At 73.9% G+C, this 54,678-nt stretch carries 57 protein-coding genes, 1 tRNA gene and 1 pseudogene (1 of these 59 cut by a window edge); 27 read left to right on the top strand and 32 right to left on the bottom strand.

Annotation, left to right across the window (positions count from 1 at the left end):
• Positions 1–610 carry the end of a trehalose-6-phosphate synthase gene (locus tag ACGF4F_RS12565; protein WP_073836622.1) on the top strand. The gene continues 791 nt to the left of window position 1, outside the view, so 610 of the gene's 1,401 nt are visible here — the last part of the coding sequence; the start codon falls outside the window, past its left edge; it ends in the stop codon at positions 608–610.
• A 29-nt stretch (positions 611–639) separates the two neighbouring features.
• Entirely contained in the window at positions 640–3,201 is a 2,562-nt protein-coding gene (gene otsB, locus ACGF4F_RS12560) for a trehalose-phosphatase (protein ID WP_387422710.1), read from the top strand.
• Between the two features lie 182 nt (positions 3,202–3,383).
• Here otsB and cobA read toward each other — a convergent pair whose 3' ends face one another.
• From cobA to cobC, 3 genes are read right to left on the bottom strand one after another with little or no spacing between them, the layout of a single operon-like run.
• Positions 3,384–4,589: a uroporphyrinogen-III C-methyltransferase gene (cobA, locus tag ACGF4F_RS12555; RefSeq protein WP_357440959.1), complete on the bottom strand. Its 1,206-nt coding sequence runs from the start codon at positions 4,587–4,589 to the stop codon at positions 3,384–3,386.
• A complete protein-coding gene (cobT, locus tag ACGF4F_RS12550; protein WP_357441103.1) occupies positions 4,586–5,662 on the bottom strand; it encodes a nicotinate-nucleotide--dimethylbenzimidazole phosphoribosyltransferase in 1,077 nt (358 codons plus the stop codon). The genes cobA and cobT overlap by 4 nt, the downstream gene beginning before the upstream one ends.
• Complete coding sequence (cobC, locus tag ACGF4F_RS12545) at positions 5,662–6,765, bottom strand: Rv2231c family pyridoxal phosphate-dependent protein CobC (protein WP_357440956.1); 1,104 nt, start codon at positions 6,763–6,765, stop codon at positions 5,662–5,664. The genes cobT and cobC overlap by 1 nt, the downstream gene beginning before the upstream one ends.
• Before the next feature lie 133 nt (positions 6,766–6,898).
• Here cobC and ACGF4F_RS12540 point away from each other — a divergent pair, with 133 nt between their 5' ends.
• Positions 6,899–9,034: a transglycosylase domain-containing protein gene (locus ACGF4F_RS12540; protein WP_357440953.1), complete on the top strand. Its 2,136-nt coding sequence runs from the start codon at positions 6,899–6,901 to the stop codon at positions 9,032–9,034.
• A 122-nt stretch (positions 9,035–9,156) separates the two neighbouring features.
• Here the strand turns inward: ACGF4F_RS12540 and ACGF4F_RS12535 are convergent, their stop codons facing one another.
• Both ACGF4F_RS12535 and ACGF4F_RS12530 read right to left on the bottom strand, forming a co-directional pair.
• Positions 9,157–9,726, bottom strand: coding sequence for a GNAT family protein (locus tag ACGF4F_RS12535; protein ID WP_357440950.1), 570 nt, complete (start codon positions 9,724–9,726; stop codon positions 9,157–9,159).
• Positions 9,723–11,090, bottom strand: coding sequence for a cobyrinate a,c-diamide synthase (locus ACGF4F_RS12530; RefSeq protein ID WP_357440947.1), 1,368 nt, complete (start codon positions 11,088–11,090; stop codon positions 9,723–9,725). The genes ACGF4F_RS12535 and ACGF4F_RS12530 overlap by 4 nt, the downstream gene beginning before the upstream one ends.
• 163 nt (positions 11,091–11,253) lie before the next feature.
• Between ACGF4F_RS12530 and ACGF4F_RS12525 the strand changes: the two genes are divergently transcribed.
• The gene (locus tag ACGF4F_RS12525) at positions 11,254–12,069 is read left to right on the top strand and encodes an SURF1 family protein (protein ID WP_393077090.1); all 816 of its coding nucleotides are present in this window, start codon (positions 11,254–11,256) and stop codon (positions 12,067–12,069) included.
• 83 nt (positions 12,070–12,152) lie between these two features.
• On the opposite strand, the gene ACGF4F_RS12520 is transcribed toward ACGF4F_RS12525, so the two are convergent.
• From ACGF4F_RS12520 to ACGF4F_RS12505, 4 genes are all read right to left on the bottom strand, one after another.
• Positions 12,153–13,745: an ATP-dependent DNA ligase gene (locus ACGF4F_RS12520; protein ID WP_357440942.1), complete on the bottom strand. Its 1,593-nt coding sequence runs from the start codon at positions 13,743–13,745 to the stop codon at positions 12,153–12,155.
• Positions 13,746–13,979: 234 nt separating this feature from the next.
• Positions 13,980–14,186, bottom strand: a complete 207-nt coding sequence (locus tag ACGF4F_RS12515) for a hypothetical protein (protein WP_357440937.1) — start codon at positions 14,184–14,186, stop codon at positions 13,980–13,982.
• Positions 14,187–14,279: 93 nt separating this feature from the next.
• On the bottom strand, positions 14,280–15,632 hold the full coding sequence (locus tag ACGF4F_RS12510) for a dipeptidase (protein ID WP_393077189.1): 1,353 nt from the start codon (positions 15,630–15,632) through the stop codon (positions 14,280–14,282).
• A 45-nt stretch (positions 15,633–15,677) separates the two neighbouring features.
• Positions 15,678–16,415, bottom strand: coding sequence for a uridine kinase (locus tag ACGF4F_RS12505; RefSeq protein ID WP_393077086.1), 738 nt, complete (start codon positions 16,413–16,415; stop codon positions 15,678–15,680).
• Between the two features lie 324 nt (positions 16,416–16,739).
• Between ACGF4F_RS12505 and ACGF4F_RS12500 the strand changes: the two genes are divergently transcribed.
• Complete coding sequence (locus tag ACGF4F_RS12500; protein WP_073836632.1) at positions 16,740–17,141, top strand: rhodanese-like domain-containing protein; 402 nt, start codon at positions 16,740–16,742, stop codon at positions 17,139–17,141.
• On the opposite strand, the gene ACGF4F_RS12495 is transcribed toward ACGF4F_RS12500, so the two are convergent.
• From ACGF4F_RS12495 to ACGF4F_RS12485, 3 genes are read right to left on the bottom strand one after another with little or no spacing between them, the layout of a single operon-like run.
• Entirely contained in the window at positions 17,135–18,694 is a 1,560-nt protein-coding gene (locus ACGF4F_RS12495) for a cobyric acid synthase (RefSeq protein ID WP_393077083.1), read from the bottom strand. The two genes, ACGF4F_RS12500 and ACGF4F_RS12495, sit on opposite strands and share 7 nt — an antisense overlap.
• Positions 18,691–19,707, bottom strand: a complete 1,017-nt coding sequence (locus tag ACGF4F_RS12490; RefSeq protein WP_357440934.1) for a cobalamin biosynthesis protein — start codon at positions 19,705–19,707, stop codon at positions 18,691–18,693. Before ACGF4F_RS12490 ends, ACGF4F_RS12495 begins: the two co-directional genes overlap by 4 nt.
• Positions 19,708–19,731: 24 nt before the next feature.
• Positions 19,732–20,313 carry a hypothetical protein gene (locus ACGF4F_RS12485; RefSeq protein ID WP_393077080.1) on the bottom strand — a complete coding sequence of 194 codons (582 nt, stop codon included), beginning with the start codon at positions 20,311–20,313 and terminating at the stop codon, positions 19,732–19,734.
• A gap of 188 nt (positions 20,314–20,501) precedes the next feature.
• Here ACGF4F_RS12485 and ACGF4F_RS12480 point away from each other — a divergent pair, with 188 nt between their 5' ends.
• Positions 20,502–22,469 carry a zinc ribbon domain-containing protein gene (locus ACGF4F_RS12480; RefSeq protein WP_393077077.1) on the top strand — a complete coding sequence of 656 codons (1,968 nt, stop codon included), beginning with the start codon at positions 20,502–20,504 and terminating at the stop codon, positions 22,467–22,469.
• A 5-nt stretch (positions 22,470–22,474) separates the two neighbouring features.
• On the opposite strand, the pseudogene ACGF4F_RS12475 reads toward ACGF4F_RS12480, so the two are convergent.
• Positions 22,475–22,632: pseudogene (locus tag ACGF4F_RS12475) on the bottom strand (single-stranded DNA-binding protein); the annotation flags it as partial.
• 282 nt (positions 22,633–22,914) lie between these two features.
• Here ACGF4F_RS12475 and ACGF4F_RS12470 point away from each other — a divergent pair.
• On the top strand, positions 22,915–23,943 hold the full coding sequence (locus ACGF4F_RS12470; RefSeq protein WP_393077074.1) for an alpha/beta hydrolase: 1,029 nt from the start codon (positions 22,915–22,917) through the stop codon (positions 23,941–23,943).
• A gap of 8 nt (positions 23,944–23,951) precedes the next feature.
• Here the strand turns inward: ACGF4F_RS12470 and ACGF4F_RS12465 are convergent, their stop codons facing one another.
• Positions 23,952–24,692, bottom strand: coding sequence for a hypothetical protein (locus ACGF4F_RS12465; protein ID WP_357440926.1), 741 nt, complete (start codon positions 24,690–24,692; stop codon positions 23,952–23,954).
• A 165-nt stretch (positions 24,693–24,857) separates the two neighbouring features.
• Here ACGF4F_RS12465 and ACGF4F_RS12460 point away from each other — a divergent pair.
• Together ACGF4F_RS12460 and ACGF4F_RS12455 are read left to right on the top strand one after the other, a co-directional pair.
• Positions 24,858–24,933 (top strand) — tRNA-Arg (locus ACGF4F_RS12460).
• Between the two features lie 174 nt (positions 24,934–25,107).
• Entirely contained in the window at positions 25,108–25,587 is a 480-nt protein-coding gene (locus ACGF4F_RS12455; protein ID WP_357440923.1) for a hypothetical protein, read from the top strand.
• Between the two features lie 199 nt (positions 25,588–25,786).
• On the opposite strand, the gene ACGF4F_RS12450 is transcribed toward ACGF4F_RS12455, so the two are convergent.
• A complete protein-coding gene (locus ACGF4F_RS12450) occupies positions 25,787–25,957 on the bottom strand; it encodes a hypothetical protein (protein WP_357440921.1) in 171 nt (56 codons plus the stop codon).
• A 9-nt stretch (positions 25,958–25,966) separates the two neighbouring features.
• Here ACGF4F_RS12450 and ACGF4F_RS12445 point away from each other — a divergent pair, with 9 nt between their 5' ends.
• From ACGF4F_RS12445 to ACGF4F_RS12425, 5 genes are all read left to right on the top strand, one after another.
• Positions 25,967–26,767 carry a class I SAM-dependent methyltransferase gene (locus tag ACGF4F_RS12445; protein WP_357440919.1) on the top strand — a complete coding sequence of 267 codons (801 nt, stop codon included), beginning with the start codon at positions 25,967–25,969 and terminating at the stop codon, positions 26,765–26,767.
• Positions 26,768–27,014: 247 nt separating this feature from the next.
• Entirely contained in the window at positions 27,015–28,193 is a 1,179-nt protein-coding gene (locus ACGF4F_RS12440; RefSeq protein WP_357440917.1) for an ATP-binding protein, read from the top strand.
• A 43-nt stretch (positions 28,194–28,236) separates the two neighbouring features.
• Positions 28,237–29,403, top strand: a complete 1,167-nt coding sequence (locus ACGF4F_RS12435; RefSeq protein ID WP_357441094.1) for a hypothetical protein — start codon at positions 28,237–28,239, stop codon at positions 29,401–29,403.
• Entirely contained in the window at positions 29,373–30,089 is a 717-nt protein-coding gene (locus ACGF4F_RS12430) for a response regulator transcription factor (protein ID WP_357440914.1), read from the top strand. The genes ACGF4F_RS12435 and ACGF4F_RS12430 overlap by 31 nt, the downstream gene beginning before the upstream one ends.
• 73 nt (positions 30,090–30,162) lie before the next feature.
• Positions 30,163–30,906, top strand: coding sequence for a hypothetical protein (locus ACGF4F_RS12425; protein WP_357441091.1), 744 nt, complete (start codon positions 30,163–30,165; stop codon positions 30,904–30,906).
• A 52-nt stretch (positions 30,907–30,958) separates the two neighbouring features.
• Here ACGF4F_RS12425 and ACGF4F_RS12420 read toward each other — a convergent pair whose 3' ends face one another.
• Entirely contained in the window at positions 30,959–31,708 is a 750-nt protein-coding gene (locus tag ACGF4F_RS12420) for a lysophospholipid acyltransferase family protein (RefSeq protein WP_393077068.1), read from the bottom strand.
• A gap of 122 nt (positions 31,709–31,830) precedes the next feature.
• On the opposite strand from ACGF4F_RS12420, the gene ACGF4F_RS12415 reads away from it, so the two are divergent.
• Positions 31,831–32,490, top strand: coding sequence for an alpha/beta hydrolase (locus ACGF4F_RS12415; RefSeq protein WP_357440908.1), 660 nt, complete (start codon positions 31,831–31,833; stop codon positions 32,488–32,490).
• Positions 32,491–32,540: 50 nt separating this feature from the next.
• On the opposite strand, the gene ACGF4F_RS12410 is transcribed toward ACGF4F_RS12415, so the two are convergent.
• From ACGF4F_RS12410 to ACGF4F_RS12380, 7 genes are all read right to left on the bottom strand, one after another.
• Positions 32,541–34,604 (bottom strand): glycogen debranching N-terminal domain-containing protein, encoded by a 2,064-nt coding sequence (locus tag ACGF4F_RS12410; protein ID WP_357440905.1) that lies wholly within the window; start codon positions 34,602–34,604, stop codon positions 32,541–32,543.
• Positions 34,604–35,026 carry an SCP2 sterol-binding domain-containing protein gene (locus ACGF4F_RS12405; RefSeq protein WP_387280121.1) on the bottom strand — a complete coding sequence of 141 codons (423 nt, stop codon included), beginning with the start codon at positions 35,024–35,026 and terminating at the stop codon, positions 34,604–34,606. The genes ACGF4F_RS12410 and ACGF4F_RS12405 overlap by 1 nt, the downstream gene beginning before the upstream one ends.
• Positions 35,027–35,142: 116 nt before the next feature.
• Positions 35,143–35,559 (bottom strand): CBS domain-containing protein, encoded by a 417-nt coding sequence (locus tag ACGF4F_RS12400; protein WP_073836006.1) that lies wholly within the window; start codon positions 35,557–35,559, stop codon positions 35,143–35,145.
• 168 nt (positions 35,560–35,727) lie between these two features.
• Complete coding sequence (locus ACGF4F_RS12395) at positions 35,728–36,168, bottom strand: PPOX class F420-dependent oxidoreductase (protein ID WP_357440903.1); 441 nt, start codon at positions 36,166–36,168, stop codon at positions 35,728–35,730.
• Between the two features lie 91 nt (positions 36,169–36,259).
• A complete protein-coding gene (locus ACGF4F_RS12390; RefSeq protein ID WP_357440900.1) occupies positions 36,260–37,285 on the bottom strand; it encodes an aspartate-semialdehyde dehydrogenase in 1,026 nt (341 codons plus the stop codon).
• 232 nt (positions 37,286–37,517) lie between these two features.
• The gene (locus ACGF4F_RS12385; protein WP_357440898.1) at positions 37,518–38,864 is read right to left on the bottom strand and encodes a pitrilysin family protein; all 1,347 of its coding nucleotides are present in this window, start codon (positions 38,862–38,864) and stop codon (positions 37,518–37,520) included.
• Positions 38,861–40,159 carry a pitrilysin family protein gene (locus ACGF4F_RS12380; protein WP_357440896.1) on the bottom strand — a complete coding sequence of 433 codons (1,299 nt, stop codon included), beginning with the start codon at positions 40,157–40,159 and terminating at the stop codon, positions 38,861–38,863. The genes ACGF4F_RS12385 and ACGF4F_RS12380 overlap by 4 nt, the downstream gene beginning before the upstream one ends.
• 80 nt (positions 40,160–40,239) lie before the next feature.
• On the opposite strand from ACGF4F_RS12380, the gene ACGF4F_RS12375 reads away from it, so the two are divergent.
• Positions 40,240–40,962, top strand: coding sequence for a phosphodiesterase (locus ACGF4F_RS12375; protein ID WP_357440893.1), 723 nt, complete (start codon positions 40,240–40,242; stop codon positions 40,960–40,962).
• Here ACGF4F_RS12375 and ACGF4F_RS12370 read toward each other — a convergent pair.
• Positions 40,929–41,141 (bottom strand): hypothetical protein, encoded by a 213-nt coding sequence (locus tag ACGF4F_RS12370; RefSeq protein WP_357440891.1) that lies wholly within the window; start codon positions 41,139–41,141, stop codon positions 40,929–40,931. The two genes, ACGF4F_RS12375 and ACGF4F_RS12370, sit on opposite strands and share 34 nt — an antisense overlap.
• A 470-nt stretch (positions 41,142–41,611) precedes the next feature.
• Here ACGF4F_RS12370 and ACGF4F_RS12365 point away from each other — a divergent pair, with 470 nt between their 5' ends.
• The 3 genes from ACGF4F_RS12365 to ACGF4F_RS12355 all read left to right on the top strand — a co-directional run bounded on the left by ACGF4F_RS12365 (position 41,612) and on the right by ACGF4F_RS12355 (position 43,374).
• Positions 41,612–42,697: a 3-deoxy-7-phosphoheptulonate synthase gene (locus tag ACGF4F_RS12365; RefSeq protein WP_357440888.1), complete on the top strand. Its 1,086-nt coding sequence runs from the start codon at positions 41,612–41,614 to the stop codon at positions 42,695–42,697.
• A gap of 137 nt (positions 42,698–42,834) precedes the next feature.
• Positions 42,835–43,068 (top strand): hypothetical protein, encoded by a 234-nt coding sequence (locus ACGF4F_RS12360; RefSeq protein ID WP_393077185.1) that lies wholly within the window; start codon positions 42,835–42,837, stop codon positions 43,066–43,068.
• Between the two features lie 96 nt (positions 43,069–43,164).
• Positions 43,165–43,374, top strand: coding sequence for a hypothetical protein (locus ACGF4F_RS12355; protein WP_357440882.1), 210 nt, complete (start codon positions 43,165–43,167; stop codon positions 43,372–43,374).
• 74 nt (positions 43,375–43,448) lie between these two features.
• Here the strand turns inward: ACGF4F_RS12355 and ACGF4F_RS12350 are convergent, their stop codons facing one another.
• From ACGF4F_RS12350 to ACGF4F_RS12340, 3 genes are read right to left on the bottom strand one after another with little or no spacing between them, the layout of a single operon-like run.
• A complete protein-coding gene (locus tag ACGF4F_RS12350) occupies positions 43,449–44,012 on the bottom strand; it encodes a DUF1360 domain-containing protein (RefSeq protein WP_393077059.1) in 564 nt (187 codons plus the stop codon).
• A gap of 7 nt (positions 44,013–44,019) precedes the next feature.
• A complete protein-coding gene (locus ACGF4F_RS12345) occupies positions 44,020–44,349 on the bottom strand; it encodes a hypothetical protein (protein ID WP_357440876.1) in 330 nt (109 codons plus the stop codon).
• A complete protein-coding gene (locus ACGF4F_RS12340; RefSeq protein ID WP_357440874.1) occupies positions 44,349–44,666 on the bottom strand; it encodes a DUF6158 family protein in 318 nt (105 codons plus the stop codon). Before ACGF4F_RS12340 ends, ACGF4F_RS12345 begins: the two co-directional genes overlap by 1 nt.
• A 121-nt stretch (positions 44,667–44,787) precedes the next feature.
• Here ACGF4F_RS12340 and ACGF4F_RS12335 point away from each other — a divergent pair, with 121 nt between their 5' ends.
• Both ACGF4F_RS12335 and ACGF4F_RS12330 read left to right on the top strand, forming a co-directional pair.
• Positions 44,788–45,228, top strand: coding sequence for a hypothetical protein (locus ACGF4F_RS12335; RefSeq protein ID WP_357440871.1), 441 nt, complete (start codon positions 44,788–44,790; stop codon positions 45,226–45,228).
• Between the two features lie 26 nt (positions 45,229–45,254).
• On the top strand, positions 45,255–45,584 hold the full coding sequence (locus ACGF4F_RS12330) for a DUF3817 domain-containing protein (protein WP_357440868.1): 330 nt from the start codon (positions 45,255–45,257) through the stop codon (positions 45,582–45,584).
• Position 45,585: 1 nt separating this feature from the next.
• Here the strand turns inward: ACGF4F_RS12330 and ACGF4F_RS12325 are convergent, their stop codons facing one another.
• Positions 45,586–46,110 (bottom strand): DUF6232 family protein, encoded by a 525-nt coding sequence (locus ACGF4F_RS12325; protein WP_357440865.1) that lies wholly within the window; start codon positions 46,108–46,110, stop codon positions 45,586–45,588.
• Positions 46,111–46,611: 501 nt separating this feature from the next.
• On the opposite strand from ACGF4F_RS12325, the gene ACGF4F_RS12320 reads away from it, so the two are divergent.
• Entirely contained in the window at positions 46,612–47,580 is a 969-nt protein-coding gene (locus ACGF4F_RS12320; protein ID WP_393077054.1) for an NlpC/P60 family protein, read from the top strand.
• Between the two features lie 88 nt (positions 47,581–47,668).
• Here ACGF4F_RS12320 and ACGF4F_RS12315 read toward each other — a convergent pair whose 3' ends face one another.
• From ACGF4F_RS12315 to ACGF4F_RS12305, 3 genes are all read right to left on the bottom strand, one after another.
• A complete protein-coding gene (locus ACGF4F_RS12315; RefSeq protein ID WP_357441086.1) occupies positions 47,669–48,658 on the bottom strand; it encodes a sigma-70 family RNA polymerase sigma factor in 990 nt (329 codons plus the stop codon).
• Between the two features lie 451 nt (positions 48,659–49,109).
• Complete coding sequence (murQ, locus tag ACGF4F_RS12310; protein ID WP_357440860.1) at positions 49,110–50,057, bottom strand: N-acetylmuramic acid 6-phosphate etherase; 948 nt, start codon at positions 50,055–50,057, stop codon at positions 49,110–49,112.
• The gene (locus ACGF4F_RS12305) at positions 50,054–50,968 is read right to left on the bottom strand and encodes a MurR/RpiR family transcriptional regulator (RefSeq protein ID WP_357440857.1); all 915 of its coding nucleotides are present in this window, start codon (positions 50,966–50,968) and stop codon (positions 50,054–50,056) included. Before ACGF4F_RS12305 ends, murQ begins: the two co-directional genes overlap by 4 nt.
• Positions 50,969–51,268: 300 nt before the next feature.
• Between ACGF4F_RS12305 and ACGF4F_RS12300 the strand changes: the two genes are divergently transcribed.
• Positions 51,269–52,024: an SDR family NAD(P)-dependent oxidoreductase gene (locus tag ACGF4F_RS12300; RefSeq protein ID WP_357440856.1), complete on the top strand. Its 756-nt coding sequence runs from the start codon at positions 51,269–51,271 to the stop codon at positions 52,022–52,024.
• Here the strand turns inward: ACGF4F_RS12300 and ACGF4F_RS12295 are convergent.
• Positions 52,009–52,740, bottom strand: coding sequence for a dTMP kinase (locus ACGF4F_RS12295; protein ID WP_357440854.1), 732 nt, complete (start codon positions 52,738–52,740; stop codon positions 52,009–52,011). The genes ACGF4F_RS12300 and ACGF4F_RS12295 overlap by 16 nt on opposite strands.
• A gap of 152 nt (positions 52,741–52,892) precedes the next feature.
• Here ACGF4F_RS12295 and ACGF4F_RS12290 point away from each other — a divergent pair, with 152 nt between their 5' ends.
• From ACGF4F_RS12290 to ACGF4F_RS12275, 4 genes are read left to right on the top strand one after another with little or no spacing between them, the layout of a single operon-like run.
• Complete coding sequence (locus tag ACGF4F_RS12290) at positions 52,893–53,477, top strand: nucleotidyltransferase (RefSeq protein ID WP_073835985.1); 585 nt, start codon at positions 52,893–52,895, stop codon at positions 53,475–53,477.
• Between the two features lie 56 nt (positions 53,478–53,533).
• Complete coding sequence (locus ACGF4F_RS12285; protein WP_357441083.1) at positions 53,534–53,743, top strand: hypothetical protein; 210 nt, start codon at positions 53,534–53,536, stop codon at positions 53,741–53,743.
• Positions 53,744–53,756: 13 nt separating this feature from the next.
• On the top strand, positions 53,757–54,485 hold the full coding sequence (locus tag ACGF4F_RS12280; RefSeq protein WP_357440851.1) for a metallophosphoesterase: 729 nt from the start codon (positions 53,757–53,759) through the stop codon (positions 54,483–54,485).
• 36 nt (positions 54,486–54,521) lie between these two features.
• Positions 54,522–54,668, top strand: a complete 147-nt coding sequence (locus tag ACGF4F_RS12275; RefSeq protein ID WP_167402562.1) for a GPGG-motif small membrane protein — start codon at positions 54,522–54,524, stop codon at positions 54,666–54,668.
• The last annotated feature ends 10 nt before the right edge of the window (positions 54,669–54,678 follow it).

Raw genomic sequence — 54,678 nt, 5'->3', positions numbered from 1 at the left:
GATCGTCCTTGGCGTCGACCGGCTGGACTACACCAAGGGCATCGAGCTGCGGCTCAAGGCCTTCCGCGAACTCCTGGCTGACGGAAAGTTGACAGTTCCGGACGCCGTCATGGTGCAGGTGGCCACGCCGAGCCGGGAACGGGTGGAGCACTACCAGGCACTTCGAGTGAAGGTCGAGCGGGAGGTCGGCCGGATTAATGGTGAATTCGGACGGGTCGGCGTGCCGGCGGTGCATTATCTGCATCAGTCGTACAGTCGCTCCGAACTTGCCGCGATGTACGTCGCGGCAGACGTGATGATGGTGACCCCGCTGCGAGACGGAATGAATCTGGTGGCCAAGGAGTACGTCGCATCGCGCGCCGACCAGGGCGGCGCGCTCGTGCTCAGTGAGTTCGCCGGCGCCGCCACTGAGCTGCGCCAGGCCTTCCTGTGTAACCCCCACGACCCCGACGCGGTCAAGGACGCGCTGCTGCGCGCCGTGCACGTCGAGAAACCCGAGGCCCGCCGCCGGATGCGGATAATGCAACGCCACCTGCGCACCCACGACGTGGGGCACTGGGCCAAGTCGTTCCTGACCGAACTCGGCGTGCCCGATGCGGAGGCGGCGTGAACTCCCCCAGCACCGCCACCCACCCCGTCATGGATCCCGAGCTGCGTGCCGCCATCGGCCGGATCGCCCGGGTTCCGCAGCTCCTGGTCGCCTGCGACTACGACGGCACGCTCGCGCCGATCGTCGAGGACCCGAGCAAGGCCGTCCCGCTGCCCGAGTCGGTGGCCGCGGTCCGCGCGCTGGCCTCGCTGCCGCAGACCACCGTCGCGGTGGTCTCCGGGCGCGCGCTGCGCGACCTGGCCACGCTCTCCCGGCTGCCCAGCGAGGTGCACCTGGTCGGCAGCCACGGCTCGGAGTTCGACATCGGCTTCGTCGAGCGGCTCTCCCCCGAGCTGATCGCGGTGCGGACCCGGCTGCGGGACGCGCTGCGCCAGATCGCCGCCGACCACCCCGGCGTACGGCTGGAACGCAAGCCGGCCAGCGTCGCGATGCACACCCGCGGGGTGGACCCGCAGGTGGCCGCCTCCGCCGTCGAGGCGGTGCGCAGCGGCCCGGCCACCTGGGACGAGGTGACCGTCACGCAGGGCAAGGAGGTCATCGAGCTGTCCGTGGTGGCCACCCACAAGGGCACCGCCGTCGACCAGCTCCGCACCCAGCTCGCGGCGAGCGCGGTGCTCTTCATCGGCGACGACGTCACCGACGAGAACGCCTTCGGCAACCTGCACGGCCCGGACGTCGGCATCAAGATCGGCCCCGGCGACACCCAGGCCGACTACCGGGTGGCCGAGCCGATCGAGGCGGCCCGGGCGCTGGGCCTGCTGCTGGAGACCCGGCGGCACTGGCTCTTCGGCGAACGCGCGGTGCCGATCGAGCGGCACTCGATGCTGGCTAACGGCCGGACCGTCGCGCTGCTCACCCCGGACGCCAAGATCACCTGGCTGTGCCACCCGAAGCCGGACTCGGCGGCAATCTTCGCCGACCTGGTCGGCGGCAGCCCGGCCGGGCACTTCAGCATCTCGCCGGAACGCGGCGGCATCCCGCTCGGTCAGCGCTACCGCAGCGGCACCATGACGGTGGAGACCCGCTGGTCCGGGCTGACCGTCACCGACTGGCTGGACGTGCCGGCGGCGGAGACCACCCCGGACGGTCCGGCCGTCGTCACCGGCGACTCGACGCTGGTCCGGGTGCTCACCGGCACCGGCCGGGCCCGGGTGGACTTCGCCCCTCGGCCCGAGTTCGGCCAGGTGGCGGTGCAGTTGCAGCCGATCGACGACGGCCTGCTGGTGCTCGGTTCCAACGAGCCGATGGCGCTCTACTCGCCCGGGTTGAACTGGGACGTCACCAGCGACGGGGTGAACGAGACGGCAAAGGCCGTGGTCGACCTGTCCGCGCTCGGCGGGCAGGTCGTGCTGGAGCTGCGCTTCGGCACGCAGAGCCTGGAACACCACACGGTGCCGATCCACGAGCGGCAGGCCGCCGCCGAGCAGCCCTGGAAGGACTGGGTGGCCGGGCTGCGGCTGCCCGGCACCGCCCGGGACCTGGTCGCCCGCAGCGCGCTCACCCTGCGCGCGCTCTGCCACGAGCCCAGCGGCTCGATCCTCGCCGCGGCGACCACCTCGCTCCCCGAGGAGCTGGGCGGCGTCCGGAACTGGGACTACCGCTACTGCTGGCTGCGGGACGCGTCGATGACCGCGCGGGCCCTGGTCGACCTCGGCTCGACCGAGGAGGCCGAGGCGCTGCTGCGCTGGATCGACGGCGTGGTCGAGCGCACCGGCGGGCACCCGGAGCGACTGCACCCGCTCTACACCGTCGACGGGTACGAACTGGGCGCCGAGGCGGTCATCGACACCCTGCCCGGGTATGCCGGCTCCCGACCGGTCCGGGTCGGCAACCTCGCCAACCACCAGCTGCAGCTCGACGTCTTCGGCCCGATCGCCGACCTGATCGCCGCGGTGGCCGACGCGCGGGGCTCGGTCCGCGAGGACGAGTGGCGGGTGCTGGACAACATGGTCGAGGCGGTCCGCCGCCGCTGGCACGAACCCGACCACGGCATCTGGGAGGCCCGCCTCCCGCCGCGGCACCACATCTTCTCCAAGGTCATGTGCTGGATGACCGTCGATCGGGCACTGCACGTGGTCCGGCAGCACGGCCACGAGGACCGGCCGGAGTGGGTGGAGCTGCGCGACCGGATCGCCGCGAACGTGCTGGAGTACGGCTGGCACGAGGTGGCCGAGGCGTACAGCGTCGCGTACGGGCACGAGGACATGGACGCCTCGTCACTGTGGATCGGCCTGTCCGGGCTGCTCCCGGGCGACGACCCGCGCTTCCTGTCCACCGTGCTCAAGATCGAGGCGGACCTGCGCAGCGGCCCGGTCGTCTACCGGTACCACTGGGACGACGGCCTGCCCGGCCGGGAGGGCGGCTTCCACATCTGCACGGCGTGGTTGGTCGAGGCGTACCTGCGCACCGGCCGGCGCACCGACGCGGAGGAGCTGTTCGTCCAGATGATCGACACGGCGGGCCCGACCGGGCTGCTCCCGGAGCAGTACGACCCGCTCGCCGAGCGCGGCCTGGGCAACCACCCGCAGGCGTACAGCCACCTCGGCCTGATCCGCTGCGCCCTGCTGCTGGACAACATGCTCAAGCAGTGACCTGACCAGCGAGGTCGGCGGCCGGAGACGAGGAGTCTCCGGCCGCCGTCTTACTGTTCCTCCACAGCGACGGATGGCCCCCACCCACGACCGGGTTTCCGGGGAGCCCGCTCGCGGAGGATCAAGCCTGACCGCCCGGAGCGAGCGGGCTCCCCGGAAACCCCGACGCCCCGGACCAGGGGTCAGACGTCGAGCACCCCCACCACGTCGCCGATGACGACGATGGCGGGCGGGCGGACACCTGCCTCGAGCACGTCGACCGCCACCGCGCCGAGCGTCGAGCGGAGGGTCCGCTGGCCGCTGGTCGTGCCCTCCTGGACCACGGCCACCGGGGTTTCCGCCGGGCGGCCGTGGGCGACCAGGGTGGCGCTGATCGCGGCGAGGTTCTTCAGGCCCATCAGGACGACCAGGGTGCCGCGCAGGCCGGCGAGGGCCTCCCAGCGGACGAGGGACGCCGGCGAGTCGGGGGCCAGGTGGCCGGAGACCACGGTGAACTCGTGCGCCACCGCCCGGTGGGTGACCGGCACACCGGCCACCGCGGGTACGGCGACGGCGCTGGTCACCCCGGGCACCACGGTCACCGGTACCCCCGCCTCGGCGCATGCCAGCAGCTCCTCCCCGCCCCGGCCGAAGACGTACGGATCGCCGCCCTTGAGCCGGACCACGAACTTCCCGGCCCGGGCCCGGTCCACCAGGATCCGGTTGATCTCCTCCTGCGCGCGCGACGGCCCGTACGGGATCTTCGAGGCGTCGACCAGCTCCACGTCGGGGCGCAGCTCGTCGAGGAGCAGCCCGGGGACGAGGCGGTCGGCGACCACCACGTCCGCCCCGGTGAGCAACCGCCAACCCTTCACGGTGATCAGCTCCGGATCACCCGGCCCCGCGCCCACCAGCGCCACCCGTCCGGGTGCGCCGCCGGTCCTACCGGACGGTTGGGGACGCACGCTCAGCAGGTCGCGGACGGCGTCCCGGACGGCCATCGCGCGGCGCGGGTCGCCGCCGCCGAGCACGGCGACGGTGACCGGGCCGTGCCGGGTCACCGCCGGGGTCCACGCGGTGGCCGCCGCCCGGTCGTCGGCGCGGACACAGAAGATCCGGCGCTCGGCGGCGACAGCGCTGACCGCGGCCGCGGCGGCCCGGTCGTCGACGGCCACCTGGACCAGCCAGGCACCGTCCAGGTCGGCGGGGGCGAAGCGGCGCGGCACCCAGTGCAGCCGGCCCGCGTCGGCGTGCGCCCGCAGCGCCGGGGTGAGCTCCGGCGCGACCAGCAGGACGTCCGCGCCGGCGTCGAGCAGCGCGGGCACCCGCCGGGTGGCCACCGCTCCCCCACCCACCACGACGACCCGCCGGCCGGCCAGCCGCAGCCCAAGAGGGTAAGGACTAGTCACTTCTCCGCCACGCCCGCCGAGTCGAAGGTGGCCACCTCGTGCAGCACCCGGACCGCGCCGGTGACGACCGGGAGCGCGAGCAGCGCGCCGGTGCCCTCACCGAGGCGCAGCCCGAGGTCGATCAGCGGGTCGAGGCCGAGGTGCCGCAGGGCGGCGGTGGCGCCCGGCTCGGCGGAGCGGTGCCCGGCGACCATCGCCCCGACCGCGTCGGGTGCGAACGCGGCGGCCGCCAGCGCGGCGCTGACCGCGATCACCCCGTCCAGCAGCACGGGCACCCGGCGCGCGACGGCCCCCAGGACCAGCCCGGTCAGCGCGGCGTGCTCCAGCCCGCCGACCGCGGCCAGCACGCCCAGCGGGTCGGCCGGGTCCGGCGCGTGCCGGTCGAGCGCCGCCCGCACCACGCCGACCTTCCGCGCGTACGTCCCGTCGTCCACCCCGGTGCCGCGCCCGGTCACCTCGGCCGGGTCGGCCCCGGTGAACGCGGCGACCAGCGCGGCGGCCGGGGTGGTGTTGCCGATGCCCATGTCACCGGTCAGCAGGATGCCCGCCCCGGCGTCGACCAGTTCCCCGGCGATCCGGATGCCGGTCTCCACCGCCGCCCGCGCCTCGTCCCTGGTGAGCGCGGCGGTCACGGTCATGTCCCGGGTGCCGGGGCGGACGGCCGCGGCGACCAGCCGGGGCCCGGCCGGGTCGGCGGCGTCCGCCGGGTCGACCGGGAGCGGGGTGGCGACGCCGACGTCGACCACGGTGACGGAGGCGCCGGCCTGCCGGGCGAACGCGTTGACCACCGCGCCGCCGGCCAGGAAGTTGCCGATCATCTGTGCGGTGACCTCCTGCGGCCACGGGGTCACGCCCTGGGCGTGCACGCCGTGGTCGCCGGCGAAGATGGCCACCGCGGCCGGCTCGGGCAGCGGCGGCGGGCAGGCCCCGGCCAGCCCGGCGAGCCGTACGGAGAGGGGCTCCAGCGCACCGAGGGAGCCGGCGGGCTTGGTCAGCCGGCCCTGCAGCTCGCGGGCCGCCGCCATGGCGGTCTCGTCGAGCGGCCGGATCGCCGCCACGGTGGACTCCAGCATCATGCCTCCAGGATCTCCGCCAGCACGTCGGTGAACGCGTCGGTCGTCGCCGGATCGCGCACCGCGATCCGCAGCCAGTCCGGGCCGAGCCCGGGGAAGGTGTCGCCCCGGCGTACCGCCCAGCCGCGCTCGCGCAGCCGCTCCCGCACCCCGGCGGCGCCGGGCAGGTGCACCAGGACGAACGCGCTGGCCGGGCGGCCCGCGACGCGTACCCCGGGGAGGCCGGACAGGCGGGCCACCAGGTGCTCGCGGTCGGCGGCGAGCCCGGCGGCGATGGCGCGCTCGGCCGCCACGGCGGCCGGGGACGCGCAGGCGATGGCGGCGGCGAGCGCGGGGGTGGAGACCGCCCACAGCGGCTGGGCGGCGGCGAACCGGGCGAGCAGCGCCGGCTCGCCGAGCAGGTAGCCGATCCGCAGGCCGGCCAGCCCCCAGGTCTTGGTGAGGCTGCGGACCACCACCAGGCCGGGCAGGTCGCGGCGGTCGGCCAGGGACTCGGGTTCGCCGGCCACGCCAGGGGCGACGGTGGTGTCGGCGAACGCCTCGTCGACCACGAGCACCCGGCCGGGGCGGGCGAGCGCGGCGACCTGCGCGGCGGGGTGCAGCACCGAGGTGGGGTTGGTGGGGTTGCCGACCAGCACCAGGTCGGCGTCGGCGGGTACCCGGGCCGGGTCGAGCCGGAAGCCGTTGGCCGGGTCGAGCAGGACCCGCTCGACGGCGTGCCCGGCAGCCCGCAGCGCGGCCTCCGGCTCGGTGAACTGCGGGTGCACCACGACCGGTCGCCGGGCGTCGCGCAGCGCCCGGGCGATCAGCACGAAGCCCTCCGCCGCGCCGGCGGTGAGCAGTACCTCCTCCGGGGTACGCCCGTGCCGGGCGGCGACGGCGGCCCGGGCCGGACCGGGATCGGGGTACGCGGCCAGCTCGCCCAGCGCCGCGACGAGCGGGTCGGCCAGCCAGTCGGGCATCGGGGCGCGGCGGACGTTGACGGCCAGGTCGACCAGCCCCGGGGTCGCCTCGGCGTCGCCGTGGTGCCCGAGGTCGGGCTCGTCCTGCCGGTCCGCTCCCGGCCCGCCGGCGGCCGGCGTCCCGGTCAGCTGAGCACGCATGTCCGCGATCCTGCCGGGAAGCCGCCGCCCGGGACAGCGGATCCCGGCGTGGGACGCGTCACCACCGCTCGACCCACTCGCCCGTTTATGAATTCTTCTCATTTCCGAATCGGAAATGTCATAGCTTGACCTCGTGAGCAACCGACCCCGTGCCTCCGCTGGTCGTGCCGTTCTCCTCCTCCGCGCCGGGCTCATCGCCGGCATCGTGGTCTCCGCCGCGATGTTTCCACTGGCCGCCCTCAGTGGCATCGGCGCCAAGGCCACCGCACACGCAGTGGAGCAGAAGACGAACATCCTCAAGACCGCGCTACCCGCCGAGACCTCGTACCTCTACGCGCCGGACGGCAAGACCGTGCTGACGATGTTCTACGAGGAGTACCGGCAGTACACCAAGATCCAGGACATCTCGCCGAACGTGCAGCAGGCGATCGTCGCCGCCGAGGACAACCGCTTCTACCAGCACCGCGGCGTCGACCCGAAGGGCGTGGCCCGCGCCTTCGTCGCCAACTCCCGCTCCGGCGGCGTCTCCCAGGGCGCCTCGACCCTGACCATGCAGTACGTCCGGATGGCCCTGCGGGACAGCGCGAAGACCCCGAAGGAGGTCCAGGAAGCCACCCAGCAGACCAGCCTGCGCAAGGTCAAGGAGATGCGCATGGCGCTCGACATCGAGAAGCACCTCAGCAAGGAACAGATCCTCGAGCGCTACCTCAACTCGGCCTACTTCGGTCACCGGGCGTACGGGATCTACGCGGCCGCACAGATCTTCTTCTCCAAGACCCCGGCCACCCTCACCCCGACCGAGGCGGCCACCCTGGCCGGCCTGGTGAAGTCCCCGTCGGAGTACGACCCGATCACCTCCGACCAGAAGGACGCCACCGGCCGGCGCAACTACGTGCTCGACAACATGTCCCGCCTCGGCTACCTGTCGCCCGACGCCGCCGCCCGGGCCAAGGCCGAGCCGATCCGGCTGCGGCTCACCAACCCGCCGAACGACTGCGCCGCGCTCCTCGAGAAGTACCGGGCGACCTGGGGCTTCTACTGCGACTACCTGAAGAACTGGTGGAGTTCGCAGCCGGCGTTCGGGGCCAACCGCCTGGAACGGATGGACAAGCTGCGCCGCGGCGGCTATCGGATCGTGCTCGCCCTCGACCCGAAGATCCAGGAGGCGGCGGAGAAGAACGTGGGGGCCAAGGACGGCACCGGCAGCCCGTTCGCCAACGGAATCGTGGTCGCCGAGCCGGGCACCGGACGGATCAAGGCGATGGCGGTGAACCGGACCTACTCGCTCGACCTGAGCGAGAACCCGAACAGCTCCAACCCGGAGGCCGGCCCGAACGTCAAGGCGAACTATCCGAACACCGTCGCGCCGCTGCTCGGCGGGGGAACACTCCCCGGCTACCAGGCCGGATCGACGTTCAAGATGTTCACGATGCTCGCCGCGCTCAACTCCGGGACGAAGCTCTCCGACACCATCAACTCGCCGTTCAAGTACCAGTCGGCCATCTACGACGGGTGGGCCCCGGTCAACGCCAGCGGCGCGATGACCGGCGTACAGACCATGTGGTCCGGCTTCGGCAAATCGGTGAACACCTTCTTCGTGCAGCTGGAGGAGAAGATCGGCGCGGAGAAGGGGGTGCGCCTGGCCGAGCAGCTCGGGCTGCGCTGGCGTACCGACGTGGACCGTGACCACGCCTCGCCGGACAAGGCAAACAAGTGGGGCGCGTTCACCCTGGGCGTCTCCGACGCCACCCCGCTGGAGATGGCGAACGCGTACGCCGCGGTGGCCGCCGACGGCCGGTACTGCGAGGCCATCCCGGTCAACTCGATCCTGAACCGGGACGGCACGCCGGCCATGTACACCACTGCGGGCGGGGTGGAGCGGGAGGTCGCCAAGCCGCGCTGCCGGCAGGTGGTCAGCGCGGACGCGGCCCGGGCCGCCACCGACGCCGCCCGCTGCCCGACCGGTGACACCCCGGCCAAGGGCGGCTGCGGCGGCTGGTCCACCGCCGACAGCGTCCGGGGCACGGTCGGCCGCCCGGTCGCCGGCAAGACCGGTACCACCGACAGCACCCGGTCCGCCTGGTTCGCCGGCTACACCCCGGAGCTGGCCGCGGCGAGCTTCATCGCCGACCCGGACAACCCGTTCAACGCGGTGGGTGACGGGCTGTCCCAGGTGCCCGTCGATGCGGTGGCGATGACGCTGCGCGACGCGCTCAAGGGCCAGCCCACCCGCCAGTTCACCCCACCGTCCGACCAGATCGTCGGCTGACGACGACCCGGGGGTGCGCCCGGGTTAGTTGATCAAGAGGTTTGCGTCCAGGATCGCCCGGATCTTGACGCGAACCTCTTGATCGCTGTGCCGGGGCCGGGGGCCCTGCCGGGCTGGGAGGGTCAGCGGAGGTCGGCGGCGACGAAGGACCAGATTTCGAGGTCGACGCGGGCGCCGCGGACGAACCCGGCGTTGCGGAGCAGGCCCTCGTAGCTGAAACCGGCCTTCTCGGCCACCCGCCGGGACGCCACGTTTCCCGGCGCCACCCGCAGCTCGACCCGCTGGAAGCCGTGCTCCAGGATCAGCGCGATGGCCACCGCGTCCACCGCCTCGGCCGCCAGGCCGTAGCCCCGGGCGTGCGGCGCGATCGCGTACGACACCTCGGTCAGTCGGGCGCCCCAGTCGGTGCGCCGGGTCCAGAGGCAGCCGACCACCCGCTGGTCCTCCCGCCGGACCACCCCGTAGTGGTCGCCGTCGCCGCTGTCCCGGCGCTGCCGGGCCAGCTCGGTGCACCAGGCGCGCCCGTCGATCCGCCCCGACGACTCGGCCAGCGGCAGCCAGCGCTGAGTCTGCCGGTCCCCGAACACCTCGTCCGCCGCCTCGGCGTCGGCCGCCACGAGCGGGCGCACCTCGGTGCGCGGGGTGGAGACGGTCAGCGCCGGGAAGCGGCGCACCGCCACCTGCCCGATCACGCCGGGGCCTCCGCCGGCGCCACGGCCGCCGCGACCAGCCGGGCCGCGATCTCCGGGTACGCGGCCCAGTGCGGCACGAGCTGTGAGGCGTGCACGCCCCGCCAGACGAAGCCCTCCGGGGCACCAGCCGGCCAGCTCCACGCCGCCCGCTCGCCGGCCCGCGGGGTGAGCACGGCGGCGTGCTGCTTGTGCCCGACCACCTTGGTGCCGGCCGGGGCCAGCACGCTGTCGGTGCTGGCGGTCGCCTCCCGGTAGCCGATCACCAGACCGTCCCGGCTCGACCCGATCGTGTCGAGCACTCCGCACATGGGCAGTCCGTCCAGCTCCCGGGCCAGCCAGAGCAGCCCGGCGCCCTCGGCGATCACCGGTCGACCGGTGCGGGCCAGCTCGGCCACGGCGATGCAGAGCCGGCGGTTGGCGGAGAGCTGCTCCGCGTACGACTCGGGGAGCCCGCCGCCGACGACCAGCGCGCGGGTCCCGGCGGGCAGCGCCTCGTCCCGCAGCGGGTCGACGGTGACCACCTCGGCCCCGGCGGCGCACAGCAACTCGGCCGTCTCCGGATGGCTGTAGCTGCCGCCCGGGCCGCCGGCCAGCGCCACCACCGGCCGCTCCCCGGCCGGCGCGCCACCCACCGACGTGGGCGACCAGGGCTCGACCGCCAACTCCGGCGCGGAGCGGGCCAGCACCAGCAGCCGGTCCAGGTCGACCATGGTGGCCACCGCCTCGCCCAGTCGGCCCACCGCCCGCAGCGCCTCGCCGTCCCGCTGGACCACCGGGACCATGCCGTGCCGGCGGGCCGGGAGCACCGGGGGCAGCTCGTGGCGGCGCAGCGCCCCGTAGACCGGCACCCCGACGTCGTCGAGCGCCAGGCGCAGCATCGCCTCGTGCCGGGGCGACGCCACCCGATTGAGGATCACGCCGCCCAGCCAGAGCTGCTCGTCGTAGGCGCGGAAGCCGTGCACCAGGGCGGCCACCGACTGGCCCATCGCGGCCACGTCCACCACCAGCACCACCGGGCTGCGCAGGGCGGTGGCGACGGCGGCGGTGGACTCGGCCTCCGGCCGGCCGGTGATCGAGTCGTAGAGCCCCAGGGTGCCCTGCACCAGCGCGAAGCCCGCCCCGGCGCTGCCGTGTGCGAAGAGCGGCGCGATCCGCTCCGGCCCGACCAGCCGCGGGTCCAGGTTCCGCCCCGGCCGCCCGGCGGCCAACCCCAGGTACGCCGCGTCCACCTGGTCCGGCCCGATCTTGAAGCCCGCCACGTCCAGCCCCCGCTCGGCCAGGGCGGCCAGCAGACCGAGGGAGAGGGCACCGGTGCCGTGACCCGAGGAGGGCGCGCTCAGCACGACGCGCGGCACGACGGTCATCATCGACTCCTCGTAGGCGACGGGACGTACGCGGTGGGCGGTGCGCGGTGATTTCCGCCCGCGTGACCATACCCGCCTGGACCGACCGGCGACGGCCGCCGGCCGACCGGTTCCGGCCCGGTCCGGGTCAGTGGCCCGGCTCATACGGGTAGCCTTCTGTGACGTGTACCGGTTCCTGCTGACCCCGCGCTGGCTGGGCTATCTCGCGCTCACCCTGGTCGCCGCCGCGGTGATGGTGTTCCTCGGCAACTGGCAGCTGGACCGCTACCGGGGCCGTACGGCGATCAACGAGCGGATCGACGCCGGCTCCACCATGACCCCCGCGCCGCTGCGCGACGCCCTGCCCGCCCCGACCGGTGGGCCCGGCACCACCGGCCCGGCCCCGGCCGACCAGCTCACCTGGTCCAAGGTCACCGTCACCGGCCGGTACGACACCACGAACCTGGTCCTGGTCCGCGGCCGCACGATCGGTCGGGAGGTCGGCTTCGAGGTGCTCACCCCGCTCGTCCTCGAAGACGGCACCGCCGTGCTGGTCAACCGGGGCTGGATCCCGCCCGCCCCGGGCGGCGACGCCACCGCCCAGCCGCAGGTGCCGGCCGCGCCCAGCGGCGACGTGACGGTCACCGGCCGGGTGGTGGCCAGTGAGAGCGGTGGCGGCGCGGTCGACCGGCGCAACGGCAAGCTGGAGACCCGGCGGATCAGCCTCCCCCGCCTCGCCAGGCAGCTGCCCTACCCGGTGGCTGGCGGCTACGTCCTGCTCGACCAGCAGACGCCGGCCGCCGACCCGGCCTTCCAGGCCGTCCCGATCGGGCACACCAACAACTGGCAGAACTTCGGATACGTGGTGCAGTGGTGGCTCTTCGCCGCCATGAGCCTCTTCGGCTACGGCTGGGTGGCGCGCCGGGAGGCGCGGCACGCGGCCGGCCTGGACAAGCCGCGTAAGCCGGTCGACCGGGCCGCCGAGCCCGCCGCCACGTGACCGACGCGCACTGATCGGGGCGGTCCGCCGGCGGGCACACCGCGGCGCCGGGCGGCCCGCGTACCGCCTCCGGCGGCGCCGACTCACCCGGTGGGGCGCCCGGCGTGGATGGCCCGGACCGCGTCGATGGTGTCGGCCTCGGCGGCGGTCTTGTCGTCCCGGTAGCGCACCACCCGGGCGAACCGCAGCGCCACGCCACCCGGGTAGCGGCTGCTGGTCTGCACCCCGTCGAACGCGATCTCGACCACCTGCTCGGGGCGGACCCGGACCACCCAGTCGCCCTTCTCCACGGCCAGGTCGAGGAAGCGCTCCGTCTGCCAGCGCAGCAACTCGTCGCTGAGCCCCTTGAACGTCTTGCCGAGCATGACGAACTCGCCGGTGTGCGGGTCCCGGGCGCCGAGGTGCAGGTTGGAGAGCCAGCCCTGCCGGCGCCCGCTGCCCCACTCCACAGCCAGCACCACGAGGTCGAGGGTGTGCCGGGGCTTGACCTTGACCCACGCCGAGCCGCGCCGGCCGGCATCGTAGGGGGCGGCCGGGTCCTTGACCACCACCCCCTCCTGACCGGCGTCGACCGCGGCCGCGAAGGCGGCACCGGCCTGCTCCGGGCCGTCCACCTCCATCCGCCCGACCAGCAGTGACGGGTCGACCGCACCGGCCAGCGCGGCCCAGCGTTCCCGGCCGGGCAGGTCGATCAGGTCCACCCCGTCGAGGTGCAGCAGGTCGAAGAAGTACGGGGTAAGCACCGTGTCGCCGGTGCGCTCGGCGGCGGCGAGCACGGCCGGGGCCACCGCCGTACCGCCGGTGGTGCTGGGCGTGGTGCGCCGGGCGGCCCGGCTGGAGGTCTCCTGGAAGGGCACGGGGCGGCCGGTGGCGTCCAGCCCGATCGCCTCGCCGTCGAGCACCAACTCCCGCGCCGGGAGGGCGCGGACGGCGGCCACCACCTCGGGCAGCCGGGCGGTGATGTCGTCCAGGCTGCGGGTGAAGACCGCGATGTCCTGCCCGGAGCGGTGCACCTGGATCCGGATGCCGTCGAGCTTCACGTCGACCACCGCCGGGGTGCCGGTGGCGGCGAGCGCCTCGTCCACCGAGGGGGCGCTCTGCGCCAGCATCGGGGCCAGCGGACGGCCCACCTGGAGCCCGAAGCCGGCCAGCGCCGCCGCGCCGCCGGAGAGCGCCGCGACCGCCACCTCGCGCAGGTCGCCGGCGAGCAGCAGGGCCCGCCGGACGGCCGCCAGCGGCACCTCGGCGGCCCGCGCCACCGCGTCGGCGAGCAGGCCGGCCTGGGCGCCCTGGCGCAGCTCACCGCTGAACAGGCCGACCAGCAGCCGCTGCTCGTCGGCGGTGGCCGCGGCGAAGAGCCGGCCGAGCAGCTCGCGCCGGCGGGCCTGCGAGCCGGCACCGCGGACCGCCGCGAGCTCGTCGATCGCCGCGTCGACGCCGGCCACGGTCAGGGTCGGCTCGGCGGCCGGCGGCGGCAGGTCGCGCAGGCTGGCCCAGCCCACGCCGGTCTGCCGTTGGCGCAGCTCACCGGCGAGATAGCCGGCGCCCGCCGGGACCTCGGCCGGGTCGAGCGACCGCAGCGCGGCGGCGAGCAGCTCCACCTTGGCCCGCCGGCCGCTGGTGGCGCCCACCGCGGCGGAGGTGGCCGCCAGGTCGAGGAACCGCACGTGTCCCATCCTGCCAGCCACCTCCGACGGGATGGCTCATCCCGGCCGGGCGACGGGTCCCGCGCGCCACCCGGCCGGGACGCCCAACACCACCCCCCGCCCCCGCACCCTGTCTGCGCAGGTTCACCGAAAGTGTGGCCATTCCGCGTCGGATAGGCACTCTTTCGGTAAAAGTGCCCTCATCGGGCGGCGGGCGATCGATGGTCGGCCGGGAAGCGGCGGCCGCGGCGGAGCCGGTCCCGGTCAGGCCGAGACCGGCTCCTCGATCCGCAGGCCACGCGCGCGGACCTCGTCGGCGATCCGGGTGAGCAGCGTGTCGAGCGCGACCAGCGCGGCCGAGAGCTCGCCGAGCTGTTCCTTGAGCGTGTCCTCGGGCCACGCGGAGACGTCGACGTCCCCCAGAGCACTCACGGCGGCCTGGAGCCGCGCCATCTCGTCGTTCGTACGCATGTTCGAGAGGCTATAACACCCCCGCGCCCGACACACGGCAAACTCCGACATCGGCTGCGAAGTTACGCTTCCGACACCGGGCGGGGCCGGAAACTAGCCCCGGTTCGCGCCCGCCTCGGCGACCTTCGCCAGCAGCAGCGCCTCGGCCAGGCAGACCCGGGCGAACTCGCCCAGGTGCAGGCTCTCGTTCGGCCCGTGGGCCCGGGCGTGCGGGTCCTCGACGCCGGTCACCAGGATCGCCGCCTCGGGGAACATCTCCTGGAAGGTGGCGATGAACGGGATCGAACCGCCGACGCCGATGTCGACCGGGTCGACGCCGTCCCAGGCGCCCCGGAAGGCCGCCCGCGCCGCCTCGAACATCGGCCCGGTGGCGTCGATGACGCAGGGGGCGCCGTCGTGCTCGAAGGTCACCGTCACCTGCGCGCCCCACGGCGCGTGCTTCTCCAGGTGGGCGATCAGCGCCGCGTACGCCTGCTTCGGGTCGTCGCCCGGCGCCAGCCGTACGCTCAGCTTGGCCTTGGCGGCCGGGACCAGCGCGTTCGGTGCCTCCCCGGTGGCCGGGGCGTCGATGCCGAGCACCGCGAGGGCCGGCTTGGTCCAGAGCCGGTCGGTGATCCGGCCGGTGCCGAAGAGCTCAGCCCCGTAGACCAGCCCGGCCTCGGCGCGGAACCGGTCCTCGGGGTAGTCGACCGTGGCGCCCTCCCGGCCGACGAGGCCCTCGACGGCCACGTTCCCGGCGGCGTCGTGCAGCGTGGCGAGCAGCTTGGCCAGCGTGGTGAGGGCGTCCGGCACGGCGCCGCCGAACATGCCGCTGTGCACGGCGTGGTCGAGGGTGCGCACCTCGACGAAGCAGTTGACGATGCCGCGCAGCGAGGTGGTCAGCGCGGGCACGCCGACGTCCCAGTTGGTCGAGTCGGCGATGACGATGACGTCCGCGGCCAGCTCCTCGCGGTGCGCGATGAGCAGCTGCTCCAGCGAGTCCGAGCCGTACTCCTCCTCGCCCTCGATGAACAGGACCACGCCGACCGGGAGCCGGTCGCCGAAGGCACGCAGCGCGGCGATGTGCGCCATGATGCCGGCCTTGTCGTCGGCCGCGCCCCGGCCGTAGAGGCGGCCGTCCCGCTCCACCGGCTCGAACGGGTCGGACTCCCACAGCGACAGGTCGCCGACCGGCTGCACGTCGTGGTGGGCGTACATCAGCACGGTGGGCGCGCCGGGCGGGGCCGGCTTCTTCCCGATCACCGCCGGCTGGCCGCCGGAACGCACGATCTTGGTGTCGAGGCCGCAGCCGCGCAGCAGCTCCGCCACCGCCTCGGCGGAGCGCTCCAGGTGCGAGTGGTCGAAGCCGTCGAAGGCGATGCCCGGGATGCGGACGAGGCGTTCCAGGTCGGCACGGACTCCGGGCAGCTCACGCTCGACGGCGGCCCGTACCTCGGACTCGGACATGATCGGTGTGGTCATGACCGGCATCGTATGCCGGCCTTACCGGGGTCACCTCCCGAGCCCGTCCCCGTGACCTGCCCGGAGAGCACCGCCGGGACCCGGTGGCGCCGGTACCGGTGCACCAACCACCTGACGGGTGCGCGGGACCCGGTCCGGTCGGGGGCGGCGGACGTAGTACCGGTCGGCGTCGTGCGGCAGGGCGGGCGCGGCGTCGACCACGACGTCCACCACGGCTTCGGTGCCGTCCGCGGCGAAGTGCGCCCGCTCCCCGACGTGCCAGCGGCGCAGCTCGGGCAGGATCTCCGTGCCGTCGCGGGCGAGCGCGCGGGACAGCCGCAGCTCCGCCGGCGCGGTGACGAACACCGACAGGGTCAGCTCCGGCCGGATCGCCGCGCGGGCGGCGCTCACCCCCTCGACGATCAGCACCGGCCCGGCGGGCACCGGCACCGCCCCGTCCAGGAAGCACCGCCGCAGCCAGCTGTACCGGCGGTAGGCCCCCGGCCGGCCCGCGCGTACCGGCGCGAGCACCCACCGCTCCAGCCGGGGCCAGAAGGTGAGCTGGTCGTCCCAGCCGTCCAGCAGGTCGTCGGTGCGGACCACCGGCGGCCGCTCACCGCCGGGCAGCGCGGCGAGGGCGTCCGCGAGGCGGGTCGCGAACAGGCTCTTCCCCGCGCCGCTCGGCCCGTCCACGGCCACCAGTCGGGTACGCCCCAGCCGCGCCGGCGCCGCGAGCACCCGCCGCGCCAACCCGGCGTACGCCTCGACCACCGCCACCACCGCCGTCACCCGACCGACGCTAGCGCCGCGCGCCGGCGTTCATCCCGCCGCCCACCGCCACGTCTTCGGCCGGTGGGTGGATGCGCCTGCCTTAGGGAACCGTTTCGGTGGCGTACCGGTGCCGTGGGGAACCCCCATCGCGGGCCGTGCTGCCTGGCCGCGCCGACGGCCGCCCGCGAGCTCCGACCGGGCTGCCGACCACCGCGCGGCGGCCGGGCTACCGCTTCCGTGGCACGGGAAGTCCCCCGTCCGCTGGATCCTGTGGTGCAGCGAGCCGTTCGCCGGTCGGGTCGGCGTCGTCACCGGCATCATCGGGTGGTGCTCCATGACGTGATGTGTCCGGGCGTCGACGCCCTGCTGGAACAGGCCCGGGCCGGGCTCCACCGGCTGACCCCGCACGAGACCGTCGAGGCGGTCCGCAAGGGTGCGCTGCTGGTCGACACCCGTACCGAGGCGCAGCGGCGCGAGCAGGGCGAGCTGCCCGGGGCGATCGTGATCGAACGGACCGCGCTGGAGTGGCGGTTGGACCCGGCCAGCGCCTGGCGCATCCCGGAGGCGACCGGGTACGACCGGGTCGTCGTGGTGGTCTGCCGCCACGGCTACAGCTCCAGTCTGGCCGCGGCGAGTCTCCAGACGCTCGGCCTGCGACACGCGACCGACATGATCGGCGGGGTGCAGGGATGGCAGGAGGCCGGACTGCCGATGTCCGAGCGCCCCGCCGACGTGCGCTACTGAGACCCGCGCCCGGTCACGGGCGGGGCGCCGGGCGGGATGAACGGCAGGCCCGGCGGTGGCCCGGACTCGACCAGCCGCCAGAGGGCTGCGGTGTCCAGGTGCTCCTCGACCAGGTCACCGAGGAGATCCAGGGTCCGCTCGCGGGCGGCCGCGAACGCGGTGTCCGGGGCGACCTTGAAGCCCGTCCGCCCGGCCATCCCGGCCACCTCGGTGAGGAACCGGCGGCGGAAGGCGTCGGACTCGAAGGCGCCGTGCCAGTGGGTGCCATGCACCGGGCCGAGCCGGGCGCCCTCGCCGGTGCCGTCGGCGTATCTCAGCAGCGGCGCCAGCCCCGGGTCGGCGGCGGAGACCTGCCCGTGGTGGATCTCGTAACCGTGGACCGGCACGTCCCCGGCGGCCGTGCCGGCGGCACGGCGGACCGTCTTGTGCGGGTCGAAGGTGATCTCGACGGGCAGCAGCCCGAGCCCGGGGACGCTGCCCTGGCCGCTCTCCACCGGGTCGTGGATCACCCGGGCGAGCATCTGGAACCCACCGCAGATGCCGAGCAGCGGCCGACCGGCGGCGGCGTGCGCCCGGACGGCGTCGGCCAGGCCGGTCTCCCGCAGCCAGGCCAGGTCGGCGACGGTCGACTTCGAACCGGGGAGCACCACCAGATCGGCGGCGGCCAACTCGGCCGGCTCGATGGTCAGCCGCACCCGAACGCCGGGCTCGGTGGCGAGCGCCTCGACGTCGGTGGCGTTGCTGATCCGGGGCAGCCGGACCACCGCGACGTCGAGCCAGTCGGTGCCCCGAGGCGCCGCCGGCCGGCCGAGCACCCGGCCGTACGCCAGTGAGTCCTCGGCGTCCAGCCAGAGGTCCAGCTCCCAGGGCAGCACCCCGTACGTGGGCCGGCCGGTCACCCGGCGCAGCATGTCCAGCCCCGGCTGGAGCAACCCCAGGTCGCCCCGGAACTTGTTGATCACGAAGCCGGCGACGAGGGCCTGGTCGGCCGGGTCGAGCAGGGCGACCGTGCCGAACATCGAGGCGAACACGCCGCCCCGGTCGATGTCACCGACCACGATGGAGGGCAGCCCGGCCTGCCGGGCCAGCCCCATGTTCACGTAGTCGCCGGCCCGCAGGTTGATCTCAGCAGGGCTGCCGGCCCCCTCGCAGATCACCACGTCGTACGCGGCCCGCAGCTCGTCCAGCGCCCGGTACGCCGTCTCGGCGAGCCGGGGACGCAGCTGGCGGTAGTTGCCGGCGGTGACGGTGTCGACGGCCTCGCCGAGCAGCACCACCTGGCTGGCGTGGTCGCTGCCCGGCTTGAGCAGCACCGGGTTGAAGCGGAGATCCGGAGCGAGCCCGCAGGCGGCGGCCTGCATCGCCTGGGCCCTGCCGATCTCGCCGCCCCGCCCGTCCGGACCGACCACCACCGCCGAGTTGTTGGACATGTTCTGCGCCTTGAACGGCGCCACTCGCACGCCCTGGCGGCGCAGCCACCGGCAGATACCGGCGGTGAGCACGCTCTTGCCGGCGTCGGAGGTGGTGCCGGCGACCAGCAGCCCGCCGCTCACCGCCCACTCCCCCGTCGCACCGGTCCGCCGACCCCGCGCAGTGCGGCGCGGCCGGCGGCGCCGACCAGCCGGCCCACGGTCAGCGGGTATCCCGCGGCGAGGCCGAGCGCGGCCAGGCCGACCGCGCCGGAGATCCGGGCGGCCCGCTTCAGGTGCCGCGCCTCCGGCCGGGGCCCGTCACCGAGGAACGGTCGGGTCTCCGAGCGCCCGAAGTAGACGTTCCGGCCGCCCAGCCGTACGCCGAGCGCCCCGGCCATGGCGGCCTCGCACTGCCCGGCGTTCGGGCTCGGGTGGTCGTTGCGGTCCCGGCGCCACACCCGCCAGGCGGACCCGCGGTCCCCGTGCGCGACCGGCGCGACCGCGATGGTGAGCAGCCCGGTCAGCCGGGCCGGGACCAGGTTGAGCAGGTCGTCCAGGCGGGCGGCCGGGGTGCCGAAGCGGGCGTAGCGGGGGGAGCGGTGGCCGACCATCGCGTCGAGCGTGTTCGCCGCGCGGTAGCCGAGCAGGCCGGGCAGCCCGGCGATCGCGCCCCAGACCAGCGGCGCGACGACCGCGTCGGAGGTGTTCTCGGCGACCGACTCGACGGTGGCCCGGGCGAGCTCCGGCTCGTCCAGCGCCGACGGGTCCCGGCCGCAGAGGTGGTTGAGCCGGCGACGGGCACCCGGCAGGTCGCCGTCGCGCAGCGCGCGCGCCATCAGCGTCGACTCGTGGCGCAGGGTGCGACCACCCAGCACGGTCCAGGTGCCGGCGGCCACCAGCACCGCGCGGGCCACCGGCCGACGCCGGGTGGCGAGGGCGGCGGCAGCGCCGAGGAGCACCGGCGTACCGACGGCGAGCGCGGTGAACGCCGTGCCCGCGGGCCGGTCGGGCCGGTAGATCCGCTGCTCGAGCGCGCCGGCCGCCCGACCGAAGCCGGCAACCGGATGCCACCGGCGAGGATCGCCGAGCAGCGAGTCCAGGGCGTAGCCCGCCACCAGCCCCGCCGCGTTCGCCATGGCGGTCGCCTGCCGCACCCCGCACCACCTCCGGCCGGCAGCCTAGTCGTACGGCGGGGTGGCCACGCCGGCGTACGCCCCGGCTGCCCCGTGCATGACCCGACGGTCAGGCAGGGACCGGCGTCCGCCGGCCGCGCCGGCCCCGGCCGGCTGGCGTGCCCCCCTCGAGTTCGCCCTCCGGGGCGGGCTCGCCCGTGCCGTCGCCGGGCTCGGGGGCCAGTTCGTCGTCCGCCGCGTCGTCGGCGGTGCCGGCGGTGCGGCCGTCGAACGGGTCGGCCAGTTCGTCGAGGTCATCCGCCGGTCCGTCCGGGTCGCCGGGCACGCCGTGCCCCCGCGCGGGGCGTCGAACTCCGGCAGTTCGAAGTCGTCGTCGAACGGCCGGTCGTCGAGCGAGGCCGGCGTCTGTGCCACCGGCACCGGCTCGGTCGCCTCGCCGAGCACCCGGCCCTCTGCCTCGGCATCCTCGACGGTGCTGGTCGTCATGCTGGGCCGGTTGCGCAGGAACCGGGCCCGCCCCCGGGACAGGTCGTGCCCGACCGCGACCGCCTCCAACTCGTAGAGCGCGCGGTGATTGCCCGCGTCGTCGGTCCAGTCGCGGGTGTAGAGGCGACCGGCGACGACCAAGTTGATTATGGATCGTCAGTGATCGTAGGTTGGTCGTGTGGGTCTTCTTCGATTCTCGCAGACCGCGGGACTCCCGTTGGTCTTCACCTCGTGACGTTTGGTGGTTGGGTTGGTTCGGGGAGGATTCCGGTGACGCGGGTCGGCTGTGAGCGTTGGTTCTGCTCGATCGATGGTGGGTCGTTGAGTCGGTGAGCGGGAAGGTGCGGCTGGGCGAAGGTGAGACGGCCCGGACTGCGTGTGCCCGCGCGTTGCTGCGTACCGGTGTGGACGAGGAGACCGGTGAGGTGCTGTCTGCGGCGGTGTTGGCGCGGCGGGTCGGTTGGTGTGCCGATCTGGTGGCGGGCATGGTGGGCGTCCTGGTCGGTGAGCATTGGAACCGCGTGGATGTGGGGGTGTTGGCTGGCGGGGTGGATGCGGGTGGGCGGCGGTTGCCGTCGCACGCGTGGATGGCGTTGCGGCGGCTGGGCTGGACGGTCGCCCCGCCTGGGGGTGTGAGGGTCAATGACCGGGTCGTGCGGATGGCGCAGGAGCAGGCGGGACGTGCGCTACGGTCGGTGAAGTGGCGTGCCGATGTGGCTGCCGGGGTCCTGGCGGCGTGGCCGGCTGATCCGCGCAAGCGCACCCCTGCGGAGTGGGATCAGGTTCGGGCCTCGATCCCCGGCGGCGGGTATCTGCCATCCAGCGTCATCAAGGGCCGCACCCGGCAGGCCGTCGCGTTCGCCAAGGTCAGCGGTCGGCTGCCGGTGGACGTGTTCGAACTCGAAGGTGTCCCGCGGATTCCGCGGATGTTGCTGCTGGCCGCGTGTGATCGGCAGCAGGCCATCATCGAGCGCAGCGACACCGACCCGGGCAGAGCGCTGCTGCGCTTGCAACTGCCGTCACGTCCGGATCCGCAGACGTATCGGGACTGGACGTGGGTCGAGTGTCCGATCAGGCTGCCGTCCACGGTTCCCGCCTCGGCGGTGCTGCACCTGCCCACCCTCCGCCTCACCGACGGCAAGGTCCGTGCCGACATGGCATACACCCACGCCGTGCCGAAAGCCGCGCGCACCGGCCACACCGTGGCGGTCGGTGTCGACTGGGGCCTCAACACCCTCCTCAGCGCCGGAGCCCTACGACTGGGACAGGATGGGCGGATCACGGCGTTGGGGGCCGGTGGACAGTTCCGGGCCGCCGGCGTCCTGGCCAAGCAGCACCGCCTGCGCCGCCAGAGTGAGCGGCTGCACGCGAAGGCCGACCACTACCAGCGGCTCACCGGCGGTGACGAGCGGCATCACCTTGTCGGCAAACATGCGGTAATCCGGGACGAGATCCGCCACGTGTCCGCCCGCCGCGCGAACCTGAACGACGCGCTCGCGTGGGCCGCCGCCCGCTGGACCGTGGACCAGGCGATCGCCGCCGGAGCGAGCGTGATCTATGTGGAAGACCTGCGGTCGATGGAAGCCAAGGGCATGGGCGCCACCCTGAACACGCGCCTGTCCCAGCAGGTGCGCGGGCAGATCGTCGACCGGATGCGGCACGTCGCCGCCGAGGCGGGTGTCGCCGTGGTCACCGTGCCCGCGCGGAACACGTCCAAGCACTGTCCGCAGTGTCTGACTCCGCTGCAGCATCGCAAAGCGCCAGACCAGCCGACGGTGGCCGGCTGGAAGTGGGCCATCTGCCCCAACACGGGCAGCTGCGGCTGGCAGGGCGACCGCGACCACGGCGCCTGGCGGCGGATCGCCGCCCGCGGACTCACCCATCAAGCCAAAACCGTCATCGACAAGACCAGCGGGCAGATGGTGATCCGCGACGTGGTCGACAAACTCGAAGCCACAGCGGTCGTCACCAAGATCAGTCGGGGAGATCGGTCGAAGACCGGCCCTACCCAGCACAAGGCAACACGCCCCGCGCCCAGGCGACGCAGGGCACCCTCCCCCACCCGGCCCCACCGCCGAGCGGGCAAGCGTCCGGAGGGACACGCACCAACGGACCGGACCCGGCTGCCCCGCGCAGCCCACCGGCACCAGGGCGTGACAACGATCAGCACACCCACCACCGGCCACCGGCCACGCGGAGCAGCACTGGGCGCAGGATTCCACCTGAATGCCCACGCTACCCCACCACGGTGGGAAACGATCCCGGAAACTCAATCCGACTCAGGATCACTAAGCTGACCAGAGACGCTGTTCCCGTCGACCCAGCGGCCGGAGTCCGGTCGAGGCGGCGGGCGGTGGAGGCGACCTTGAAGTTGGCCACCAGGGTGTTGCTCTGGGTGGTACGGCGCCACTCGGGCGCGGTCAGCGCGTTGCCGACGATCGTGACGTAGGTGTCGAACATCGTCCCTCCACGGAGACTCGGCTTGTCGGACCGAGCCTCGACCGGCGGCGTCCCGGCCACCAGCCGCGCCGCCCCCGGCTGTGGACGACGGACCGGCCTGTGGACAACGACCTGATCAAGGTCCCCGTCTGCTAGCCGCCATCGATCCGGTGGCGCCGACCTGCGCCGCCACCTGATCGAACGGGCCGGCGGGTGCGGCGGTTCCGGACTGGTGCGGGCGGACCGGGCAGGCCAGCAGGGCCGGGGCTACCGCCGGGTAGCTTGGCGGCGTACCGTCGGGTCGTGGAACCGGACGTGCTGGGGCCGCCGTACGAGCGGCGCACGATCGACCTGGGCACCGACGACGAGGGACCGGTCGTCGCGACCCTGGTCCGCCGGCGGGCCGAGCGCCCCACCGTGCGGGCCGTGCTCTACGTCCACGGTTTCGTCGACTACTTCTTCCAGACCCACGTCGCCGACTTCTACGCCGCGCGGGGCTGGGACTTCTACGCGCTCGACCTGCGCAAGTACGGCCGCAGCCTGCTGCCGCACCAGACCCCGAACTTCTGCCACGACCTCAGCGACTACTTCCCGGAGCTGGACGCCGCCGCCGAGATCATCCGGACGGACGAGGGGCACGACACCCTGCTCGCCATGGGCCATTCCACCGGCGGCCTGATCATCTCGCTCTGGGCCGATGCCCGCCGGGACGCCGGCCTGGTCGACGGGCTCTTCCTCAACAGCCCGTTCTTCGACATCAACGCACCCTGGCTGGTCCGTCGCCCCCTCGCGGCCGCCGTCTCCCGGCTGGGCCGCCGGGCGCCGCACCGCATCCTCCCGTTCGGGCTCGGCACCGTGTACGGCGAGAGCCTGCACGTCGACCACCGCGGCGAATGGCGGTACGACCTGGCCTGGAAGCCGCTCGCCGGGTTTCCGGTGCGGGCCGGCTGGATCAACGCCATCCGCGCCGGCCAGCGGCAGCTCCGGGCCGGCCTGGACATCCCCGTGCCCGTGCTGCTGGCCTGCTCGACGCGCAGCTACCGGGGCACGAAGTGGCACGAGTCGGCCACCCTCGCCGACGCGGTGCTCGACGTGGAACACATGGTCCGCTGGGCGCCCCGGCTCGGCCGGCACGTCACGCTGGCCCGCTTCGACGGCGGGCTGCACGACCTGACGCTGTCCGGCCCCGCCGTACGCGAAAAGGTCTTCGCCGAGGCTGGGCGGTGGGCCGAGGCGTTCCTCGGCGCCGGGCCGACCGAGCCGGCGCCGGACGGCCCGCCGGCGGCTCGGCTACCGGTCGAGGACCGGGCCGGCGCGGCGGCCGACGGCTGAGCCGACGGTCAGCGGTAGCCGGCGGTGGCCGCCGCGAGCGCCGATCGGATGCGGTCGAAGGTCGCGACCGGATGGCCGCCGTCCGCGCCGGGCAGCACCAGGCCGAGGCAGCGCAGCGCCAGCTCGCCGCCCGGGGCCGCCTCGACGGCGAACACCGGCGCGCCGACGTACCCCGTGGGCAGCTCGGTGGTGACGCGCACGTCGTCGCCGACCCGGGCGACCCGCTCGACCGCCGCCTCCAGCGGCCGCGACCCGTCCTCGGCGACGCCGAGCGCCAGCACGAACGCCGAGCCGGGCTCCGCGCCCACCCGGGCGACCGCGTCGGCCCCGGCAGCCACCGCTTCGGTGACCTGCTGGGTACGCCAGTGCCAGCCCCGGTCCTCGGCGTGCCCGTGCAGCCCGCCGGTGGGCATGGCGGCCAGCCCCACCTCCGGAAGATGCAGCCACTGACCGGCGAAGTCGGGCAGCAGGATGGCGTCCGACGCCACGCCCGCCGGCTCGGTGACGCTCGGCCGTAGGCCGATCTCCCCGTACGGCGCCCCGGCGCACGCGTCCGCGGTCAGCAACCACTCGTGCACCACCTCCCCGTCGTCGGTCGAGCCGACCAACTCCGTGTAGAAGAAGGCGGTACCGTAGCCGTCGGCGGCCGCCCCCGGTCGGTCGAACCGGCTGACGGGCAGGATGGCACGTCCGAGGAGCTGACACAGCTCGTGGACGACCTCGTTCTCGGTTTCCTGGTCGAGCAACACGACGCAGAGGGTACAAACCGGGCCGGACGCTCGGCGGGCGGGGCGTAACCCGGGTGCCGGCGCGGGACACCTCGTGCGACCCTGATCACCGACGTGGCCCGCGACCACCCATTCCTCCGGCAAGCCCGGCGACGGCGGTACCCTCTTGGCGCGACACGTCGACGCGCGCCCGTAGCTCAGCGGATAGAGCAGGGGACTTCTAATCCCAAGGCCGCAGGTTCGAATCCTGCCGGGCGCACCACCGTCACCCCAGGTCAACGGATTGTCGTTGCCGGCCCGCATCTCTGGCAGGACATGGGCGTAGGTGTTCATGGTCAGGCCGATCTGGCTGAGCACCTTCATCACCGTCCGGCGCGACGCCCCGCAGAAACGCGGCGTGGCGTAGCCTCCTGAAGCCGTTGTGCGAGGAGGCGCCATGATCGGAAAGATTGCCCGGCACCTTGCTGGAGCGGCAGCCGCCTGGTTGGCGTTCGTCGTGCAGGGGGGCGTCAGCTACGTCGGACTACTTGCGTACGCGGTGATGACCGATGCGGACCCGGGTGGTCCGCTCGCGGGGCCACTGCTGGTGCTGCTTGCCGGCGGGGTGGGCGCCGCCCTGGTGCCGCTGCTGTTCGTGCCAGCCGGCCTGGTTGGCGAGGTTGCCACGAAGAGCGGACGACTTCCCCTGAAGTTGCTGATCGCGTTCGCCGTCGCCACTGTGCTGGCCACGAGCTACGTTGCCATCGTGGCAGTGGCAACTGACGTACCGATCCTCGGCACATTGTTGGCATGCCTGGGCGGCGTGGTCGCCGTGCTCGGCCCCACTGCGGTCTACGTCGGCGTCGCCCACGGCGTGCTGAAAGCCAGTTCGATCTGGCGGCGTTTCCGGCCGCCGGCACCTGCGGTCCGCACCTAGCCCGCAATCCCCTCGTCGTCCTGGCCGCAGATCGGGAGTGGGTGAGGCGGCGGCCACGGGACGGGCCGCCGCCTCGCCGCGCCGGCTCCGGCGCGGATCGCGACCCGGTGGTCGACCCAGGGGGGCGGGTCGGCCGGGCGGGCCGCGGTGTCGACGCCGGGCGGGCGATGGGGGGGTGTGGCCGGCCCGGCGTCATGGATCAGCTGAATCTGATGCGATCGTTCCGTGCCCTCAGCGCCGGCTGCCGGCCGAATGTCACACCGTCACCGACGGGCACCACGACCGGACGGACGGCGATGGGCGACAGCCCCGGCGTGAGCGGCATCGCGTCGCCGGAAACCCGGATGACCTGTTCGACGCTGTCGTCCACGATCGACGGATGCCGCAGCATCGCCCGGCCGAGCCGGACATCCAGCGCTACTACACCGAGGTCTTCGCCGAGGCGGAGCGGTTGGACCGTACGCCGCAGGGACGCCTGGAGGCGAGGCGGACCCGGGAGCTGCTGACCCGGCTGCTCCCACCGCCACCGGCCGCCGTGCTCGACGTGGGCGGCGGCCCCGGCACGTACGCGGGCTGGCTCGCGGCGGTCGGTCACCGGGTGCATCTGGTCGACCTGGTGCCGGCGCACGTGGCCGCCGCGCGGACGGCGTACCCGGAGCTCACGGCGACCGTGGGCGACGCCCGCGACCTGCCGTTGCCCGACGACGCGGCCGACGCGACGCTGCTGCTCGGGCCGCTCTATCACCTGACCGAGCGCGCGGACCGGGTGGCCGCGCTGCGCGAGGCGGCGCGGCTCACCCGGCCCGGTGGGCCGGTCGTCGCGGCGGTGATCAGCCGCAACGCGGCCCTGATCGACCTGACCGCGCAGGGGCGGGTGGACGAACGCACCCGATCGCGCCTGCTGGGGGCGTACGTCACCGGGGTGAACGACCCGGAGACGGGCTTCACCACCGCCTACTTCCATCGGCCGGAACAGGTGGTGGACGAGTTCACCGCGGCCGGGCTGCCGACACCCCAGCTGTACGGGGTGGAGGGTCCACTCTGGCCGCTGCTGAACGCGATGGACACCGGCCCGGAGGACCGGCTCTTCGCCGACGCGATGGCCTGCGCGGAGACGTTCGAGCGGGATCCGGCGGTGCTCGGCGCCAGCGCGCACCTGCTGGCGGTCGCGTCGGTCTGACCCGCCGACCAGGTCGCCGAAGTGGCGGGATCTGCCTCCCGGCGCGACGCCACATCGCCGAGATGGCGGGAACAGATCACCCGGCACACCGCCACATCGCCGATGTGGCGGACGGCACCGGCCGACGACGGCGACGGCGACGCACCACGTACGGAGGGTGACCAGTTGCTGTTTTGCATGTTATTCTCCGGCGTCGATCTAGGCCGCCCGGACCCGACCGGGTCGCTGCCGGAAGGACACCCTCCCCATGCCGGTCGTTGCCGCCACGACCTCGCCACCGAGCCCGCTGGACCGGCCGGCCGGCGGCGCGTTCACCGTTGTCTTCACCACCCTGCCGGCGCTGCTCCGGCTGACCTGTGGCCTGGTCTGCGCGGTGGTGGCCCTGGCGGTCCGCACCCCGCCGGTCCGGGTGGCGCTGCTGGTGCCGGCGGTCGCCGTGCTGACCGGCTGGTCCGTCTGGTACGCCGTCCGCGCGCTGCGGCACCGGATCACCGCCGGGCTGGTGGCCGGCGATGTCGCGCTCTCGGCGGCGGCCGGGCTGGCGATCCCGTGGCTGGTGGCGCCGGAGGTGCTGCCGGGCGAGGTGAGCTGGGTCGCGGTGCTGGCCAGCACCACCGTGATCAACGCGCAGGTCACCGCCCCGGCCCGCTGGTCGGTTCCGGCCAGCCTGCTGGTCACCACCGGCTACGCGGCCGGCGCGACCGCGGCGGGCAACCCGGTGGAGGCGCAGGCACACGCGACCACGTTGCTGGTGCAGACCGGCCTCACGGCGGTGCTGATCGCGGTGGTGCGGCGCCGGATCGGGCGCGCCGACGCCGCCTTCGCCGACTACCAGCGGCTGGCCCGGGAGGCGGTGATGGCGCGTTCCACGCGCGAGGCCGAGCGGCGACAGAACCGGGACCTGCACGACACCGCCCTCGCCACGCTGACCATGGTGGGGCTCGGCGCGGTTTCCGGCCCGTCGGCCGCGCTGCGCGAGCGGTGCGCGGCGGACCTGCGTACCCTCGCCGCCCTGGCGGACGCGCGGTCGGCGCCGCCGGCCGGCGTGGTAGCGCTGGACGACCGGCTGCGGGCGGTCGTCGCCCGGCTGCCCGAGCTGCCGCTGTCCGCGGCGCTGACTCCATGCGCGGTGCCGCCGGAGGTCGCCGAGGCCCTCGCCGACAGCGCCGCCGCCGCGCTGGCCAACGTGGTCCGGCACGCGCCGGGCGCGTCCGCCGCGCTGCGGCTGGCCCGGGACGCCGACACCGTCGTGGTCGAGGTGACCGACGATGGTCCGGGCTTCGACCCGGCCACGGTCCCGGCCCACCGGTACGGGCTGCGCGAGTCGGTCCACGGTCGCATGGCGACCGTCGGCGGGCGCGCCGAGGTGACGTCCGGCCCTGGTGCGGGCACCCGGATCCGGCTGGAGTGGACCGGTGAGCACTGACCTCGACGCGCGCGCGGTCGGGCCGGCCGACCGCCTCGCGCCGATCCCGGCCCCGGGCGCTCCGGCCCCACCCGACGCCGCGGGGGCGGCGATCGCGGTGGCGAGTGCCTCCGACCGGGCCGCCCGGATCGCGGCGGTCACCATCGCGCTCGCCTGGCACCTGGCGATCGACCTGCCGGCGCTGCCCGGCGCCGGGTCCTCACCCGCCGCCTCGGCGGTGGTCGCCGCCGGCTGGCTGGTGACCGCGGCGGTCGGCGTGGTGGCCGGCGTACGCCTGCTGCGCGGTGGCCTGCCGCCCGCCCGGCGGCTGGCGGCGGTGTTGCTGGTGGTCGACGCGGCGGTCTTCGCGGCGGTCGGCGGCGGGCAGTTGTTCGCCGCGGCGAACTGGGCGTGGGGCGGCATGGTCTGGTTCTTCCCGCTGGTGCTCTGGCGACGGCCGGTCCGGTGGCTGCTGGCGCTGCTCGGCGCGCACGCGATGATCGCCCTCGCCGCGCTGCTCGGTTCCGGCGCCACCGCCCCGGCCGACCTGGCCCGCTACGCGATGTACGTCTACGGCGTGTCGTCGCTGCCCGTCGCGGTCTTCGTCGGCGGCGTCGCGCTCGCCGCCCTGGCCCAGGCCAGGGCCGGCACGGCCGCGGCGGCGCTGGCGGTCGAGGCGGAACGGATGGCGGCGGAACGGGCCCAGGCGGAGCGGCGAGCGCGGCTGGCCCTGGCCAGCGGCACCGCCGAGGAGGTGCTGGCCGCCCTCGCCGCCGGCGACGCCGACCCGGCCGACCCGGAGGTACGCCGCCGCTGCGTGCTGGCCGCGGCCCGGCTGCGCCGGCTGATCGCCGAGTCGGACGACGTGCCCGACCCGCTGCTGCACGAGCTGCGCGCCGCCGCCGACCTGGCCGAACGGAACGGCCTGCCGATCGAGCTGGTCGCCGTCGGCGTCCCGCCGGAGCTGCCCGTCGAGGTACGCCGGCGGTTGGCCGACCCGCTCACCGCGGCGCTCGCCGACGCCCGGGACTGGGCCCGGCTTACCGTGGTGACCGGCCCGGACGAGGTGGTGGTCAGCCTGGTCACGCCCGACCACGACGGGCCCGACGCGAGTGGGCCGCCAGGCCCGACCGGTCCGCAGGCGGACGGGGACGGGAACGGGTCGGTGGAACACGTGCACGAGCGGGACGGGGAGATCAGATGGACGCAGACCCGGTGGCGGCGGACGTGACCGGCGGGCGGCCCATCGGCGTGGCCATCGTGGACGACCACCCGGTGGTGATCGACGGGGTACGCGCCTGGCTGGCCAGCGAGCCGCGACTGCGCGTACTGGCCACCGGGGACGACCCGGACGCGGTGCTGCGGGCCGCCCCGGAGGCCGAGGTGGTGCTGCTCGACCTGCGGCTGCACGGGCGGATGGCGTTCGACAAGCTCGCCGAGCTGAGCGCCGCGGGTCGGCGGGTGGTGGTCTACTCCCAGCACACCGACCCGGACACCATGCTCGCCGCGCTGGACGCGGGGGCGGTCGCGTTCCTGGCCAAGCACGAGGGGCGCGAGCACTGCGTGGCGACCGTACTGGCCGCGGCGAGCGACCGCCCGTACGTGCCGCCGGCGCTGGCCGGGGCCATGGTGGGCGATCCTCGGCCGGACCGGCCGGCCCTGTCGGACAAGGAGCGCGAGGCCCTGCTGCTGTGGTTCCAGTCGATGTCGAAGGCGTCGGTGGCCCGCCGGATGCGGATCAGCGAGCACACCGTGAAGCAGTACGTGGACCGGGCGCGGATCAAGTACACCCGGGCGGGGCGGCCGGCCGCCACGAAGGCGGCGCTGCTCGCCCGGGCGATCGAGGACGGCCTCGTCCGGCCGGAAGAGATCGGCATCTACCGGTCACAGGCGTCCACCGACCGGCCGACCCCCTAACGGCTGTCATGACAGCCACCACGGCGTGGGCCAGGCTCGACGTACCGCCAACCGTCCCCGGGAGGTCGTGACCGTGCAGGAGGACGCCGCACCGTTCTTCATCGGACCGCACCGCTTCGACGCGGACGGGGACCCCGCCCGTCCCACCCTCGACCGGCGATACGCCTTGGTCCCCGAACCGGGCGAGCAACTGCTCGGGCAGCACCGGCTGCGGATCGCCGGGCAGCTGCTCGGTCCCACCGAGAACGCGCCCGCCTGGCACCTGCCCGCGCCGGCGACGGTCACCGTGACGGACCGGCGCCTCGCGTATGTCTGCACCGGCTCCGAACTGGCCCTGGTCTCGGGGCGGGACGGCCGGACAGGTGCCCGGCACCGGCGTCCGCTCCGGCTGTCCCGCCTGGTCAGTGGCCAGATCCGCTGGCAGTGGCCGTCCCGGCTGGAGTTGGCCGAGGGCCCGGACGACGAGGTCGAGCTGCTGTTGGTCTGCGACGCGCTGCGCACCATCCGGCAGCCGGCCCTCGCGCTGGCCGGCCCGGACGCCCTGATCGTCGCGCTGGCTCGCCAGGTACGCCGCGCGGTGGCCGCGTTCCGCCTGGTGCACCCCGAACTGGTGGACCTCTCCCCGCCGGAACGGGACACCCTGCTGACCCGAGTGGGTGGCGCGCCCGGCCCGGCCCGGGGCTCGCTGACCCTGCCCGGTTCACTGCCGGTGGAGTTTCTGTCCCGGGAGGACTACTACCGGCCGGCGGCGACCGAGGCGGCGGCCTGGCCCCGGGCGGCCTCCCCGGCCCGGGTGGGGCCCGGTTCCGCCTGCTGACCCTCAGATCAGCGCGGGCCGGTCGGGCCGGACCCGGGCCTGCGGCCGGCGGTCAGGAGGTGGCAGCGCGAGGGCCTCGACGGTCCAGCGCGGCGGCCTCCTCGGGCGTGGGGGCGGCGCCGCCGAGGTGGGCGGGCTGCCACCAGGCGTCGTCGGGGCCGGCCGGCTGCTCCGGGTACTCCCGCTGGGCCCGATCCACCAGCGCGCTGAGCCGGTTCTTCAGCTCGGCCGTCATCGTGGCGGCGTCCGGGTAGCCGGCCGGGTCCATCGGCTCCCCCACCAGGATGCTGATCGGGGTGTGCCGACGGGTGAGGGTGCGCGGGCGGCCCTTGGTCCACAGCCGCTGGGTGCCCCAGAGTGCGACCGGCAGCAGCGGCACGGCGGCCTGCTGGGCCATTCGGGCGGCCCCGCTCTTGAGCTCCTTGACGGTGAAGGAGCGGCTGATGGTCGCCTCCGGGAAGACGCCGACCACCTCGCCACGCCGCAGTGCGGACACCGCGGTCTGGTACGACCCGGCGCCGGCCGCCCGGTTGACCGGGATGTGCTTCATGCCCCGCATGAGCGGCCCGGAGACCTTGTGTCGGAAGACCGAGTCCTTGGCCATGAACCGGACCAGGCGGCGGGAGTCGCGTGCGCCGTACCCGGAGAAGATGAAGTCCAGGTAGCTGACGTGATTGCTGGCCAGCACCGCTCCGCCGGTGCGCGGCACGTGATGACTTCCCTCCACCCGTAGGCGCAGGTCGAGGACCCGGAACATCGTCTTGGCGGCGGCGATCACGGGCGGGTACACGAGCTCCGGCATCCGCCGACTTTACCCCGAGTAGGTTACGCGACCGTAGGAAAGGATCGTGCGGTCCGATCTGCGGGCTCTGCCCTGGGCAGAGCCGGGTCGCGGGCCGGCCCGGGACGGGCCAGCATGGCGGGATGATCGAACGCGGAGTGCTGCTCTGGATCCACGGTGGCGGCTGGCGGGCCCGGTACCACGAGGACGGCGCGGCCCTGGCCCCGCTCGGGCTCCGGGTGGTCGCGGCGACCTACCGGTTCGTGACCGAGGCGCACTGGCCGGCCCAGCTCGCCGACGTACGCACGGCGGCCCGGGCCGCGCGGGCCGCGGCGGGCGGGCTGCCGCTGCTGGTCGGGGGCGACTCGGCCGGCGGGATGCTCGCCCTGCACCTCGCCCTGCGGGGAGTGGACCGGCCGGGCGACGTCGCGGCGGGGCTGGCGTACTGGGCGCCGGTCGACCCGCTGGACCCGCAGTGGCGGCGGCTGCGCGCCCACGACGACCCGTGGGCCGACCTGCTCGGCCACCCGCCCGCCGCGGGCGACCCGGCCACCGTCGACGCCACGGTCGCGTCCCACCTCGGGTCCGGCGTACCGGTGCTGCTGGTGCAGGGGCGCGAGGACGCGTCGGTGCCGGCCGCGCAGTCGGTGGCGCTGGCCGGGCAACTGCTCGCCGCCGGGCACCCGGTGCACACCTGGATCACCCACGGCGGGCACGCCCTCGACTTGGCGCGTCCGGACATCCAGGCGGTCACCGCCGCGTTCCTGGACACCGTCCTGCCGCCGCTGGTGCCGGGGCGCTGAGCACGCGGCGGCGCCGCCGGCCCGGTGGTCGGCGGCGCCCCACGGTCGCGTTACTGGGCGGCCAGCCGGTGCAGGTCGACCCGGCCCCGGGCGAAGGCGTCCACCTTTCCCCACCGGCCCGGGATGTCCAGCACCTCGATCCGCCCCATGCCGACCGGCAGCCGCGGGTCCACCGCCAGGTGCCCCTCGTGCGGCTCCAGCCCGAGCATCGTCCGGATCAACAACAGCGGCGTCCCGGTCGACCAGGCCTGCGGGCTGCATGCCGTCGGATACTCGACGGGGAACTTGGTCAGGTCCCGCGGATAGCCGCCGAACGCCTCCGGCAGCCGGCCGTCGAAGTACCGCGCCGCTTCGAGGATGCCGTTGGCGATGACGGCGGCCTCGTCGGCGAAGCCGTACCGGCGCAGACCCCAGGCGATGAACGAGTTGTCGAACGGCCAGATCGTGCCATTGTGATAGCCGATCGGGTTGTAGCGGACCTCGCCCTCGGCCAGGGTGCGCACCCCCCAGCCGGAGAAGAGCCGCGGCCCGAGCAGGTGGTCGGCGATCTTCCTCGCCCGGTCCGGCTCGACGATGCCGCTCCACAGCAGGTGGCCGATGTTGGAGCTGAGCACCGCGCAGTGCCGGCCGTCCGGGTCCAGCCCGAGGGCGTAGTACTCGCCGTCCGCCACCCACCAGTCCCGGTTGAACCGCTCCCTGAGCTCCGCCGCCTCCCGCTCCAACTGGTCGGCGTACGCCGGGTCGTCCCAGAACTCCCGGGCCAGCCGGGCGGCCCGCATCTTCGCGTCGTACGCGTAGCCCTGCACCTCGCAGGTGGCCCGCGGAAACGGCGGCAGCGTGCCGTCCCGGTAGGAGATGGAGTCCCACGAGTCCTTCCAGCACTGATTCTCCAGGCCGGTGTCGGTGTTGCGCCGCTCGTACCAGATGTAGCCGTTGCCCACCAGGTCGGCGTAGTCGTCGACCCACTTCAGCGCCGCCCGGCACTCCCGTTCCAGCTCCTTGACCAGCGCCACGTCGCCGGTCCACTTCTCGTACTCGTCGAGCAGCACCACGAACAGCGGCGTCGCGTCCACCGAGCCGTAGTAGGGCGAGTGCGGCTGCTCCTCGAAGGCGGCCGTCTCGCCGTAGCGCATCTCGTGCAGGATCCGGCCCGGGTCCTCGTCCCGGAAGTCGTCGAACCGGGTGCCCTGCAAGGCCCCGAGGATCCGCAGCGTGGTCTTGGAGAGCTCCGGCGCGAACGGCAGCACCTGGAGGCAGGTCAGGATGCTGTCCCGGCCGAACATGGTCATGAACCAGGGCAGGCCGGCGGCCGGCAGTGTCTGCCCACCGAGCGACAACGGCGAGAAACGCAGCGCCGCCAGGTCGATCAAACTGCGCCGGTACGTCGAGCAGACCTCGCGGTGCTCGCTGTTCACCTTCGGTGCGTTGGCGATCCACTGCTCCAGGTCCTGCTGCAGGGCCAGCCGCTCGACGCCGTGCGTCCGCAGCCCCATCCGCAGGTCCCGACCGCCCGGGCCGACCGCGAAGGTCTGTACGTCGATGCCGGTGTCCCACTGCTCGTTCGGTTCCAGGTGGACCGTGAAGGCGAGGCCGTTCCGGTCGTAGCGGGCCGGCTGGGAGGACTGGATGACCGTCTCCCGCTTGAAGTTGCCCCGCCGGTAGCCCAGCCTGAGCCGGTCCGACTCGGCCTCGGCGTAGATCTCGCCCTTCTTGTTCAGGATCTCGTCCTTGACCTGGAACAGGTCGGCGAAGTCCGACGCGGCGTCGATCCGGATCTCCAGGTCGACCGGTTTCTCGTCGTGGTTGAGGATGGTCAGCGTCTCCCGGAAGCTGCCGCCCACCGCCCGCTCCCGGATGATCGACAACTTCGCGTCGATGTAGTGCGTGGCCATGCCCGGCACCAGGAAGAACCTGGCCTCGTAGTACTGGAGGTCGTCGTACGACAGGGCGTTGAGCCGCTCACCGTTGACGGTCAGCACCCACTTGGAGAGGAAACGGGTGTCGATGGCGAAGAGGCCGGTCGGCTCGCTCGGCGTCGCCTCGATGTCGCCGGTGTCCTCGGACACCACGAACGTGTTGCCGTCCAGGATCCGGACGGTGTCCGTGCCCGCCATCAGGAAGCCCCCCTCTGGAACGCGTGATGCGGCCCGCGAGAGTCCGGCGGACCGGGAAAGATCCGTTCGACCTGCAACACCAGCCGCAGGTCGCCCAGCACGGTCATGTCGCCGCGCAGCAGCGCCGCGATGACGTTCTCCTGGCCGCTGACCAACTCGCCGAAGAGTCGCGGCGCGGTCCCCACGACCGTGTTCGCCTCCTGGTCCTCCTGCCGGACCCGGAGGTTGCCCCGGTCGATGTGCAGCAGCCAGTGTGTCGTGTGCGCCCCCTCGTGCAGGTCGAAGCGCAGGGTGCCGCTGGTCTTCGCCAGCAGGGGTTCGTACCCCCGCCGGTCCAGGTCCTCGAAGAACTTCGTGGTCGCGTCCACCAGCTCACTCCTCCCGCGGTCCGCGGCGTGCGACGTCCGAGAAGGGGTGCCCATCGGGTACGGGGTCAATCTCGCCCGGTTCGGGTGAGCCGCCGACCTCGCGCGGGGGCGGAACGCGCGAACGCCGGCACCCCGTTGAACCGGGGGCCGGCGTCGCCGCGGCGGACGGGTCAGTTGTTCGGTTCGTCGGCGCTGATGTCGGCGAGCACCGACTGCGGCTCCCGCTCGACGGCGAGGTCACCCATCGACACCAGTCCGATCAGCCGGCCGTCGTCGACCACCGGCAGCCGCCGGACGGCGTACGTGCGCATCAGGTCCGCGGCCGCCACCGCGTCGTCGTACTGGCTCACCGTCACCACGTCCTTGCTGGTGATCTGGTTGAGCCTGGTCGTGGCGGGGTCCATGTTCTCGGCGACGCCCCGGACCGTGATGTCCCGGTCCGTGACGATGCCCACCACGCGGTCACCATCGGTCACCACCACGTCGCCGATGGCGCTGTCGCGCATCTCCTGCGCCGCCGCGGTCAGGGTGTCGTCGCCGTCCATCGTCACCAACCGGGTCGTCATGAACTCTCCGACCGTTGTCATGGTGCTCCCCTCTCGGTGTCGGCACCGCGGTCTACCCGCCGCCGCGGGCCGGGTAACACGCCCCGTTCGGCGGTGGTGCGAGCGCAGGGTAGTGGCAGCCGGTCCTGGACCGGCCGAAGAACGTCGGGCCGGGGACGACGGGAGGCCAGGGGCGTGGCGGACGCGTGGTCAGGCGCGCGGGGGCGCGCCGTAGACCCGCTCGACGTGCAGCCGCAGCACGAGGCGGCGCTCGGCGACCATGGCGCGCCGGAAGTCGTCCCAGTCCGGGTGTTCGCCCTGCACCGCCCGGTACAGCCCGACCAGTTCCTCGACGGTGGGATCGTCCGGCCGCTGGGCCACCGGGGTCAGCTCGGCCCGCGCCTCCGCCACCGCGTACGCCCAGCCGTCCGCGCTGCTGACCTGGAAGCTGGCCCGGGGGTCCCGGCGCAGGTTGGCGGTCTTCGCCCGGTCGTCGGTCACCGAGATCCGGATCACGCCCTGCTCCCGGTCGAAGGAGTGGACCACGTTGGACAGCTGGGGCCGGCCGTCCCGCTTGATGGTGGCGAGCACCCCGATCCGGCGGCTCGCGATGAGATCGGTCAGGGCCTGCTGGGTCTGCTCGTCCGCCATGGGGGCCTCCCGGGTCGACTGGTCGCGCGGTCGACCCCCATCTCACCGCATTCCCGGCCGGCGTGCCCGACGCCCGGCCGGGCCGGCCGGCTCAGCGCCGCTCGGCGGCGACCAGCTCGGCGAGCTGCACGGCGTTGAGCGCGGCGCCCTTGCGCAGGTTGTCGTTGGAGCAGAAGAGCGCCAGCCCGTGCTCGACGGTCTCGTCGGCCCGGATCCGCCCGACGTACGTCGGGTCCTGGCCGGCCGCCTGCAGCGGGGTGGGCACGTCCGACAGGGCCACCCCCGGTGCGCCGTCGAGCAGCTCCCGGGCGCGGGCCGGAGTGATCGGCCGGGCGAAGCGGGCGTTGATCTGGAGCGAGTGCCCGGTGAAGACCGGGACCCGGACGCAGGTGCCGGAGACCTTCAGCCCCGGGATCTCCAGGATCTTGCGGCTCTCGTTGCGCAGCTTCTGCTCCTCGTCGGTCTCGAAGGAGCCGTCGTCGACGATCGAACCGGCCAGCGGGAGCACGTTGAAGGCGATCGGGCGGGCGAACGAGCGCGGCGCGGGGAACTCGACGGCCGCACCGTCGAAGGTGAGCCCGGCGGCGTCCTCGGCCACCTTGCGGACCTGCTCGTCCAGCTCCGCCACGCCGGCCAGGCCGGCGCCGGAGACCGCCTGGTACGTCGCCACGACCAGGCTGACCAGCTCGGCCGCCTGGTGCAGCGGGCGCAGCACCGGCATGGCGGCCATGGTGGTGCAGTTCGGGTTGGCCACGATGCCCTTCGGCCGGTCGGCGATGGCGTGCGGGTTGACTTCGGCGACCACCAGCGGCACCTCGGGGTCCATCCGGAACGCCGAGGAGTTGTCGATGACGACCGCGCCGGCGTCGGCGACCCGGGGGGCCAGCTCGCGGGCGGTGCCCTTGCCCGCCGAGAAGAGCACGATGTCCAGCCCCCGGTAGTCCGCGGTGGCCGCGTCCTCGACGGTGACCTCGCCGTCCCGCCAGGGCAGGGTCCGCCCGGCCGACCGCGCCGAGGCGAACAACCGCACCTGCTCCGCCGGGAACTCGCGCTCCGCCAGCACCTGCCGCATCACGCCACCGACCTGGCCGGTGGCCCCCACAATGCCGATCCTCATGCCCGCGAGGCTACCCAGCCGGGCGGCCGGACCGGGAAGGCTTTCCCACCGCGCGGGCCGGCGGCCGGCCCCGCCCTCGCCGGACGGCAGCCGCCAGGAGCTGCAACGACGGCGCTCCAGGCCCGCTCGTCCCGGAAGATCACCCGCCGTCGGCCCGCCCGGCCGGAGCATCCGCGCCCCGCCCGCCGGGGTCGGCGGCCGGACGCGACCGGAATCACACCCCAGCGGGCGGTCAGGGAGTGTGGTCGACGACCTCCCCGAGCCCGGTCGCGACCAACTCGTCCCGGATGATCGCCGCGTCGCCCTCCACGACCAGGGTGAGCGAATCCGGGTGCAGGTGCGCCGTGGCCGCCGCGGAGACCTGCTCCACGTCGGCGGCGAGCAGCGACTCGCGCAGCCGGGCGTGGTAGTCGTCCGGCAGGTCGTGCACCACCAGCGTGGTCAGCGCCGAGGCGATGGCCCGCGGGGTCTGCAGCTCGACCGAGAGCTGGCCGGCCCGCCAGAAGCGGGCCACCGCGAGCTCGTCCTCGGTCACTCCCTCCGACCGGGTCCGCGACACCTCGCCGACCGCCTCGACCAGCGCCGGCGCGGTCACCGCGGTCTGCACCCCGGAGCTGATCGCGAACCGGCCGAACCGGCGGGACGAGGCGAAGTCGCCCCGGATGCCGTAGGTGTAGCCGTGCACCTCGCGCAGCAGATGGTTCAGCCGGGAGGTGAAGGCCCCGCCCAGCACCGTGCCTGCGAGCGACATCGGCACGTGGTCCGGGTGGGCGCGGTGCGGGGACGGGTGCCCGAGACGGAGCGTGGACTGCACCGAGCCGGGGCGGTCGACCAGGATGATCCGCCGCCGGTCGTGCCGCGGCACCTCGACCGGGCCGCCCTTCTCCACCGGCCCGCCCCCGGCGCCCGCGAACGCCGTCGCGCCGAGTGCGTCCAGGTCGATCCGGTCCAGGTCACCGGCGATGACCAGGGTGCCCGGGCGGATGAACCACTCGGAGTGGAAGACCGTCACGTCGTCCACGTCCAGTGCGGCCACGCTGTCCGGGTCGCCGTACATCGGGCGGCCCCAGCGGTTGTCCGTGCCGAAGATGTCGCCGCGCAGCACCGCGTCCGCCCGGGGGCCGGGGTTGGCCCAGTCCATCCGCAGCGCGGTCGCCTCGTCGTCGCGGACCCGCAGCACGTCGGCCGGGTCGAGCTTCGGCGTCCGGACCGCCTCGGCGAGCAGTTCCACGGCGGCGTTCAGCCGATCGACCGGCACCTGCACGCTGACCTGGAAGGAGTCCCAGTCCAGCGCGGTCACCAGCTCGGTGCCGAGCGCCTCGACGGCCAGCGCGTACGCGGTGGCGTCCCGCTGCGCGGTGCCCTCCTCCAGGGCCTTGGCGAGCACCGCGCCCAGCCCCTCCTTGCCGACCGGCTCCCGGCCGGCGCCGGCGTCGAGGAGCAGCAGCGCGACCGCGAGGCTCTGCCCGGGCAGGTGCGCGGCGACGACCTGCCCGCCGGCGACGGCCCGGCGCACCACCTGCGGGAACCGGTACGGGCGGGCGGCGCCCGGCCCGGGACGTTCGGTGATCAGCGTCATGCGGTCTTCTCCTCCGGCACGTAGCACAGGGTCACCCGGTCGTGTTCGGTACGGAGCAGCTCGGCGGCCTGTTCGGCGATCTGCTCGGCGGTGACGGCGAGCCACCCCGGCAGCCGCTCGCCGGCCTTCGCCGGGTCGCCGAACTGGGTGGCGTACCGGCCCAGCGTGTCCGCCCGGCCCTCCACCGTGGACATCTGCCGCCACCACATGGTGCTCAGCAGCGCCTTGGCCCGGTCCAGCTCGGCGGCGGTCACCGGCACCGTCGCCAGCTCGTCGACCACCTCCGCCAGCCCGTCGCGCAGCCGCTCGACGGTGATCCCGGGGCGGGCGGTGGCGGTGGCGATCAGCGGGGCGGGAGCGTGGGCCAGGTCCACCCCGTACGCCCCGACCAGATCCGGCTGGGCGATCCGCTCCCCGTCGGCGAGGCGCTGGTAGAGCCGGCTGCCCCGGCCGCTGCCGAGGACGGTGGCGAGCACGGTGGCGACGTCGTAGCCGGGGGTGCCGAACGGCTGGGTACGGTGCGCCACGTACACCCGGGGAGCGGGGACGTCGGCGGTGACCGTCTCCACGGCCGGCCGCCCGGCCGTCGGCACGGTGCGTCCGTCCGGCGCGGCGGGGATGTCGGCGCGCGGCGGGATGGCGCCGAAGTACTTGTCGGCCAGCGCGAACACCTCGGCCGCCGTGGTGTCGCCGACCACGGTGAGCACGGCGTTGTTCGGCGCGTAGTAGGTCTGGTGGAACGCCTGGAAGGTGGGCAGGCCGGCGGCGTTGAGGTCGGCCATCGACCCGATCGTGGCGTGGTGGTACGGGTGCCCGGGCGGGTAGAGCAGCGGCAGCAGGCGCAGCCACGCGTCGCCGTACGGGACGTTCTCGTACCGCTGGCGGCGCTCGTTCTTGACCACCTCGCGCTGGTTGTCCAGCGTCTCCTGGGTCAGCGCCGGCACCAGGCCGCCCATCCGGTCGGCCTCCAGCCAGAGCGCCAGCTCGAGGTGCTCGGCCGGGACCGTCTCGAAGTAGTTGGTCCGGTCCGGGTTGGTGGTGGCGTTCAGCGAACCGCCGGACCCCTGGATGAGCTTCATGTGCTCGGTCTTCGCCACGTTCACCGAGCCCTCGAACATCAGGTGCTCGAAGAGGTGGGCGAAGCCGGTCTGGCCCGCCGGCTCGTGCCGGGAGCCCACGTCGTACCAGAGGTTCACGGCGATCGCGGGTGCGGTGCGGTCCTCGCTCACCACCACGCGCAGGCCGTTGTCCAGTCGGGTCGTCTCGATCGGCCAGGGGTAACCGCTGTCGGGCATGGCACGACGCTATCCGATCTCGCGGGCGGAAAGGGGACGGGCGGGAGCATCCTCGCCGCGCGGCGGGGTATCCCCGGGGCATGCCCGACCCCGCATCCACCGCCACCGAACGTGCCGCCGCCGCGCTGGCCTGCCGTCGGCGGGCCCGGCTGCTGCATCCCGCCGGCCGCACCTTCTCCGCCGAGGTGATGATCTGGGGTACGCCCGGTCCGCCGACCGGGGTCCCGCTCTTCGACCGGCCCGGACGGTGGCGGGGCACGGTCCGGCTGTCGAAGGGGGTCGCCACGCCGGGGAGCTGGCCGGACGTGCTGGGGCTGGGCGTGCGGCTGCACCGGGACCCGGACCCGCCGGTGGATCTGCTGATGAGTTCCAGCGCCGCCCCGCCGGTGCTGCGCCAACTGCCGCTGCCCCGGCGGCGCTTCACCGGGACGTACAGCTCGATCCTGCCCTTCCGGGCCGGCCGGTGCCGGCTCCTGGTGGCCGCGCTGGCCGACCCGGACTCGCCGGAGCTGGGCCGCAGCCTCGCCGAGGTCTCGTCGGCGGCGGGCCCGGACGCGCCCCGGCTGGTGCTGGCGGTGGCCTCGACGGTCGGGCCGTGGCGGCCGTTCGGGCAGGTCTGCCTCGACGGCCGGCGCGGCGCCCGGGAGGACGCCGCGCTGGCCTTCGATCCGATCGGCAACCTGCCGGCGGGTCTGCGGGCGGAGGGGCTGCTCGCCTGGCTGCGCGACACCACCTACCGCGGCTCCCGCCGGGTCCGGGGTGCGTCCGCTCAGTCCGGAGGCTCGCTCGGGGTCACGGTCTGATCCGACGTCCGGCGCTCCAGGGTGGCGTCCTGGGCGACGTTCCGATCCTCCCGGATGTCCGATTCGGCGAGGATCGCGTCGGCCTGGGCCTCGGGGTCCTCGCTGCCCACCGCCGCCTCCTCCGGCAGGAGGTGGGCGCGGGACTCGATCCGGTCCTGGTCGTTCTGCTGGTGGCTCATGCCGTTCCCATACCCCGCGGGTGCGCAGCGGAACGGGCCACGCACCTCGTTCGGGCGTACAGGGTGCCGTCGTCGTCGGCCAGGTGGTGCGGTTCCGGTTCCGCTTTCCCAGGATCCGGTACGCCGCGGAAATCGTTCCGTCGCGGCGCCGCGTGGCGCTGATGGCCCCGCCGGGCGCTTGTCGCGCCCTCGGTGCCACCGTTGGCAGCATAGATGAAGTTGAACGCGGGGCGGGGCCCTGCCGACGATGGAGTGAGCCCAGCCCGTCGCGTCGGGTAAGCTGGCTGGCGTGACGCGGTCGTATCGATGGTTTAGGCAGCCGGCTGGAGGAGCCGGTGACTCGACCATGATCTGACGTCACTCCTCTTCGAGCCGGCCGGGCAGGGATCATTCCCTGCCCTTTCGCGTACGAGCAGCCGGCTCGACCCCGGGCGCCGGCCCCGGGCACGGTCGGCGGAAGGAACCCCACCGTGCCGACCCAGGACGCCCATCGGGTCATCGACCAGCGGATCGACCGCGTCGTACCACTGACCACCCCGGCCCTGCTGCACCACCACCTGCCCCTGGACGCGGCGCTCGCGGAGGCCGTGGTCACCGGCCGACGCGCCGTCGGCCGGGTGCTGGACCGTGCCGACGACCGGCTGCTGGTCGTGGTCGGCCCGTGCTCGGTGCACGACCCCGCCGCCGCCCTCGAGTACGCGGGCCGGCTGCGCGAGGCCGCCGACCGGCTCGCCGACGACCTGCTGGTGGTGATGCGGGTCTACTTCGAGAAGCCGCGCTCGACGGTGGGCTGGAAGGGCCTGATCAACGACCCGGGGCTGGACGGCTCGGGCGACGTCAACACCGGCCTGCGGACGGCCCGGTCGCTCCTGCTCGACGTGCTGCGGCTCGGGTTGCCGGTGGGTTGCGAGTTCCTCGACCCGATCACCCCGCAGTACATCGCCGACACGGTGGCCTGGGGAGCGATCGGCGCCCGGACGGTTGAAAGCCAGGTGCACCGGCAGCTCGCCTCCGGCCTGTCCATGCCGATCGGCATGAAGAACCGCCCCGACGGCAGCATCTCCACCGCCGTGGACGCGATCCGGGCGGCCGGCGTGCCGCACGTCTTCCCCGGCATCGACGTCTCCGGCACCCCGGCGATCATGCACACCCGGGGCAACGCCGACGGCCACCTGGTGCTGCGCGGCGGGGGCGGGCGGTCCAACTACGACGCGGAGTCGGTGGCCGGGGCGCTCGACCTGCTCCGCACCGCCGGCCTGCCCGAACGAGTGGTGATCGACGCCAGCCACGCCAACAGCGGCAAGGACCACCGCCGGCAGCCGCTCGTCGCCGCCGACGTGGCCGCCCAGCTGGCCGCCGGCCAGCGCGGCATCGTCGGCATCATGCTGGAGAGCTTCCTCCAAGCCGGCCGCCAGGACCTGGACCCCACGCGGGAGCTGGAGTACGGGAAGTCCGTCACCGACGCCTGCATCGGCTGGGACACCACCGCGCAGGTCCTCACCGACCTGGCCCAGGCCGTCCGCACCCGCCGCGCCACCCTCCCCACCCCCGCCTGACCTCCCCTGTCCACCCATCTGTTGATCATGAGGTTGGCGGCGGTCAGCGAGATCCACATCGCCGCCAACCTCGTGATCAACGGGGAGCCGGGGCAGCGCCGGGACCGGCGACGTTTGACCGATTCGGGCCGGGGTAGCTGACCGGGGTGACCGACGACGCGCCCGTGACCGAACAGCCGGACACCCGGCAGCTCGACGAACTGCTCGACGACATCTACCACGGCCAGGAGCGGATCACCCAGGCGGACATCTACCGCCGGGCGGTCGCCGCCGAACTCCCCGCGGAACTGCTCACCCGGATCGCCGCACTCCCGCAGGGCGAGTACGCGATCGACGAGGTGAACGACCTGCTGGGCGGGACCGTCGCCTGAACGGCCGGCCGGATGGACGCCGCGCCGACCGGCCGGAGCGGGCCGGGACGGCGTCCGCCCGGAGACCGCCGGTGGCACGACGGAGAGGACAGTGGGATGACCGACCGGGACGAGGGGCAGCGCCAACCGGAGGCGCTCGGCCAGCCGCCGACGGCGGCGCCCCCCGACGCTGATCCGGAGTTCGCGGAGGAGCACGAGGAAACCGCGGTGGACGAGGACATCATCACCGGCGAGGACGGGGGCCGACGCGAGCCCGAGTCGTCGCGTGGCTGGGCCGGCGAGAACCACGGCACCAACCCCACCTGAGCGCACGGACGAGGGGCGGGCGCGCCAGCGTCCGCCCCTCGTCTCGACAAACTCCGGTTCGGAGCCGTCGCAACTCACTTTCCGCGTTGCCCACCCGCGGCCGCCTGCTGGGCGACCGCGTACCCCATCTGGAGGAAGTCTGAGGCGGCCACCGCGGTCAGCGCGGTAGCGACCAGCCGGGTCAGCCGGGGCGCCAGTACCAGCCCGCCGGTGAGCCCGGTGGCGACCCAGACCGCCAGGCAGAACGGGCAGCTCAGCAGTTCCCCGACCGCGTGCCGGGTGGCACTGCCCTGGTCCCGGACCTGCTCCATCACCTCGCCACTGCCGATCGGGTGGTCGTAGCGGGTGAACGGAGCACGCAGCGGGCTGGTGATCGCGTCCTTGGAGAGCAGCCGGCTGAGCTTGTGGGTCGCGACGGAGAGCAGCACCACGTCTGCCGGCGAGGGCCGCTCCGGCACCGGCCGCCCGGTCGCCCGGACCAGGCCCACCAGCGACGCGGTGACCGTCGCGTACGTGCCCATCGCCACCAGGTAGCCGCCCAGCGGTCGGTGCTCGTGCGGCGCGTACGCCTGACGAAGGCGCGCCACCTTGTGCTTCAGGCCACTCCGGGACACCCGGCCTCCTCGTTCTCGTGGCATCGCCGGCTCAGCCGGCGGTCAGGTTGTCATCCACCTCGCGGGCGAGGTTGGCCAGCGTCTCCTCGGCCAGCGCCGGGACGTCCCCGCCGGCCAGGTCGAGCCGGACCCGGGCGCCCCCGGCGTCGGCCGCCTCCACCCGGATCTCCGCCGACCAGTCGGGCGCGGAGTCGCTGTACCAGGTCGCTCGCATCTCCTCGACGCTGACCACCTCCGGCCGGCGCCCGCCGTCTTGCCGCAGCGGCTCGGGCAGCCACGCCGCCGCCCGGTCCGGGTCGATGGCCGTGTTGAAGACCACCTCGGGCGGCGCAGACATCCCCCGCTCGACGTGCGCCGCCATCAGGCCCCCCGGAGCCGGCTCGGGTCGACCTCCCGCCCCGGGTGCCGGGCGAGGTATTCCGTCTCCAGCTCCGCGGTGCGACGCAGGTGGTTGGCGAGCGCGGAGTCGGTGGCGTGCCGCAGGGTGTCCAGCCGGGTCCGGTGCAGGCTCTGCATCTCCCGGATCAGGTCCTCGTCGCCCAGTTCGGCGGGGTCCACCCCGAGCAGCTCGCCGTCGACGTCGCCCAGCGCGGTATCGGTCCGGGCGTGGTCGCCGTCCCACTCGGGCATCCGCTGCTCCGGGCTGGCGTCGGCGGGCCGGCGTACTGATTCGGTCATTGTCGCCCCCTCGTCTCGTTCGGGCTGGCGTCTAGACGGATGCCCACCCGGGATGCCACCAAACCCCGCGACCTACGACACCGCGTCGGAGACGGCCGCCGGCCCCGGTACCCTCAAAGGCATGAAGCGGCTCCGGACACCGGCGTGGATCGCCCGCCACGTGGCCATGGTCGTGCTGGTCGCGGGCTGCCTCGGGCTCGGCTGGTGGCAGGTCACCCGGGCCGCCGAGGGCAACACGCTGAGCTTCGGGTACGCGATCGAGTGGCCGGTCTTCGCCGGCTTCGTGGTCTTCCTCTGGTGGCGTGAGGTGCGGCACGCACTGCGGGGCCCGCGTGAGCCGGAGGCCACTCCGGCGCCGCCGGCGGCCACTCCGGCGCCGCCGGCGGCCGCCGGGCCCGAGCCGGCCCCCACCACCCCGGTGGTACGCCGACCGGTGCGGGTCAGCCGGGTGCCGGCCACCCCGGTCGAGGCGGTCGAGGACGGCGACCTCGCCGCGTACAACCGCTATCTGTCATGGTTGAACGCCAACCCGGGCGCGCGGCCCGGCGACTATCCCGGCTGATGGCCGGTTCGGAAGGACGGACGACGGTGGGCGGAGCGCTTACCCGGTACCGCGTGATCGCCTGGATCGTGGGCGTCGCGCTGGCGGTGCTGGTCCTGATCGGCATGCCGCTGAAGTACGGCTTCGACAAGCCGACCGTGGTGGCCGTGGTCGGCACCGCGCACGGCTGGCTGTACATGCTCTACCTGGCCGCGACGTTCGACCTGTCGCGCCGGGCCGAATGGCCGCTGAAGCGGATGCTGCTGGTGATGCTCGCCGGCACGGTGCCGTTCGTCTCGTTCTACGCCGAGCGCCGGGTCAGCCACTGGGTGTCGGCCGGTGACCGGCCCCGCACCCCGGAGCCGGTCGCCGGCTGAGTCACCGGCTGGGCCGCCACGGGTCGGCGGAGGCCAGCGGGTCCGCCCAGCCGGCACCGTGGCGTACCCCCTCCCGGGCCCGGTTCAGGGCCCGGGTGACCTGGCCGAACTGCCGCTCGTCGTCGCTGCTGAACAGCAGCACCTCGGCGCCCCGGTGCAGCCCCCACAGCTCGTACGCCGGGGGCCGCCAGCGGTCGCCGACCAGGATCAGCACCAGCGGCAGCAGACCCACCGCGCCCAGCGCCAGGTACGCGGCCGCGGTGAGTCGTTGCAGCCCGCCGGTGAAGCCGAGCAGCACCCCGACCGCGCCGATCAGCGCGGCGGTGACCACGACCGCCCGGAGGGCCAGCCGGTCGTGCGGCCCGCGGGTGGTCCAGAGCTGGGTGAGTTCCGTGACCCGCCAGCTGTTGCGGCCGACGGTGAAGCGTTCGGCGGTGACGACGATGCCCGGCCGGGCATAGAGCAGGGTCGGGGTGGTCGCCTGCGGCGACCGGGGCGGGCGGGTGGTGGAGCCATCGCTCTGCACGGCGTCCTCCAGGGGTCGCGCGCCGGGTTCTCCGCGCCAGCCCTGACCAGTGCCGATGCCGCTGGCCGGATTCCCGGCTCCGCGCTTCATTGTGTTGGGGGCGCGCCACCCCGGCCCGGCGTTTCTCCTGGTCCCCGGGGCCACCCCCGGCGGGGATTCCGCCCGGAAACAGAAGCCATTTGGGGCTATGTCGTGACTTCACGCCCCGTTGCCTGGCGACATCCGCCGAGAACGACGAATGGGGCGAGCCTCACGATGCGGCCATCGGGCGCGAGGGTCGCCACGTTCGGGTCGCGAAACGGGCACAAAGCGTCACGGTCACCAGCATCACTTCCTGACACTTTGCCAACATTCGCCCCTACTTCAACTGCCGGGCACTCCCGTCACGGGTTAGGTTGGGCAGGCCGGTCCGGTCGACCGCCATCCACCCGGATGGCCCCGGGCCGGTGTCGCCGGGGTGCGAAACGCTCCCGGCGACCGTGGGAGAGGAGCTTTCCGCTCTTGTCGTCCTTACGGATCCTGCTGCGCTCGCTGGTGGTCGCCGGCCTCTCGGCCGTGCTGATCGCCCCGGCGTCGGTGGCTCGGGCCGAGCCCACCCCCGCCGAGCTGACGAAGCAGATCGAGAAGTCCTCGACTGAGCTGGAGCGAATCGTCGAGTCCTACAACAAGCTCAACGAGGACATCAAGGCCAACCAGGCCGCCGCGGCCGCGTTGCAGGCCAGGATCGGCCCGTTGCAGGCGCAGGCCGAGCGCAGCCGCGCCGACGTGGGCGTCCTCGCCGTCACCGCGTACAAGACCGGCGGGCTGCGCACCGCGCAGGCGCTGCTGGAGCCGAGCGGGTCGGCCTCGCTGCCGGAGCGGCTGGGCACGCTGGACCAGCTGACCCGCCAGCGCCAGCAGACCATCGCCGGCTTCACCGCGGACCAGCGCCGGCTGATCGACCAGAAGACCCGGCTCGACGCCACGCTGGCCCGTGAGGCGGCTCAGGCGAGGCAGCTCAGGGCTGCCAAGAAGAAGATCGAGGCCGACCTGGACCGCCTCTATCAACTGCGGCGGCAGGCGTACGGCCGGGCCACCGAGGCGCCCGGCTCGGCCAGTTCCGCAGGCAGTCCACCGGCTGTCTCCGGCTCCGCCGGGGTGGCGGTGCGCTACGCGTACGGAGCGGTCGGCAAGCCGTACGTCTACGGGGCCGACGGCCCCAGCGGCTATGACTGTTCCGGGCTCACGCTGGCCGCGTGGCGAGCGGCCGGCAAGTCGTTGCCGCACAACGCGGCGATGCAGTGGAACGCCACCGCGCGGATCAGCCGCAGTTCGCTGAAGCCCGGTGATCTGGTCTTCTACTCCGGCCTGGGTCACGTGGCGCTCTACGTGGGTGGCGGTCAGATCATCGACGCGCCCAGCGCCGGCCGCAACGTCAACAAGCGGGACATGAACATCATGTCCATCGCCGGCTACGGCCGGGTGCGCTGACCCCAAGAGCCCGCGCGGACTCCCGGACGGCGAACGGCCGGCGTCCCCCTATCGGACGCCGGCCGCTCGTCTTGTCATTACTACCAGCTCAGGCTGCCTGCAGCCCCTCGGCCCGGGCCAGCTCACGGAGCCGGCCGAGAGCCTGGATCTCCAGCTGGCGGATCCGCTCCCGGGACAGCGAGAACCGCGAGGCCACCTCGGTCAGCGAGTGCTCCCGGCCGTCCTCCAGGCCGTAGCGGGCCCGCATGATGCCGGCCGACCGGTCGTCGAGGTGGTTGAGCAGGCCCTCGATGCGCTGCCGCTCCAGCCCGGTGAGGACGATGTCCTCCGGCGACGGGGCGTCGCTGTCGGCGACCAGGTCGCCCAGGTTGGTGTCGCCGTCGTCACCGACCGGGGTGTCCAGCGAGACCGTGTCCTGCGACCAACGGACCAGCTCGTTGACCCGCTCGACGGTGACGCCGAGCGCCGCCGCGATCTGCTCCGGCTCCGGGTCGCTGCCCAGCTCACGGGTGAGCTGGCGGGTCACGTTCCGCATCCGGTTGACGTCCTCGACCAAGTGCACGGGCAGCCGGACGGTCCGCTCCTGCTGGGCGATGGCCCGGCTGATCGCCTGGCGGATCCACCACGTCGCGTAGGTGGAGAACTTGTAGCCACGCTCGTAGTCGAACTTCTCGACCGCCCGGACCAGGCCGGTGTTGCCCTCCTGGATCAGGTCCAGCATGGGCATGCCGGACCGCACGTACCGGCGGGCGATCGACACGACCAGCCGCAGGTTGGCGCGGATGAACAGATCCTTCGCGCGCTCACCCTCGACGACCAGCCGCTCCAGCTCCTCCCGCTCGACGCCGACGGGCACGCGGTCCTCGCCGAGCAGGTGCTCGGCGTAGAGGCCGGCCTCGATCGCCTTGGAGAGGTCGACCTCCTTGGCGGCGTCCAGCAGCGGCGTCCGGGAGATCTCGTGCAGGTAGACGCCGACCAGGTCGCGCTCCTCGGCGACCTCGTCGGTACGCATGCCGATGTTCTTGTCCACGATTGCCACGGTCCCCTCGCTAGCGCCGGTTGCCCGGTTCCTTGCCATCCCCACGTTCATCAGCCCTCCCCGTAACCTCTGCTGTGCCCGTAGGTGCTGACACCTACACAACAGTTGAGACGCGTTGGGGATTCCATGTCGTGAGTCGAAACTGTCACGAATGCCTGAGTAGTAGCTGAGAGCCCGGTCCATGTTTGCTGTCAGGACCCCTGCTCGGGTGGCTCGCGCACGCCCTGCTGAAAAGACGCTCGGAGCAGCGGAATCGTTGCCGCCCGGGAAATCGCACCATTGCGAATTCCAAGAACACAGCGACCCGCGTCACCGTGGCATTGCGATCCTGGTCACTGCGAGATACGCATCGGCGGACCGGGCGGTTCAGCCACGGGTCAGGATTACCCCACGCTTCAGTGAACAATCCGCAGCGCGGAAGCCGTCCCGGCCACGGCGTGACGTGCGTCGCAGCCGCCGGAGCGGGCGGGGCGAACGGGACGCCGGAGGGTCAGGAGGCGAGCAGGGCCAGCGCGCCGCGCACCTGGTCGGCGGAGCGGGCCAGGGCGGCCCGGGCGGCGGAGACCTCCGCGCCGGAGACCAGCGAGACCAGGGCGGTCTTGAGATCGCCGTCGGCCTCGTGCAGCGCGACCCGGCAGAGCTCCTCCGCGCAGCCGGTGGCCTCCATGAGGATCGAGATCATCCGGCCGCGCAGCTTGGCGTTGGTGGCGACCATGTCGATCATCAGGTTCGAGTAGACCCGACCGAGGCGCACCATCACGGCCGTGGAGAACGTGTTGAGCACCAGCTTCTGCGCGGTGCCCGCCTTCATCCGGGTCGACCCGGTGATCACCTCGGGTCCGGTGTCCACCCCGATGAAGACGTCCACCGACGAGGCGGCGTCGGCCTCCGGATTGGCGCAGAGCAGCACGGTTGAGGCCCCCTGTGCCCGGGCGGCGGCGAGCGCCCCGAGGACGTACGGGGTGCGTCCGCTGGCGGCCAGCCCGACCACCAGGTCGCCGGCGCGTACGCAGCCGGTGGCGTCGGCGGCACCGGCACGCTCGTCGTCCTCGGCGTCCTCCACGGCCCGCCACATGGCCTCCGGGCCACCGGCGAGGTGGGCGCAGAACCAGTGCCGCGGCGAGTTGAAGGTGGGGGCCAGCTCCGCGGCGTCCAGCACGCCGAGCCGGCCGGAGGTGCCGGCGCCGAAGTAGTGCACGCGGTGCCCGCCGCGCAGCGCGGCCACGGCCAGGTCGACGGTCTCCGCGATCTCGTCGAGGACCGCCGCCACCGCCCCCGGCACCCGCCGGTCGGCCTCGTTGATGACGGTGAGCACCTCCCGGGTCGACATCAGGTCGAGGTCGACGCTGTGCGGGTTGCGCCGCTCGGTGGGCGCCCCCACCCGCACCACCGGCCGCACCGCGGTCACCTCGCCCGGCTCCACCCGTCCGGTCGTCATCCCCGCCTCCGCCCGGCGCCCACCCGATGCGACTGGACGGCCTCGGCGGTCACCTCCAGGGCCTTCTTCGCCTTGGCCCGGTTGCGCGCGGCCACTCCGACGAAGAGGCAGTCCACCACGGTGAGCTGGGCGAGCCGGCTGGCCATCGCCCCGGAGCGGTAGGTGGTCTCGCGGGCCGCGGTGGTGAGCACGAAGTCGGCCACCTCGGTGATCGGCGAGCGGGGGAAGTTGGTCAGCGCGACCGTGGTGGCGCCCCGCGCCCGGGCCTGCTCCAGCACCTCGATGACGTCCGATGTGGTGCCGGTGTGCGAGATGCCGACCGCGACGTCGCCCCGGCCCAGCAGGGCCACCGAGGTCAACGCGGTGTGCACGTCCGGGAAGTAGAAGGCGGTCCGGCCGATGCGGTGCAGCTTCTGCTGGAAGTCGGAGGCGACGAAGCCGCTGGCGCCGGCGCCGTAGACGTCGATCCGGCCGGCCGCACCGATCGCCTCGACCACCTGCTCGCAGACGGCCGGGTCGAGCTGCTCGGCGGTCTCCTCGACGGCCCGTGCGTCGTTGAACGCGATGGTCGCGATGATCTGCGCCAGGTCGGCGCCGGGCGGGATGTCGCCGCCGACCACTCGGGCGTCCGGCGGCTCGATCCGCCGGGCGGCCTCGGCGGCGAGCCGGATCCGCAGCTGAGGGTAGCCTTCCATGCCCACCGACCGGCAGAACCGGATGACGGTGGCCTCCGAGGTCTCGGCGGCGGTGGCGAGGTCGGTGATGGTGCGCCGGGCGGCGTCCGCCGGATCGGCGACGACCAGCCGGGCGACCCGCTGCTCGGCCGGGGACAGCGACGGGAGCAGGCCACTGATGTGGACGATCAGTCCACCGGGCTCGTGACTCGCAGAAATCTTCGGACTCTTCGCCACGGATGAAACTTACTTTCATGAGGCGCGACCGTCAACCATGACCGCGCGTATCGGGAAAAGTACCCCCTTCCGCGCCGGATCATCGCCGCAAGGGTCCCATTCCCGCCGCCCGCCCACCTCATCCGCTCCGGTCGAGTCGGCCACGCCGACCGACCGTCCAACCGGCCTTCGTGCAGGTCACGCCGACCGGACGGCTTGGAGCGGGCCGCCGGACGGACGGCTCCGGACGCCCAGTCGGCATCGACCCGGCCGGAACGCCCCCGACCACCGCCCCGCCCGGCGGCCGACTAGCGTGGGCCCATGGCGGAGCGCACGGTGCTGGTGACCGGGGGCACGGGCGGACTGGGCGGTGCGGTCACCGCGGCCTTCCTCAAGGCGGGCTGGCGGGTGGTCGTACCCGAACGGGAGGGCGATCCGACGGCGCCGGCGGCGTCCGGGCCGGTCCAGGTCCGGCGGCAGCTCCAGCCCGACGCCTCGGGCGCCGCGCCGCGACCTGGCGCCGTCGCGGAGGCCGTCGGCGCGGACCTGCTGGAACCCGCCGGGGCGGCGCGGGCCGTCGCGGCGGCGACCGCGGAGCCGAGCGCGCCGCTGCGCGCGGTGGTCAACCTGGTCGGGGGGTACGCCAGCGGCGGGCTGGTGCACGAGACCCCGGTCGAGGAGTTCGACCGGATGCTGCGGATCAACCTGCGCCCCACGTACCTGGTCACCCAGGCGGCACTGCCGCACCTGGTGGCGGCCGGCGGCGGCGCGGTGGTCTGCGTGTCGGCGCGGGCCGCGGTGGCGCCCTTCCCCGGCGCGGCCGGCTACGCCACGGCCAAGGCCGCGGTGCTGGCCTTCGCCAACGCGGTGGCGGTGGAATACCGGCAGCGCGGGGTGCGGTGCAACACGGTGCTGCCGAGCGTGATCGACACCCCGGCCAACCGGGCCGCCCAGCCGGAGGCCGACCACCGGCGCTGGGTGCCGCCCGCCGAGATCGCCGCGGTGATCCGCTTTCTCGCCTCCGACGAGTCCGCGCCGACCAGCGGGGCGAGCATCCCGGTCTACGGGCGGGCCTGAGCCGGCAGCGGGTCACCCCGGCCCGCCCCGCCCGAGGGTGGGCGGGGGCCACCCGGCGGCCCACCCGTCGACGACGGCGGGTCGCCCGGGAGCCACTCGGTGAGGTGGGCGCGGATGCGGCGGGACACCTCGTCCGGCGTGCCGTTCGCGTCGACCACCACGAAGCTGGCGTATTCCGGCAGCGTCCGGTAGGCGGTGGCGGCGGAGGTGAGCCACCGCATGGTCTCGTGGTCGGTGCCGCGCCGCTCGATCCGCCGGTACGCCTCGGCCGGGTCGACGCTGAGCAGGAAGGTGACCCGCGGCGCGGGGAAGATGCGGTAGCCGGCCCGGGCCAGCCGTTCCCACCGTTGTCCCCCGTGCGCCCGGATGCTGGCGTACTGGCAGGGGGACCAGCGGTCCATCACCGCGGTGCGACCGGTCACCAGGCAGCTCAGCAGGGCGAGGGCGATGGCGAGCCAGCGGAGCACGGACTCGACGGCGAGCAGCCCGTCGCGGCCGACCAGCCGTTGCGCGTCCGGCCGGCCGAGCCGTTGCGCGAGCCGGCCGAGCCAGCGACGACCGCCGGCGTTGCGGTGGTAGGTGGCGGCGTGGCCGGCGGCGGTGAGCGCCTCGGCGAGCCGGTGGGCCTGTGTGGTCTTGCCCGAGCCATCGATGCCGATCAGAGCGACGGCGCGCAGTCGGGCCCTGCCGCGCCGCCCCCGCAGTGACCTGGCCACCTGCCCCAGGCTAGCGGACCGGTGCCCGTCCCCGGCGGTTTGTCCCGTTCCGGCCCGCCCCGTCCGCGCCACTGCGGCAACAGGTGTGGCCGACCGGTTCGCCGGGTACGCAACTTCATTCCCACCGCCACCCACGACGACGGGAGAACCAGATGGCCGAGCGCGGGGACGAGACCCTGGTGCACACCCTCAAGAAGGTCGCCGCCGTGCTCAAGCAGTCCGAGATCCCCTTCGCGCTCGGCGGCAGCTTCGCCGTGTACGCCCACGGCGGCCACTCGAGCGACCACGACGTGGACTTCCTGATCCGGGAGCAGGACGTCGACCGGGCACTGGAGGCGCTGGTCGAGGCCGGCTTCACCGCCGAGCGCCCGCCCGAGGACTGGCTCGTCAAGGTCTATGACGAGGGGCGGATGGTGGATCTGATCCACCGGCCGATCGAGACTCCGGTGACCGAGGAGACCTTCGCCGACACCATCGTGCGGCCGGTCGACGCGATCCACATGCCGGTGCTCTCGGCCACCCAGCTGATGGTGCACAAGCTGCTGAGTTTCTCCCAGCACTACTGCGACTTCGCCCGGGCCCTGCCGCTGGCCCGCTCGCTGCGCGAACAGATCGACTGGGAACGGGTACGGAAGGAGACGCAGCACTCGCCGTATGCCGAGGCGTTCCTGGTGCTGCTCGACCGGCTGGACGTGCTGCCGGAGAGCGGCACCACCGAGGGAAGGGAGACACCGTGACCGAGCAGCACGGCGACGCGCCGCCCGACGAGTACGTCGAGGCGGAGATCCAGCGCATGTTGGCCGAGGACCCGGCGATCGCCGAGCAGGGCATCACCGTGGTCTGCCTGGAGCGGGGCTTGGTGCTCTACGGCGAGGTGGAGAGCCCGCACCGACGGGAGGAGATCCTGCGCCGGGTCGCCGAGCGATTCCCGAACGTGCCGATCACCAGCGACATCGGGGTGATCCGGACACAGGCGCCCAGCCAGGTCGAGGAGCTGCCGTGAGGGAGGTCGGACCGTGATCCGGATCGCCGCGGTCGGCGACGTGCACATGGACGAGGACGTGGTCGGGCGGTTCCGGCCGGCGCTGGACGAGCTGCCCGACTGCGCCGACGCGCTGCTGCTCGCCGGCGACCTGACCCGGCACGGCAGCGAGTCCGAGGCGCGCTGCGTGGCGCGGGAGTTCGGCAACCTCGGGGTGCCGGTGATCAGCGTGCTCGGCAACCACGAGCACCAGTGTGACGAGGTGCCACAGGTGGTGAAGGTGCTGGAGGACGTCGGCATCACCGTGCTGGAGGGGAACGGAATCGTGCTGGAGTGCGCCGGCGGGCGGCTCGGCGTGGCCGGGGCGAAGGGCTTCGGGGGTGGCTTCGCCGGGCGCTGCGCCAGCGACTTCGGTGAGCCGGAGATGAAGGCCTTCGTCCAGACCACCAAGGACAGCGCCGACGCGCTGGGCCGGGCACTGCGCGGGCTGGAGTGCGACGTGCTGGTGGCTCTCACCCACTACTCCCCCGTGCCGGACACGCTCGCCGGCGAACCGCTGGAGATCTATCCGTTCCTCGGCTGCTACCAGCTCGGCCAGGCGATCGACTCGGCGCCCACCGCGCTGGCGCTGCACGGGCACGCCCACCACGGATCGGAGCGGGGCACCACCCCCGGCGGCGTCCGCGTCCGCAACGTCGCCCACCCCGTGATCAAGCAGGCGTACAGCATCTTCCACCTGGGAGATCACCTCGACCGGGGCTAGGTTTCTCGGATTCGGCGGCCGGGTACTGCACGAGCCATGGAGCTGATTCTCTGGATTCTCGCAGTCGTACTGGTGGTCGCCGGCATCCTCGCGCTGTTCCGCCGGCAGATCCTGTGGGGCATCGTCCTCATCATCGTCGGCCTGCTGGTCGGCCCGGGCGGCGTCAGCATCTTCAGCAGCTAGCCGCCGCACC

This window comes from Micromonospora sp. NPDC047740 (assembly GCF_043204735.1).
In the GTDB taxonomy this organism is placed as follows: Bacteria; Actinomycetota; Actinomycetes; order Mycobacteriales; family Micromonosporaceae; genus Micromonospora.
The sequence above is the reverse complement of the archived record's forward strand: the minus strand, read 5'-3'. Positions and strand labels throughout refer to the sequence as shown.

What these genes read in the sequence shown, in the direction of transcription:
- otsB (WP_387422710.1), top strand. Translation starts at nt 640, where the DNA reads ATGGATCCCGAGCTGCGTGCCGCCATCGGCCGGATCGCCCGGGTTCCG.
- cobT (WP_357441103.1), bottom strand. Translation starts at nt 5,662, where the DNA reads ATGCTGGAGTCCACCGTGGCGGCGATCCGGCCGCTCGACGAGACCGCC.
- cobC (WP_357440956.1), bottom strand. Translation starts at nt 6,765, where the DNA reads ATGCGTGCTCAGCTGACCGGGACGCCGGCCGCCGGCGGGCCGGGAGCG.
- ACGF4F_RS12530 (WP_357440947.1), bottom strand. Translation starts at nt 11,090, where the DNA reads ATGACCGTCGTGCCGCGCGTCGTGCTGAGCGCGCCCTCCTCGGGTCAC.
- ACGF4F_RS12520 (WP_357440942.1), bottom strand. Translation starts at nt 13,745, where the DNA reads ATGGGACACGTGCGGTTCCTCGACCTGGCGGCCACCTCCGCCGCGGTG.
- ACGF4F_RS12515 (WP_357440937.1), bottom strand. Translation starts at nt 14,186, where the DNA reads ATGCGTACGAACGACGAGATGGCGCGGCTCCAGGCCGCCGTGAGTGCT.
- ACGF4F_RS12510 (WP_393077189.1), bottom strand. Translation starts at nt 15,632, where the DNA reads ATGTCCGAGTCCGAGGTACGGGCCGCCGTCGAGCGTGAGCTGCCCGGA.
- ACGF4F_RS12500 (WP_073836632.1), top strand. Translation starts at nt 16,740, where the DNA reads ATGTGTCCGGGCGTCGACGCCCTGCTGGAACAGGCCCGGGCCGGGCTC.
- ACGF4F_RS12455 (WP_357440923.1), top strand. Translation starts at nt 25,108, where the DNA reads ATGATCGGAAAGATTGCCCGGCACCTTGCTGGAGCGGCAGCCGCCTGG.
- ACGF4F_RS12445 (WP_357440919.1), top strand. Translation starts at nt 25,967, where the DNA reads ATGCCGCAGCATCGCCCGGCCGAGCCGGACATCCAGCGCTACTACACC.
- ACGF4F_RS12440 (WP_357440917.1), top strand. Translation starts at nt 27,015, where the DNA reads ATGCCGGTCGTTGCCGCCACGACCTCGCCACCGAGCCCGCTGGACCGG.
- ACGF4F_RS12430 (WP_357440914.1), top strand. Translation starts at nt 29,373, where the DNA reads ATGGACGCAGACCCGGTGGCGGCGGACGTGACCGGCGGGCGGCCCATC.
- ACGF4F_RS12420 (WP_393077068.1), bottom strand. Translation starts at nt 31,708, where the DNA reads ATGCCGGAGCTCGTGTACCCGCCCGTGATCGCCGCCGCCAAGACGATG.
- ACGF4F_RS12415 (WP_357440908.1), top strand. Translation starts at nt 31,831, where the DNA reads ATGATCGAACGCGGAGTGCTGCTCTGGATCCACGGTGGCGGCTGGCGG.
- ACGF4F_RS12410 (WP_357440905.1), bottom strand. Translation starts at nt 34,604, where the DNA reads ATGGCGGGCACGGACACCGTCCGGATCCTGGACGGCAACACGTTCGTG.
- ACGF4F_RS12405 (WP_387280121.1), bottom strand. Translation starts at nt 35,026, where the DNA reads ATGGGCACCCCTTCTCGGACGTCGCACGCCGCGGACCGCGGGAGGAGT.
- ACGF4F_RS12400 (WP_073836006.1), bottom strand. Translation starts at nt 35,559, where the DNA reads ATGACAACGGTCGGAGAGTTCATGACGACCCGGTTGGTGACGATGGAC.
- ACGF4F_RS12395 (WP_357440903.1), bottom strand. Translation starts at nt 36,168, where the DNA reads ATGGCGGACGAGCAGACCCAGCAGGCCCTGACCGATCTCATCGCGAGC.
- ACGF4F_RS12390 (WP_357440900.1), bottom strand. Translation starts at nt 37,285, where the DNA reads ATGAGGATCGGCATTGTGGGGGCCACCGGCCAGGTCGGTGGCGTGATG.
- ACGF4F_RS12385 (WP_357440898.1), bottom strand. Translation starts at nt 38,864, where the DNA reads ATGACGCTGATCACCGAACGTCCCGGGCCGGGCGCCGCCCGCCCGTAC.
- ACGF4F_RS12380 (WP_357440896.1), bottom strand. Translation starts at nt 40,159, where the DNA reads ATGCCCGACAGCGGTTACCCCTGGCCGATCGAGACGACCCGACTGGAC.
- ACGF4F_RS12375 (WP_357440893.1), top strand. Translation starts at nt 40,240, where the DNA reads ATGCCCGACCCCGCATCCACCGCCACCGAACGTGCCGCCGCCGCGCTG.
- ACGF4F_RS12370 (WP_357440891.1), bottom strand. Translation starts at nt 41,141, where the DNA reads ATGAGCCACCAGCAGAACGACCAGGACCGGATCGAGTCCCGCGCCCAC.
- ACGF4F_RS12355 (WP_357440882.1), top strand. Translation starts at nt 43,165, where the DNA reads ATGACCGACCGGGACGAGGGGCAGCGCCAACCGGAGGCGCTCGGCCAG.
- ACGF4F_RS12350 (WP_393077059.1), bottom strand. Translation starts at nt 44,012, where the DNA reads ATGCCACGAGAACGAGGAGGCCGGGTGTCCCGGAGTGGCCTGAAGCAC.
- ACGF4F_RS12345 (WP_357440876.1), bottom strand. Translation starts at nt 44,349, where the DNA reads ATGGCGGCGCACGTCGAGCGGGGGATGTCTGCGCCGCCCGAGGTGGTC.
- ACGF4F_RS12340 (WP_357440874.1), bottom strand. Translation starts at nt 44,666, where the DNA reads ATGACCGAATCAGTACGCCGGCCCGCCGACGCCAGCCCGGAGCAGCGG.
- ACGF4F_RS12335 (WP_357440871.1), top strand. Translation starts at nt 44,788, where the DNA reads ATGAAGCGGCTCCGGACACCGGCGTGGATCGCCCGCCACGTGGCCATG.
- ACGF4F_RS12315 (WP_357441086.1), bottom strand. Translation starts at nt 48,658, where the DNA reads ATGGCAAGGAACCGGGCAACCGGCGCTAGCGAGGGGACCGTGGCAATC.
- murQ (WP_357440860.1), bottom strand. Translation starts at nt 50,057, where the DNA reads ATGACGACCGGACGGGTGGAGCCGGGCGAGGTGACCGCGGTGCGGCCG.
- ACGF4F_RS12300 (WP_357440856.1), top strand. Translation starts at nt 51,269, where the DNA reads ATGGCGGAGCGCACGGTGCTGGTGACCGGGGGCACGGGCGGACTGGGC.
- ACGF4F_RS12290 (WP_073835985.1), top strand. Translation starts at nt 52,893, where the DNA reads ATGGCCGAGCGCGGGGACGAGACCCTGGTGCACACCCTCAAGAAGGTC.
- ACGF4F_RS12285 (WP_357441083.1), top strand. Translation starts at nt 53,534, where the DNA reads ATGTTGGCCGAGGACCCGGCGATCGCCGAGCAGGGCATCACCGTGGTC.
- ACGF4F_RS12275 (WP_167402562.1), top strand. Translation starts at nt 54,522, where the DNA reads ATGGAGCTGATTCTCTGGATTCTCGCAGTCGTACTGGTGGTCGCCGGC.